The organism is Aphanizomenon flos-aquae FACHB-1287, from assembly GCF_014698755.1.
Lineage (GTDB): Bacteria > Cyanobacteriota > Cyanobacteriia > Cyanobacteriales > Nostocaceae > Dolichospermum > Dolichospermum flosaquae.
Window position 1 is genome coordinate 1 of the sequence record NZ_JACJTO010000003.1, and the last position, 57,671, is coordinate 57,671.

Genomic DNA, 57,671 nt, shown 5'->3' on the forward strand with positions numbered 1-57,671 from the left:
TTTGTCTTATATCAGTCGAATATGCTGCTGCCATATATATCTCAATTATTTTCTTTTTTTTCCATCTTTAAAGTTTACCATCTTTGTACCGCTTTTGATCTCAAACTGCTGTAATATCTATTTTAGATTTTTCCCAATCCAATCCGATCTAGGTTTTTGAGATCAGACGAATTTTCTGGGAATTCCGCCGTCCTTATTTCTACACCTCTAGGCTTCTAGCTCAGGAATTACAGCTATTGAATTATTTAATAACTACATCATACATGATTTTTCTGTTACCTCTCCTAAAAATGTTAGTGTAGAAGGTGAAAATCAATTTGTGATTTCTTTGTGTTTTCCCGTAACTATTCTGCTGTATTTCTGAGTTTAGCTGTTTTACTATCTTCCTTAACAGCCTGTACCAACAGTCGATCTGCTAAAAACCTAGAACAGTCCTTAGCTGCTGACCCTCGGCTGCAAAATAATCCTGTTCCCTTTGGCACACCTCAGATTCAGGAAGTAACACCAAACCCAAACACATCAACAATCAAATTACCGGCTGATTTTCCTCCGGATATCCCCATTTATCCTAACGCCAAACTAGAGGAAGTTACACCAGCTAATTCCCAAAATAAAATATCAATTCGTTGGCAAAGTGCAGATCCTAGTAATTTAATTACCAGCTTTTACCGTCAGCAATTACCAGCTAAAAACTGGCAGATTATCCAACAGCCTCCAGATGATGTGGAGGGCGCTTTTTCCGCGCGACGCAATGGTTTACTCATTAACCTCACAATTCAGCCACAGACCGTTACTCAAGCCGCACCCAATCAACCCCAAACAGCTACTAAATTATTAATTGAATATTCGTCTAATTCTCAGGACACATCAACTCAAGCGATTAAACCATTAGATAATTCCCAATTGACCGATCCAGTGTTACCTAATGGTAATAATCCTAACATAGCAACTCCGCCAACTATCCAGCCAACCAACCAACTTGAAACCTTCACAACTCAGGAATTTACGGATATTCAAAAAGCACCACCAGAATGGCGATCGCACATTCAAGATTTAGCTACATTAGGTGTTTTATCTATCCAACCCAAAGGAACTAAGGAATTTCTTCCCGACAAAATTATTACCCGTCGAGAATATGCTCGTTGGCTAGTTGCAGCTAATAATGCTATGTATGCTAACATTCCAGCCAAAAAAATCCGGTTAGCATTCCCTAACACTCAACCAGCTTTTAGGGATATCCTCACTAAAGATCCTGATTTTCTAGTTATTCAAAGTTTAGCAGAAGCAGGTTTAATTCCTAGCTCCTTATCTGGAGATGCTACAGCGGTTTTATTTCGTCCTGATGCTCCCCTTACACGAGAACAATTAATCCTGTGGAAAGTTCCTTTAGATACTCGTCAAGCCTTACCCTCAGCTAATTTAGAAGCCGTTAAACAAACTTGGGGTTTTCAAGATACAGGCAATATTCAACCCCAAGCATTAAAAGCAATTTTGGCTGACTTCCAAAACGGCGAACAATCAAATATTCGTCGAGTTTTTGGTTATACAACACTATTTCAACCGAAAAAACCCGTAACTCGTGCGGAAGCTAGTGCAGCTTTGTGGTATTTCGGTACTCAAGGTGAGGGAATATCAGCAACGGAAGCTTTAAAATTGAAGAATTAATTGGTTTCTATTGATTAATTTTTCAATTAACCCACACCTTAAGAATGGGATTGTTAATTTATTTTTTCAGGTGTAGCTGTTGGTGTAGCTGTTGGTGTAGCTGTTGGTGTAGTTGTTGGTTTAGTTGTTGGTGTAGCTGTTGGTGTAGCTGTTGGTGTAGTTGTTGGTTTAGTTGTTGGTTTGGCTGTTGGTTTAGTTACCCGTTCATTAATAATAGCTTGAACTTCGGCATTGAGTTTCTGACGAAGTTGTAAATCAGCAATCCCAGTTTCTGAAAGTTGATGTTGCTTCTGGTACTCCTTTACTAACTCTTCTAACTGAGGACTGTAAAATTGATTACGGGGAAGTAGAGTTTTTGGTTTAAGTACAGTATTCAAATTACTTTGTAGAATTTCGACGATCATAGCAGCTTGATCTTGAGTTTGGGGACCTGCTTTCCCGTCCACCTTCAACTTGTAGCCTGTTTGAAATTGAGTGATGGCCTTTTTAGTTTCCTCATCAGTTAGAGGATCTTTTGTAACTTTAACGTTATAACCCAATCCCCGTAGTACAGATCGGAATTCATCTGGTTTATAATTGCGTTGACGGGCTGCAAAAGCTACGTCCGAAGCTGCAACACTAGCTGCGACCATACAGGCTAAAGCTATAGTTACTCTGGATTTATCAAAACCACACCACATCATAAAAACTCCTTGGTATTAAATGCTTGCTAAATAAAGATTAGCAGGTATTTTTGAAATTTTTTAACTTGTGGCTTAATAATTTAGTTCTTACAGCAGTTTGAGATCAAACGCGGTACAAAGAGGGTAAACTTTAAAGATGGAAAAAAAAGAAAATAATTGAGATATATAGCAATCCTAAATGATTTATGAGAAAACACCATAGTTATGAAGTTTAGGGAAGTCAAAAATTTGACAATTAATTGAGAGTTCAAATAACGCTTTAACTACGGCGAAAGAATGACAGAAAAAATAAAACTCTCTGATTAGTCGTTTTGCTTGCAACCAAATATCTTCCACCGGATTCTGTTGTGGTGCATTTGGGGCAAATCTCAAGCAGGTAATCAGCCATTTTTCTTTTTCAAGTTCACGATTTAATGAATCTAAATAATCTTGAATTTCTTGTGAACGGTGATAACTTGCACCATCCCAGATTATTAAAAGTTTGGCTTTGCTGACGCTGTTGGCGGAGGTATTCTACAAAATTAATTGTGTTTTTAGTATCACCTTTTTCAGCCGCATAAGTGATAAATTCTTTGGTTTTATAATCCAATGCAATGCTTTTTTATAGGTACTAATAAAGCCAGATGAGACACTTAATATTGGCATTATCTCTTCATGTTTGTATCCAGATAGGAGCATTTTTACTGCGGTAGCCCGCTTGATTTCACGCGGTTAGTTACTATTTTTGATAAAATCTGCTAATAACTGCATCCACATCCTCACACCTACACCTTAGTTTTAAACGTTACTTTTTATCTATATCAGTATTTTCTCATGAATGATTCCGGATTGCTATAATTGTCGGGAATTAGTTAGGTCATTATTAAGATTATCTCCTAATAAGCGGAATTATTATCAACAGGGTGAGAGAGCTATGAGGCTTATTTTATCTGCATCTTAACCATTTTTGTCATCCCGTAAGGCATAATTCTCAATCTTTTCACGAGGAAAAGGACGGACAAAAAAAGGAATATCTTTGAGCTTAACTTCAGTTTCAGCAGTCCATTTAATTTGTTCACTCATGGATTTTCAGGGTGTTATTTTGAATATTAGAGATTTCGATTTATGCACAGTTAAAAAAATACAGTATTTTTCAGATATTTGTACCCAACTTTTGTTTTTCTCTTCTTTCTTCCTTTGCGACTTTGCGCCTTTGCGTGAGATATAAAATATAGTTCACGAACATCGCTATAACATCGTTACCAGGTTTAACCTAGTAACGATATGTAAAGACAATTATCTTAACCTTGCGCTACAGGTTCTTTCGCTAAAAACTTCTCCAATTCAGTCAAAGCATCAGCATCAACCTTAGTCTGCATTGGACAGAATTTAGGTCCACACATTGAACAAAACTCAGCGGTTTTATAGATATCTGCCGGTAAAGTTTCATCGTGATATTCCTTCGCTCTTTCTGGGTCTAAAGATAACTCAAATTGACGATTCCAGTCGAAATTATAGCGAGCTTTAGAAAGTTCATCATCCCTATCTCTAGCACCTGGCCGATGTCTCGCAATATCCGCAGCATGAGCCGCAATTTTATACGCAATTAAGCCATTACGTACATCCTCGGCATTAGGTAAACCTAAATGTTCTTTAGGTGTTACATAACACAGCATCGCTGTTCCGTACCAGCCCGCCATAGCCGCCCCAATAGCGGAGGTAATATGGTCATAACCAGGAGCAATATCTGTAACCAAAGGACCAAGAACATAGAAAGGTGCTTCTGAACACTCTTCCATTTGTTTGCAGACATTGAACTCAATTTGATCCATAGGTACATGACCTGGTCCCTCTACCATCACCTGTACATCATGTTCCCAAGCTTTACGGGTGAGATTTCCCAAGGTTTTCAGTTCCGCCAACTGGGCTTCATCGGACGCATCATGGGTACATCCTGGGCGCAGGGAGTCGCCTAAACTGAAAGAAACATCATATTTCTTAAAAATCTCAATGATGTCGTTAAAATGGGTATACAGCGGGTTTTGTTTATGGTGATGTAACATCCACCGCGCCAAAATTCCGCCACCACGAGAAACAATACCAGTAATTCGGTTTCTGACTAAAGGTAAATGTTCAATTAAAATCCCCGCGTGGATAGTTTGATAGTCAACCCCTTGCTGGGCGTGCTTTTCGATAATGTGTAGAAAGTCATCAGCAGTCAGATTTTCAATTGTTCCGTGAACACTTTCTAAAGCTTGGTAAACTGGAACAGTCCCAATGGGAACAGGAGAAGCATTGATAATTGCGGTACGAATTTCGTCTAAATTACCACCACCTGTAGACAAATCCATCACCGTATCAGCGCCATATTTTACCGCCAAATTAAGTTTATCAACCTCTTCCTGCAAATTGGAAGAATTAGGAGAAGCACCGATATTAGCGTTAACTTTACATTTAGAAGCGATACCAATAGCCATCGGTTCTAAATTTGTGTGATTAATATTTGCGGGGATAATCATCCGCCCCCGTGCTACTTCAGCGCGGATAAGTTCAGCCGGCAGATTTTCCCGCTTGGCTACGTATTGCATTTCTTCAGTGATTACACCCTGACGAGCGTAGTGCATTTGCGATACGTTATCTTGCCCACGTCTCTTAGCTACCCATTCTGTACGCATATCCAATTCCTCAATAAACAGCTTCCCTCCGCTGGTATTATCCAGACTCAGGTGTTAAGGGTTTGATCTCAGCTTAGTTTCCTAAGCACCCCTAGCATGATGTAGATTGTAGCATTTTCGTGATCTTTGGGGGAGGGTGATGATAAATCGTGAGGATGTTTGTCCGTTATAATGGTTTTGTAGTGAAATATCACAAGGCACGATAAAACATGAACATGACTGAAATAAGTAGTGAGACAGATATTATCGAAAATTTTAAAGATGACGAAGACGAAAATATTCCATTTAAATACTCTATAACTAGTTATGGAGCAGATTACCCTGTTGATAGTCTGGTCAAACGACTGGAAAATGGGAGTATATATATTCCCTCATTACAACGTCATTATGTCTGGAAATTAGATCAAGCTTCACGTTTTATAGAATCTCTTTTAATTGGATTACCTGTTCCAGGAATCTTTTTTTCAAAAGAGAAAGAAACGGGAAAACTATTAGTAATTGATGGACAGCAAAGATTAAGGACTCTTCAATATTTTTATCATGGCATTTTTCAACCAAGTGACAAAAAATTTGGTCTTAAAGATGTACAAAAGCAATTTGAAGGATGCACTTATGATTCTTTGGAAGAGGAAGATCGTCGGCGATTAGATGACTCAATTATACACGCCACAATTGTCACTCAAGATGAACCATCTGAGGATGATAGCAGTATTTATCATATTTTTAAAAGACTGAATACAGGCGGTACTGTCTTAAAAGCTCAAGAGATTCGTTCTTCTATTTATCATGGTGAATTTAATGATTTATTAAAAGATATGAATAATCATCCTGCATGGCGATCTATATATGGCAGAACTGATAAAAATATGCGCGATGAAGAAATGATTCTCCGGTTTCTTGCACTTTATTTTAAATCTGATGAATACAAGAAACCAATGACAGAATTTCTTAATGAATTTATGGGTAAAAATCGCCATCTTAAAATTTATTCCAGTCAAGAAATTAAACAGAAATTTGAAACCACTATTAAAACTATCTATGATTGCATTGGCGGTAAGGCATTTAAACCAAAAAGAAACTTAAATGCTGCTGTATTTGATGCAGTAATGATAGGTATTGCCCGTCGTTTAGAAAATGGTGAGATTAAAGACATTGATTCACTATCTTTAAAGTATGAAGCACTGCTTAATGATCATGATTTTCAAGTAGTAACAACGAATACGGCTCGTACTTCTGAAGTAGGAATTGTCAAAGAAAGAATTAAATTGGCGACTGAGGCTTTTACTGAAATAAAATGAAGAATAATGAGGTGATACGGGCTAAACAAAAACTTGACAAAGTATTTGCCAAAATTGATCAACTACCAAAAGAGGATATTGAATTACAAGCTCATTGGGCAAAATATTTATGTATATTAGTTTCAGGATTTTTAGAAAATTCTGTGCGATCAATATATAGTGAATATGCAAAAAAGGTTTCTAAATCTACTAAACTTACTAACTTTGTAGAAAGTAAATTGAAGGATTTACAAAACCCTAGAATGGACAAAATACTTCAGTTAACGGGATCATTTAGTCGAGAATGGCAATCTAATCTGGAAAAAGCTACGGAAGGTGAATTAAAAGATGCAATTAATAGTATTGTTGCTAATAGAAATAATATCGCCCATGGTGAAGATTCGCGTATAACCTATGCAAGAATAAAAGACTACTATGAAAAAGCTATTAAGGTCATTAACATGATTGAAAATCAGTGTAACCTCTAGTGTAGTTATGATCTTTTATACTCACCTCAAGCTTCATCAGTATTAACACTTCAATGACGCAATTATTGTATTCCTGGGCTATTGTAGAACTTTAGTATCACAATAATATTTATACACTTATATATTCCTGTTTTTTACCCCACATTGAGACACAGGAGCTTATTGACACAATCAGAGCTAAAGCCTCCGAGCTTTCTTTACCCTTACCGGATATTCCTGATGGCCCTATCAGTCCAGCCAAAATCATGTATTTTTGTAAATGTGGCAAAAACCTCCAGCAATATCGCTCAACAAAGATCACAAACTGCGATAATTTAAGAACAGCTTTTGGATTCATCCATGTACCGTGAGACAACCGGGAACTTATCCAGCACCGGATAAAAGCTTGGGTGACTATTCGTGACAAAGATACGAGTAATCACAAACTGTTAAACCTGTAATTAGTTTCGTCTAAAACAGGCTAATTAAAACCAAGAATCCCCAGTCTGTAAAGGTTTGGGAATGTCTAAAAAAATTTAAAAAAGCTTTGGCAACTGATCTTAGGTGAACTATGGCACAACGGACTAGGTTGGGAGACGTTCTCAGACCCTTAAATGCTGAGTATGGTAAAGTAGCCCCAGGTTGGGGAACAACACCTTTAATGGGTGTATTTATGGGTTTATTTCTCGTATTTCTGCTCATTATCCTTCAAGTTTATAACAAGTCTCTGTTAATTCAGGATGTGCTTGTTGATTGGCGCAGTTTAGGCGGTTAAGGCTATCCAGCCATCAAGCTAACATGATTACCTACCCGGCTTGTCCGGGTTTTTTTATGATTCAAAAAAAACGCCTAAAAATAGCGATAAAATTAGTCTAAGTCCCCAAGCCATAGGGTAGCTGTGGCGGTTTTTCAGTCTACAGGAGAAAATAATGAATATATTTGGTATCGGTTTGCCAGAAATGGCTGTAATCATGGTGGTCGCATTATTAATCTTTGGACCTAAGAAGTTACCGGAAATTGGTCGGAGTTTTGGGAAAACTATTCGCAGTTTTCAAGAAGCTTCTAATGAATTTCAAAGCGAATTTAAACGAGAAACTGAACAATTAAAGGAAACTGTCCAAACAACTGCCGAATTAGAACACAAACACATTGAAGCTGGAAAAACCCAGCCGGAAAACATACAAGGATGAAAGATGAAGAACTAAAATCAACGGCTTTGGTGATTCCCCAGCTAATTGTTGGTCTGGGAAACCCAGAACCCAAATATGACCAAACTCGTCATAATATTGGCTTTGCAGCTATAGATACTTTAGCTCGCGCTTGGCAAATTTCTCTGGCTGAAAATCGCAAGTTTCAGGGCGACTTTGGTGAGGGAAATACACTGGGTCAGGGTAAAATCCGCTTACTTAAGCCTTTAACCTATATGAACCGTTCAGGACAAGCTATTCAATCTGTTACCAATTGGTATAAATTACCGCCTGAATCAGTATTAGTCATTTATGACGATTTAGATTTACCTTTGGGTAAAACTCGATTACGCTTATCCGGTTCTGCTGGTGGACATAATGGGATGAAAAGCATTATTTCTCACCTAAATACCCAGAATTTCCCCAGATTACGGATTGGTATAGGTAAACCAAAGGGCGCAATAGACGGAGATAATTCTCATACTGTTTCTCATGTTTTAGGGCGATTTTCCGCTACTGAAAATCAAGTCATGTCTCAAGTCTTAAACTTTGTGGTTGACTGTGTTGAATTTAGTTTTAAACAGGGAGTAGAAAAGGCAATGAATCTTTGTAATACTAAGAATTTTACTAATATTGATTCTTAAATGATTTTAGTTTCAGATTGATTTTTATTGTGTCTGGAAAAAATTTAAGTATTGTGGGCATTGTCTAGTCTACGTATATTTAAAAATTCAATATTAGTCCTCTCAAATTTCTCATTAAGTGGGAAACGAGAGTAGCTTTAACCCTGAGAGGGAAACTATACACCTTGACAATTGCCATACTTTTCGCTACAATTACTAAATAAGCAAGCACAATGCTTTCAGCAGAGTGTATGGTGGCTGTTTGGCACAGCCTTCACGAGTGAAAATCTCTTAATAATCTCAGCTTCTAAAGATGCTGAGAGTGTCAATTTCTATAAATATGGCTTTCATAATATACATCTAAATTTATGGACTTAGAACCCGCTACGGTGATTGGAATTTCTTTTTGCGCGGCGTTAGTTGCTATTACTGGTATGGCAATTTACACATCTTTTGGCCCTCCAAGCCAGCAATTAGATGATCCTTTTGATGAACATGATGATTAATAAGGTTTGGGCAATTTGTTGAGTTATCTCTAGGTTTCAAGTCCTCGATTTCTTTAAGAAGTCGGGGACTTTGCTATTCAGAAATTATTAAAAATTCCTATGTGTTTAACTATGGATTTGAGAATATTCTGAGAGAACGCGGCTAATCTCTTCAATAACAATAGGTTTAGTGATAAATTTGTTCATTCCTGCATCTAAACATAATTGATGATCTGCTTCTAAAGCATTAGCTGTTAAAGCAATAATATAAGGTTGATTTTGAGAAGATTGACGAATTATTTTTGTAGCTGTAACTCCATCCATTTCTGGCATTTGCATATCCATAAGAATTATATCATAAAATTGATTTTCTAACATGGCTAATACTTCTAGTCCATTGTTAGCAATATCGGCGATATAACCAAGTTTTTTGAGTGTAAATATGGCAACTTTTTGATTAACTAGATTATCTTCTGCTAGGAGAATTTTTAATGGAGATAGGTATTTTATATCTTTAGTTTGAGGTGGTTGTGAGGAATCTTTCGGTATTAATTCACAAGATAAAACAGCTTTAGCAATAAATGTAAAATGAAATATTGAACCTTGGTGATAGTTATTTTTATTTGCTATCCAATCATCAGGAGGATTACCAGCAATGTTTCCTAAACTTTCTACCCAAATTCTTCCTCCCATTAAATTAACTAAACTTTTACTAATAGCTAAACCTAAACCTGTACCCCCATATTTGCGACTAATGGACGCATCAGCTTGAGTGAAAGGTTGAAATAGTTTTTGCAAGCGATCGCCATCAATGCCGATTCCTGTATCTTTAATACTAATCATTAATTGATATTGTGTACACTCTTGATCATCAGCAATTAATTGACTATTAGCTGACAAATAAACGCCACCAGCAGGAGTAAATTTAATTGCATTACCGATCAGATTTAATAATACTTGACGTAGACGTGAACCATCTCCTAAAAGATAAACAGGAATATGAGGATCAATGGAATATTGCATATTAATTTTTTTGATATCTGTTTGTGTAGAGAGAAGATTACATACAGATTTAATAATATCTTTTAATTTAAACGGATGTGCTTCTAATTGCAAATTTCCTGATTCAATTTTTGAGAAATTAAGAATATCATTAATAATGGTTAAAAGTGAGTTACCACTATCTCGAATCGTATAAACAAAATCTTTTTGTTCTTCTGTGAGATTTGTCTCACAGAGGAGTTGTATCATCCCAATAATACCATTCATCGGGGTGCGAATTTCGTGACTCATATTGGCAAGAAATTCACTTTTGGCTTTAGTTGCAGAGGCTAATTGGATATTAGAAACCGCAAGTTGTTCGTTAATTTCTGTTAGTTTAGCTTCGATACTTTCTCTTTTTATTAACTCCTCTTGCAGTATTTGAGTATTTTCTTGAATTTTATTAGCCATGCGATCAAATGCTACAGAAACTTGTACAAGTTCATCTGAACCTGATAATCTAGTTCTGACATTGAAATTGCCTTCGGCTAAACTATTACTAGCAGCAACTAACTGAGAAATTCGCCGAGTTAGAGTTAATTCAAAGAAAAACCATAACCCTAAACAAAATATAATTAATGAACCATTAAATATTAGCGATCGCTTTAAAGCATCACTATAAGCGTGTTGTTTATCCCGTTTGAGATCATATTCAAAAAACAAAATTCCTAATCTAGAAGGGCGGATTTCGTTAGTTAAAACCTGTAAAAAAATTGGATAAATAGCAATCAGCTTTTGCTTATTCTCGGCAAATAGCACTTTTCCTGAAAGTTTTTTTCGCGCAGCAACGAACTCAGCATTATAAGTGGCCGCAACTGAGTTACTAATAGGAGTATCTTGAAGTTCGTAACGGTTAGACAGGTGAATAATATTGCGATCATCAATTAACATGACTAAATTGAGATTTGGATCACTACCAAGTTGACTAATAATCGTAATGTCTGCATCTTCAATATTTGATCTACGATATAAATAATCTAAGATTCTTGATGTTTGTCCTGCTGAAATTTGTACATAATTTTTAGTATTTATTTCTGTTTTTATATAAGCTTCGGAAACTTCTCGATTAAAAGAAATTATTCCCATTAATCCACCACATAAAATTAAAACTGCCGGAATTGAAAATCTTAAAGGTAGGGGAAAATTTCTCATGACTTTTTCTCTACTTTATAATTTGGCATTTTTAACAAACCGATCATCAAGAATACTTGCAGGATCAATTGTTTTTGGCATTAATTTATTTTCTACCATTATCTTTACAAGTTTTTTCATACCATTCACCAATGTAGGATCACTTTTATTGAGTAATTTTTGATTTTGTATTAAGTTGGGTTGATCTAATCCTTTGAAGGCCTCTAAAATTTGTTTTGGGGTTACTTTGGTGCGTTTAGCCATACGAATAGCTGCATCATGGGGATTTTTTGCTAAATAATCTAAAGCTCGAAATCTTCCATTTATTAATGATTGAATGCTATCATAATTATTAGCGATCGCCTCCGTATTAATAGCGAGAACATCGACAATTTCTCCGGGAATTTGACTACTATCAAATAATAATTTTGCCCCCGATGCTAATAATTTAATTCTGGCTGGTCCAAAGGTAACAACAGCATCTACTTTCCCTTGTTTATAGGCTTGTTCATGTTCTATAAGTTCTAAAGAAACTAACTGAATGTCTTTAATAGACATCTGATTTTTTTCCAAAGCTCGATCAATAAAAAAAGCTCCTAAAGCAGTTGATTCTACACCCACTCGTTTACCTTTCAAGGCTTTTATATCAGTAATTTCTGGTTTTCCTAAAATTACATCTCCACCATTAGAAATATCCATAATGGTAATAATCTTAATATTTTCTTGGGTTGCTGCCAAAACCAAAGCTTGATCAATTGATAACCCTGCACCTTCAATTTCATGATTGCGATAAGCCCGGACTTCTTCTGTTCCTGAAGGATAATCTACCAATTTAATTAGCTTTTGGTCATAATAACCTAAATCACGGGCTAGATATAAGGTTTCATATCCTGTCCAAAGATTAGCACCAATGCGTAACGGTGGTGAGATATGGGTGGTGCAATTTGTGAGAGTAATTACTAAAGCCACTATAATCATATTCAAAGTAAAATATTTTAAGAATTTCATTGTCAGTCTTTACCAGTAATTTATGTAATGAACTACCCCATTTTACTTTCTATATCCCCGCAAGTTGAGATTCTTGACGTATTTTTTGACCTAGTTGCTTCATACTTTCAGCAGTCTTGCGTTTGCTGGTATTTGAATTTTTCTGCTCCGTCCCCAAAAAAATAACCTCCAAATCCGGAGGTTATCAATTTTTTTATATTTGTGAAAAATCTGATAATTAAACCTGATTATTTTATGCCCATAATACAAACAGAAGCCAGCAAAGCAGCGATAATATAAAATACAGCCACTACTTGCAATTCCGACCAACCAGTTAATTCTAAATGATGATGTAAAGGAGCCATTTTAAACAATCGCTTACCCTTACCATCTGGTCCTTTTGTAGCTTTATAATAGCTGACTTGAGCCATAACAGAGAGGGTTTCTACAAAGAAAATTCCACTCAGAATAAACAGAACTACTAAAGTATTTGTTATCAGCGCCACAGCAGCTAAAGCACCACCCAGAGCTAGAGAACCCGTATCACCCATAAAAACACTCGCTGGGTTGCGGTTATAGGCTAAAAATCCTAAGCAACTACCACTGACAGCAGCACAGAAAACCATTAAGTCTGGAGCAGTTGGTGCAATAATCACACCTAATGCGAAAATAGCAATCGCTACCGTTCCCGCCGCTAAACCATCAATACCATCTGTTAAATTAGTAGCATTACTCTCTGCCACTAGCACAAAACCCGCTACAGGCCAGAACAACAGTCCTAGAGGCAAGGATAAACCTAAGCCCGGTAAATGGATATTAGTAATACTAAAATCACCTTTAAACATCAACCACCCACAAAATAATGCCCCAAAAATAACTTGTAAAACTAACTTTGTTTTCGGAGAAATTCCTTTATTAGACTTCCGACGCAAAATTTGCCAGTCGTCCAACCAGCCAATTAATCCATAGCTGAGTGTTAAAGCAGAAACCGCCAGCACATTCTCAGAAAAATTGGATAATATACAAGCAATTACCACAGCTACAGGGATGAAAAATATACCCCCCATAGTCGGTGTTCCAGCCTTTCTTAAATGTGCCTGGGGTCCATCCTCCCGGATGATTTGCCCGGTTTTCAGAGCTTGTAATAACGGAATTACCCACCGTCCCAAAATTGTCGCACCCACAGCACACAATATAAGCGGTAGGGTGAGGGAAGTAGTATCCCAGGGGGTTCTATCCCCCATACCATCGAAAATCAAGGCTGTCGTCACGAGAAACAAGGCCAGTAACAAAGCTAACCCAGTTCCAGAAAAATTCAAACTTTGATTAGGAGATAATTTAGCGTCCACAAAAAAAAGTCCCTTCACTCCACACTTAAAAAACCTAAATAATACAATACCATTTTATCCTTTAGTGACCTAAGGAAAGAAGTCAAAAGTTAAAAAGCTTACCTTAGTCGCTTTCTAGTAACTTTAGCTAGTTGTTTTATTTATACTAGCTTGTGTTAGCTTCCGGTATATTCTCAACTAGTCCTCTCCAATAGTTACATCCTCATCGTCATCATAATCAATATCACCAATTCCGTCATCTACACCCAGAAAATCCGATATTACTTCTACATCTTCCCGCGAGTCGGTTTCGTGGGCATCACGGGCTATCAGTCTGCCACTCAGCCGCAACCAATCCAACATCGAGGACTCTTGTTTTAAGGGAATAACCGCTGCTCGCTGGTTTCGGGGGGCTTCACGGAGGGGAGAATCTAACATATCAACAATCACACAGAGAGGTTTATATAACTAGACATTAAGAGTCTATCATTTGATACGAGTTAATTTATTTCTTCATTCAACTCGTTAATCGCTTTATCCGAATCAAAGAAAATTTTCATTTAATTGGGAAACGGTATTCAACAAGGCATTATTAATCATTTGTATGGCTATAGACAAAGAACATTAATATTTTATTACTCCTGTTTGATCATACAAACTCCAAAAGGCATAAACAAATGATAGGCAAATCAACTCTTATAGAGATAATTGTCGGCACCAATCGTGGTTTATTAGCAAATCAACAACAACAACAAGCCATTTTAGCAGCGATCGCTAACTTAGAAGACTTTAATCCTACACCACGACCATTAGCAGCTACTAATTTACTAGAAGGCAACTGGCGACTGCTATATACAACAAGCAAAGCCTTACTCAAGATAGATCGTTTACCCTTTTGTAAACTTGGTCAAATTTACCAATGTATTCGGGTAAGGAGCAATAGTGTTTATAACATAGCTGAGATCTATGGGATTCCTTCCTTGGAGGGATTAGTCAGCGTTGTTGCTAAATTTGAACCAGTATCAGAACGGCGTGTGCAAGTAAAATTCCAACGTTCTATCATTGGTTTACAACGCCTAATTGGTTATACAACACCGGGAAACTTCATCCAACAAATTGAATCTGGTGATTTTCAAAATAAATTAGCTTTTGATTTTCCCATTCAAAGTGAACAACAACAAGGTTGGTTAGATATTACTTATATAGACGATAATTTGCGTATTGCCAGGGGCAATGAAGGCAGTGTTTTTGTATTAACCAAGACATAAGATATTTTTCAAGGAGTATTTGGGAATGAGGATAATCTATTACAGGTACTTTGTCAAGGGGTGATAAAAAGATTAACAACTTATTACCCATGAAAACTCACCAATTTGACAAATAACTTAACAAAACCACAAGCAAACACCTTCAGGTTGTAGAGTGAGAACAATCAGCCCTACTTTAACGGCAATTCATACTTCAAAAGGGAAGATCCATCATGGTTCAACGTGGTTCTAAAGTACGTGTTCTCCGCCCTGAGTCCTACTGGTTTCAGGATCTTGGTACAGTGGTTTCTGTGGACAAAAGCGGCATCAAATATCCTGTAATTGTTCGCTTTGACAAAGTTAACTACTCTGATCTCAACACTAACAACTTTGCTCTAGATGAGTTAATTGAGGTGGAAGCACCTAAACCTAAAGCGGCAGCACAATAAACAGCCAAGCCTCAAGGGGATTGTTTAATGGGATAATGGGGGGAGATGTCAATGCGAAGATATCGGACATTTCCTCTCTTTGACCATTGTTTCCCCTAGAAATATTATTTGCTTGAATGCCTGAACTGCCTGAAGTTGAAACAGTCCGCCGGGGTTTAAATCAATTAACCCTGAGTCAAGAAGTCACGGGGGGAGATATCTTGCTACAACGCACCATCTCCTACCCGTTTTCTGTCGATGAATTTGTTGATAGAATTAAAGGAAATACCATTGCTACCTGGCATCGTCGTGGTAAGTATCTCCTCGCTGAACTTTCTACCCCTTCCCCAAGTTATTTAGGGGTTCACCTCCGCATGACTGGTCAATTACTTTGGTTAAACCAAGATGAACCTTTACACAAACACACCAGAGTTAGGTTATTTTTTGGAGAAAAGCAAGAATTACGCTTTGTTGACCAGCGTACCTTTGGAAAAATCTGGTATGTTCCTGGTAATATGGCTGTAGAAGCTATTATTACAGGTTTGGCAAAATTGGCAGTTGACCCTTTTTCCCCAGAGTTTACTGTGGAGTATTTTGCCAATAAATTAAAAAAATCCCGTCGTCCAATTAAAACTGGATTATTAGATCAGTCGGTGGTGGCAGGATTAGGTAATATTTATGCAGATGAGGCTTTGTTTAAAAGTCGGATTTTACCGACTACCCCCTGTACAGAGTTGCAAATCTCACAAATTGAACTTTTGCGAATTGCCATTATTGAGGTTTTATCCGCTAGTATTGCCCTAGGTGGTACGACTTTTAGTAATTTCTTGAGTGTTAAAGGTGTTAACGGTAATTATGGCGGTGAAGCGTGGGTTTATAATCGGACTGGAGAACCTTGTAAAGTTTGTGGTCATGTTATCCAACGGCTGAAGTTAGGTGGGCGTTCTAGTCATTTTTGTTCTCAGTGTCAAAGTTAGTGTTAAATTAATCTTTTTGTCTTAAAATCAACTTAAATGACTCGCTTTATCCATGATCAATTTGCCAAACAATATCTAACTGAACTATTAACACCCTATGGTCAGGTAGAAACCAGTAAAGATATCACCGCAGAAGTCAGACAAATTGACGTTTTATTTATTCCTTCACCCCAACCAACACAAAGCCTAGACATCCTGGGAATATTGGGACGGATGGTGACAAATTATGCTATATTTGAACCATTTCGCAATGCTGTGACTAAAAGTGAAATTCGCAGTTGTATGGGTAAATTATTTGATATTCATGCGGACATAGAGCGTCAATCTAACCGCAATAATAACCGCATAAATGAAGCTGAATTACCCCGACTGTGGATTTTTTCTCCTACTGCGTCAGCGGAACTACTCGCAAGTTTTAATACAACTGTAGATGAAGAAAATTGGGTAAAAGGGATTTATTTTTTGGGAGAAGGCTTAAAAACCATCATTATTGCAATTCACCAACTTCCCAACACACCAGAAACTCTGTTTTTGAGAATTTTAGGTAAAGGAAAAGTACAAAGACAAGCAGTTGAGGAGTTAGAGGCATTAGCAAATCATAGTCCATTTCTTGCCGATATCATACAATTAGTAAATAACCTAATTGCTGTGTTGTCTGCACGTCAACGACAAGAACACGATATTGATAAAGATGATCAGGAGTTGATTATGAAACTATCGGAAATCTATCAACAACAATTAGAAGAACTGAAAAAACAAGGACTTCAAGAAGGACGACAAGAAGGACGACAAGAAGGTATAGAAAGAGAACGACGCGCTATGATTGAAAGTATCATGGAAGTCCGGTTTGGACAGGTTGATTCTCAGCTACAAACAATTATCAACCCGATAATTGCCATGGGTAGAGAAGAATTTACTCCTTTGCTTCTACAATTATCTCGTGAGGAGTTATTAGCTAGATTTACACAATATAACAGCTTTGAGCCATAAAACTTTTTATGGAAGGCTTTCTGATTAAAACTTTTACCTCGTTAACTTTTAATATGCTGCATATTGCCGGAAAAATCAGCAATTTCCAACAGATTTTACAAATAAATCAAAGCGCGAAAATAGAGGATTGGGGGGTTGACAATTACTTGGGGTTTTGTTATGATAAATTCGACGAGGAAGAACTATTAAATAATAACAAAAGAATTCGCGCCAAAACCGCTTACCACAAAGGTGGGCGGTTATGTTTTTGAGGAAAATATAGTTCTAAAAGATTTATCAAGATTACACCTAGAAAAATTAAAAATTAAACTTCAAAAAACTGTTGTCTTTTACCTCTTTCTTGTCTTTTTTTAACTATTAAACACAAATAGGAGCAAAAACTTGAATAAAGCTGGGTTTCCTAAAAAACCTCACAATTCATATCCTCTCACTGACGATGATATTCCGGAGGCTCTACGTGATACTAATGATGCAGAAAGTAGAATAAAATTAAAACCGCAGGTGATAATCATCAGTGGATTTACTGGATTTTTACTACTGGCTGTCTCTAGTGGTTTTTTGTTTTCTCTGACAATACCTAAGCCAACGGCTAATTCTGTGGTTGAAGCAATTAGTTCTCCACCTGTAGCTACCAATAGCCCAATTAATCGTGATGATACGGTGTTAGGACATTTCCCATATTCAGAAGCACCAGAGTCAGAATTATCGCCAATTACAGGTGATAGTAGAATCAGAATGCGAAAATCTGCTGCTGTCAAGTTTCAAGCAATGGTACAAGCTGCTAGAAGTGCGGGTATAATTTTAGTCCCAATTTCTGGCTTTCGTTCTGTACAAGAGCAAAAGCAGTTGTTTTTCGGTGTAGGCGCACAGCGTAATCAAACCCCATCCGAAAGAGCAGCCCTAAGCGCACCACCAAGTCATAGTGAACATCATACAGGTTATGCTGTAGATATTGGCGATGGTACAGCACCAGCAACTAATCTGCAAGCTAATTTTGATAATACTAAAGCTTATCAATGGTTACAAGCTAATGCTGCCCGATTTAGTTTTGAAATTTCCTTTCCTAAAGATAATCTTCAAGGTGTGAGTTATGAACCTTGGCATTGGCGTTTTGTGGGTGATAGTGATAGTTTAGAAACATTTTATAAAGCCAAAAATATTAAACCTACTAAAACACCATAGATAGAGATTTACTATAGTTAGGAAAAACTAGAATATCGAGGGGGAAAATTTAAAAATTATGTAATTAAAAAATATTTATAATTTCTAGTTTTTTATTTAGAAAAAACCTTGAATTAACTATTAAATTATTTCTGTCCTGGCGCGAAACAAAATTAAATGCATTTTATCGGTGCAGTTTTCCCACACCGATTTACATAATTTAACTCTAATTTTCCGTGCCATATTCCTTACGCTAATGCGGAAGCTTGGGGTTTGGCAAAAATCATCCTTCCAGCAGAAGTTTGTAAGGCACTAGTAACTACTACTCGCAATTCACCACCAACATAACCGCTACCTTCTTCCACGACTACCATTGTACCATCATCTAAATAGCCAATTCCTTGACTTGGTTCTTTTCCTTCTTTAAGAATTTTCAAATCAAGATTATCACCAGGTAAATAAGTTGGACGAACAGCATTTACTAAATCATGAACATTCAAAACTGGGACTTTTTGCACACTGGCAACTTTTGACAAATTGTAATCATTGGTAAGTAAAGTCCCATTAATTTCTTGAGCAAAACGGACTAATTTGGCATCAACAGTGGTAGCATCTTCATAGTCTACAGGATTAATTAAAATCCGTTCCGGGTAAGTTTCCCGAATGCGGTTGAGAATTTCTAATCCTCTTCTACCTCTGACCCGTTTTTGATCTTTACTCGCGTCGGCTACTTGTTGTAATTCTTGTAAAACAAATTGGGGGACAAGAATTAACCCTTCTAAAAATCCTGTTTCTAGTAATGTTTCAATGCGCCCATCTATAATACAGCTAGTATCTAAAACTTTAGTATTGGCAGGTTTGAGAGTTCCTTCCACTACCATACTTTCGACCGTACTGGGGTTAATTAATCTTAACAAACCCCGCCCGTGAGTATCTGCTAAATTCATTCCTGTAACAGAGAGGATAATACTACCAACAACCGCTACAAGAGGTTTGATAAAGCCAAAATCCGGGGGAATGGGTAATAAAAACAGGGGGGCTAACATGAGATTAGCTAATAATAACCCAATTACTAAGCCAATAGCACGGGTTAAAATCACTTCTAAGGGCATTTCCCGGACTTGTGACTCCAGACGACGGTATGTAGTTTGGAAACTCAGCCCGACTGCACCACCAATAATGGCGGCAAATACGGCTAAAACTAAGCGTAAGGCATCTAAATTACTAACTCCAGTAAGAGTACCTGGGGGGAGGAGGTCAGTGCTGAAATAACCTATCCCCGCCGCTGCCAAGATAAATGAGAGAATAATAATGACATCCAGCATGGTTGTGTTATGTTCCTATAATGGTATGTATCCGATAAAATAAAGTATGCTTGCTTGGGTAGATAGACAGAATATGCCAAAAAGCCCGAAATTGCCACTTAAAAAGCCCAAAAATTTTTAGCTAGTCCTTTAAGCCAGGGATGAAAATTATCTGGGCGATAAATCTCCCAACGACTTATGATGTTATACTATCTATTTGTAACAGGAAAGGTAATCAACCTGTCTAAAAACCTAACTACCCAACGTTAATCTGTACTCTGACAATTAAATCTATGCCGTTCTGTTGTCAATAAACTCCTCATTTTCACTATTTTTAACTGCCAGATTCAATTAACTTCACTATTGATTAGAATGAGTCAACAAGATATTGGTTGGGGAGTTCCCAGTTCCGCTTACGTGCATATTCCCTTTTGTCGGAGACGGTGCTTTTATTGTGATTTTCCGGTATTTGTGGTGGGCGATCGCTCACGAGGGGAAAATTCTGGCACAATAGCTGAATATGTTGAAGTTCTATGTCAAGAAATCAGAATTGCACCAGTTTATGGTCAACCCTTAGAAACAATTTTTTTTGGTGGTGGTACTCCTTCGCTGTTATCAATAGAACAGTTACAACGTATATTAATAACTTTAGAAAAACGATTGGGAATGACCTCTAGGGTAGAGATTTCCATGGAAATTGACCCCGGTACCTTTGATTTAGCACATATTGCTGGTTATTGCAGTTTAGGAGTAAATCGCGTCAGTTTGGGTGTACAAGCTTTCCAAGAAGAATTGTTAAAAACCGCAGGGCGATCGCATACACTTATTGATATTATTACAGCTATAGACTTAATCCACCAAGTCGAGATTCCCGAATTTAGCTTAGATTTAATTTCCGGCTTACCGCACCAGTGTTTAGAACAATGGCAAGATTCCCTAACCCAAGCCATAGCAGCCTCACCAACCCACATTTCTATTTATGATCTTACCATTGAACCGGGGACAGCCTTTAATCGTTATTATAAACCGGGAGATCATCCTTTGCCCACAGATGAAGCCACGGTGAAAATGTATCAATTGGGGCAAAAAACCCTAACAAATGCGGGTTACGAACATTACGAAATTTCTAACTATGCCCAAATAGGTCATCAATGCCAGCATAATCGAGTTTACTGGCAAAATCGCCCTTATTATGGTTTTGGCATGGGTGCTGCCAGTTATACTCAGGGTAAACGCTTTACTCGTCCCCGGAAAACTCAGGAATATTACCAATGGTTAAAAGCTGGTGCTGTAATTGATTGTGAAGTTACCCCACAGGCGGATGTTTTGCTAGAAACTTTAATGTTAGGGTTAAGGTTGGCAGAAGGAGTAAGTTTAAATTCCTTAGCAGCAAAATTTGGCAACCATCAAATAGAGAAAATTCAAAGCTGTTTACAACCGTACTTCGCTCAAGGTTGGGTGAAAATTGTTAAAGATAGATTGCGCTTTAGCGATCCTGATGGGTTTATATTTTCTAATGTGATGTTAGCAAAGTTGTTTGAAAAGTTGGGAGAATGAATATGTCTCACGCATAGGCGCGGAGTCCTATAGGTAAGCATTAATTTCATATTTCAATTTAGTAAGTCAGATTATATACGGTATTGTTCAGCAACAGAAGTCATATTTTCAACAATCTGGGCTTTTGCTAAAATATGCCCACCTAAATTCAGTTGCGTAACACTAATGCAATACACAAAGACTTTTTAATGATAAAACAACTACATTAAAATATATAGATATTTAACTACGGGTTACAATTGTGAGAATTACCTTTTTTATGTTTGTGTAATTCATCAAAGCTGATTTTATAGGTTGTTGACTTTCAGGGGTCAGTACGAAGAATTTGATGGCGATAATAAACGTAAATATCAAACAGTGACCCAACAAAACCACAAGTTAAACTAATTGTCAATAGACCATTGAGGGGACTACCACTACCGAAAGTGGCGAGAAAATGGAAAATTTGCAGAAAAACACCGGAAATTATGGTTTTTAGCCCATATATGTAACTAAAAAGGCATAAAACCAACAATATACCACCAACTAGGAAGACAGGAACCAGAAAACTAAAAATGGTGGTCAGGACAAGGGAACGGAAAAAGTTACTAAAAGTAGTCATTGTGAGACCGGGGTAGTGGGTAACTTGAGAGACAGCCGAAAATTTATCCGTCAGTTTCCACAATACTAGCGATCGCTGCTAAACATTCATTTCGACAAGAATCTTAAGTTTTCATTAAATTACACGGGTCATGCCTATCCCCGGTGAATTGGCTATTTTTTGATGTTTAAAATCTGCAAAACCCTGAATTTACAAGGGAAAACATCTCTGTGTGCAGTTGACTAGAAGTAAAAACCCTGTGAAAATTCGCTCAACTTTATGAGATTAGTCGTAAACTAAGTTAATAATTTAATGGAAAAGCACAATACTGATCAGAATGCATAGACAATAAAGATATGAAAAGTGATTCTACAAATCCACGACGGATTTTATTTTTACATCCTAACTTCCCTGCCCAATTTCGCCACCTGGCCACGGCTTTAGCCAAAAATAGTAATTATCAAGTTGTCTTCGGCACCAATCGTCAGGAAGGGGCAATTCCCGGTGTATTAAAGGTTATGTATCAACCCTCTCGTCAAGCTAACCCATCAACTCATCATTATGTCCGCAATTTAGAAAATGCAGTAGTTACAGGACAAGCTGTATATCGAATGGGTGAACAACTGAAAGCACAGGGTTTTGTTCCAGACATAATTTATGGTCATTCTGGTTGGGGTCCAACATTATTTATGAGAGAAATTTTCCCCAAAGCTAAATTATTATGTTTCTTTGAATGGTTTTATCATGCCCATGGAACTGATGCCGATTTTGACCCCAGCGACCCCCTAACTGTAGATGATCAATGTCGCATTCGCGTCAAAAATGCCCCAATTTTACTTGATTTACAAAATTGTGATCGTGGACTTACCCCTACTAATTGGCAACATCAACAATTTCCTGTAGAATATCATAGCAAGATCGCTGTTTGTCACGATGGTATTGATACCAAATTTTTCCAACCCCAACCGGGAGCAAAATTAGTTTTACCCCGAATTAATCTTGACCTTTCCCAAGTAGAAGAATTAGTAACTTATGTGGGTAGGGGTATGGAACCTTACCGGGGTTTTCCCCAATTTATGGAAGCAGTAGCATTAATTCAACAAAGACGGACTAAAACTCATGTTGTAGTTGTGGGTGAAGATAGAGTCGCCTATGGGAAAAATCTTCCCGATGGTAAAACTTATAAACAGTTAATGTTAGAAAAGTTAGATCTGGATTTATCTAGATTACACTTTACCGGGCGGCTATCTTACGATGAATATCTACAAGTATTACAAGCTTCCTGTTCTCATATTTATTTAACCCGTCCCTTTGTTTTATCATGGTCAATGTTAGAAGCAATGGCCGCAGGATGTTTATTAATAGCTTCTCATACCCCACCTGTGTTAGAAGTTATTAAAGATGGTAAAAATGGCATATTGGTAGATTTCTTTTCTCCCCTAGAAATTGCTCAAAAGGTAGATGAAGCTTTGGATAATTCAGGAGACATGATTTCTATTCGTGCTAAAGCGCGAAAAACAATTATCCAGAATTATGATTTAGAAACCCTTTTACCACGTCATTTAGATTGGTTTTTGGGTAAAAAAATCGCCTTTAAGTCCCATGGATTTGCCAGTTGACAAATTATACGGGTACAACCTCGACATTGGCATTTTGGGGGACTAACCCCTTTTCCTCTACCATATCACCTAAAGGTTTCATATAGGCGATCGCTTGTCTCCAAAGTGTAGTTTGTTCATTGTTACTATCTAAAACACATATACAATTCTGGTCTTGCCAAAAGATTCGACCTATAATCGTATCACCGGTCATTAATCCAAATTTGACTGTGATTTTTTCTTTAGTACACTTTTGGATTTGGCGAGTGCTAGGTAGTGAAGTATCAAATTGATTGGCTGTCATATATATATTGGTGATTAGTGATAGAAAAAATTATCAATTAACAACTGACAACTGACAGATTTTTTCATAAAATTAATAGATCTTTGATAATTCATATAGAGCAAAATGGCAATCGAATTTACTAAGTATCACGGACTGGGTAATGATTTTATCCTTATTGATAACCGTTCTTCATTAACACCAGTATTAACACCTGAGAAAGCTGTACAGTGGTGTGATCGTCATTTTGGAATCGGAGCAGATGGTGTGATTTTCGCACTTCCTGGACAAAATGGTACTGATTATACTATGCGGATTTTTAACTCCGACGGTTCAGAACCGGAAATGTGTGGTAATGGGATTCGCTGTTTAGCGGTATTTTTGACGGAATTAGAGGGTATTGCCCGGACAAAGGATAAATATAGTATTCATACCCTTGCAGGTGTGATTGTACCACAACTTACAGATGATGGTCAAGTAAAAGTGGATATGGGTGAACCTCGATTATTGCCAGGGGAAATTCCCACTAGTTTAGCATCTAGTCAGTTTCAAGTCATTAATCATCCCTTGGAAGTAGCCGGAAAAATTTGGGATGTTACCTGTGTTAGTATGGGAAACCCTCACTGTATCATATTTGTGGAAGATGTGGCGGCTATTAATTTAGAAAGCATTGGTTCCCAGTTTGAAAATCATCCTGTATTTCCCAAAAAAACCAATACGGAATTTATTGAAGTCGTAAATCGTAACTATTTGAAAATGCGCGTTTGGGAACGGGGTGCGGGAATTACCCTCGCTTGTGGTACTGGTGCTTGTGCCTCTTTAGTCGCGGGAGTATTGAATGATTTGTGCGATCGCCATGCTATTATTGAATTACCCGGTGGTTCTCTAGAAATTGAATGGTCAGAAGTTGACAACCGGATTTACATGACAGGACCTGCAGAACGGGTATTTACGGGTAAATACTAAATTAAGCCTGTTTTGACTTTTAAGTTATACTACTAATCCCAGTGGTTGTCTAAAAAATTGTTGTAGATGATACCTACGGTTAGCGAAGCTATCGCTAACTGTTTTTATGTATTTTAATTTCTCTATACAGAGACTGGACGCTTTTAGGTTAAATTACATTCATAAATATTGATTATATTCAAAGATATACAGCCATGAAGTACAGATATAAATAATTAAACTCTTGTGGTGCGGGCCTCTTGCCCGCATAAGGTGTACATCACTCAAGCCAAAAGTGCTGTAGCTTGTTTGTTAATTTTAGGAGGGTGAATTAACCGCACTTTTGTAGTAAATTTAAGATCAAAAAAATATGCAATATAATAGTATAATCATCACCATAGCCACAATTAATTTTGATAATATAGTCGGTTTCTATAGTCAATTACTAGAAGAAAAACCAAAGAAACTAATTCCCGATATCTACGCTGAGTTTGAAGTTGCTGGGTTAAAATTAGGTATTTTTAAACCCAAATCAGCAAATGAATCGGAATTTGTCATTAATACTCACAGTCCGCTAAGTTTGTGTTTAGAAGTGAATAATTTAAAAACCGCCATATCTAATTTAACATCTTTAGGCTATCCCCCACCTGGAGAAATTTCTATAGCTTCCCACGGTCAAGAAATTTATGCCTACGACCCCGACGGTAATCGTTTAATTTTACATCAATCACATCAAGTAAATCATTAGTAATAACTGACAACTGACAACTAACAACTGACAACTAACAAACTAACAATGTCAATCACACAAAACTACAAATTAAATTTAATTCAATGGTATCCCGGCCATATTGCCAAAGCTGAAAAAAATCTCAAAGAACAGCTAAAACGGGTTGATGTGGTTTTAGAAGTAAGAGATGCTCGTATTGCCCAAGCTACAAGTCACCCACAAATGAATGAATGGGTGGGGACAAAAACACGGATACTGGTACTCAACCGAGTAGATATGATTTTACCACAAGTGCGATCGCGCTGGATAGAGTGGTTTAAAAATCAAGGAGAATTTCCATATTTTACCAACGCCCAACATGGTCAAGGTGTCATTGCCATTGCCAAAGCCGCCCAAGCAGCAGGGATAGAACTTAATCAACGCCGCACAGATAGGGGAATGTTACCCCGTCCCGTCCGCGCCGTCGTCATTGGTTTTCCCAATGTTGGTAAATCAGCTTTAATTAACCGTTTGATAGGAAAGCGAGTCGTAGAAAGCGCCGCCCGTCCTGGTGTAACTCGACAATTGCGGTGGGTAAGAATTTCTGATCATCTAGAATTGTTGGATGCTCCTGGGGTCATTCCAGCAAGACTTGATAGCCAAGCTGCAGCCATTAAATTAGCCATTTGTGATGATATTGGTGAAGCGGCTTATGATAATCAACTCATAGCCGCAGCATTCGTAGATATACTGAATGAACTTCAGGAAACACATTCTCATTCATTACCACCACACCCATTACTTACACGATATGATCTCGACTCGATCATGCACACAGGGGAAACATACTTACAAGTCTTAGCAGAACATCGTTATAAAGGGGATGTGGAACGTGCAGCTAGACAAATGATTACTGATTTTCGGAAAGGATTTCTCGGTAATATTCCCTTGGAATTGCCACCGGGCTAATTACGCGTGTAAATTGGCTTGTTCTTGTAACCAAGAATCCACTGGTTCTCCATCTTTACGTTTGAGTTCTATTTCTATAACTACTACTTCTTTTGAACCGGGAGGTGCGGGTTTTTTATGGAAGATAATCTCGTAATCTAAGGGGTTTTGATTATGCTCTTTTAACCAATCTTGAACTTTGGTCAGGGCAAAAAATGATTGTCCTTGTGCAAACATTTGGGTGATTTGCATTTGTAATGTGTAGGGATTAATACGACTCATTTTTACGGACTCCTTTGGTATTTAGAATTATGATTATCTCACGCACAGAGGCAGATTGAGTTTTCTGATGTCTATTGTTCTGGAACTGTTAGGTCTTTTTTATCTCCCTGAAGTTTACAAATAGGTATAAAACAATGATACGCTTAAAACTCTGGCAATGGATGATCTTAGTTTCACCAATTGTGATTATTATTTCTTTCCTCATTGTTGCAGCGGGAACACAAATTCACACTTGGGGATTAAGTTGGATTTGGGCTTTATTTACATTTATATTTGTCGGTTGGCGGTGGTTACTGGTACGCTGGACTAAACCGGCAATCAATCAAATGGAAGCTGTTTTTGCAGAAGTTCGAGAAGAGTTAGAAACTTCCACAGATAATAATTTATTAATCGGAACAGATACGACTAAAGCAGTACAAACTGCATTACAAGATATTCTTATTAGGTCTGCAAATGATTTACCTATTTGGGAAGATTGGCAAACTTTTTGGCAAAGATGTCAAGAGCTAATAGTAGTAATTTCTCATATTTATAATCCTGAGGTTAAATATCCACTTTTAAATATTTATATTCCCCAAGTTTACGGTTTAATTCGGGGTACAGTAGATGATATGGATCAATGGATGCAAAAATTATCTCCTGTTCTTAATCAAGTTACAGTTGGACAAGCTTATCAAACTTATGAAGTTTATCGTAAATTAGAACCATCTGCCCGTAAATTGTGGAAAGTTTGGAATTGGGCGCAATGGGTATTAAATCCTATTACTGCGGTGGCTAAAAAAGCTAGTGAAGGAGTGGGAAATCGGGCTTCTCAAGAATTATTAATAAACTTGAGTCAACTATTACGAGAAGCCGCTTTACGGAACTTATGCAAACAAGCTATTGCTCTCTATACAGACACCAAAATTGAATTACCTATCCCCACCCTACCCCAAGTTAAAACCCAAACTCTGCGGGACATTCTCAGCCAATCTGAACCCCTAGAAACAGTTGCCCAAAAACCTATAAATATTCTGATTATTGGCCGCACAGGTGCAGGTAAAAGTAGTTTAATTAATACTCTTTTTCAAGATGAATTGGCTGCGGTTGATGTTTTACCGAGTACAGATACAATTCAAAATTATCATTGGGAAACGGAAAATGGGGAAATTCTTAACCTTTGGGATACTCCCGGTTATGAACAGGTAAAACGGGAAGATTTGCGAGATTTAGTCATTGATTATGCTAGTAATGCTGATTTACTATTATTAGTTACTCCAGCACTAGATCCAGCTTTACAAATGGATGTAGATTTTCTCGAAGATGTAAAATTAGAAGTAGAAGATTTACCCATTATTGCGATTGTAACTCAAGTAGATCGTTTACGTCCTATACGTGAATGGCAACCTCCTTATAATTGGGAAAAGGGAGAAAAACCCAAAGAAATTTCTATTCGAGAAGCCACAAAATATCGCCAACAACTATTAGGAAATTTTGCTAATTTAGTTTTACCTATTGTTACAAATGATCCGCAAAATAATCGTAATAATTGGAATATAGAAGCCTTATCTTCAGGATTATTAGCAGCAATAGAGCCAGCTAAACAATTACGACTAACTCGCTTTTTACGTAATTTAGAAACTCGCACTACAGCAGCAGCTAGAATTATTGATCATTATACATTTCAAATGACAACTACTCAAGGAATTACCGCAATATTAAAAAGTCCCGTTTTGCAATTTATTTCCACATTATCAACAGGTTCTCCTACCCTGGCTTATTTACTAGCAGAACAAATTCCCATTGAAAAATTACCCATAGTAATTGGGAAATTACAAATGGCTTATGAACTTTTTCCGTTATTAAATATAGACAATTCTAAAACCCGCAACTTTGATTTATTATCTCTGTGGCCATTATTGTTAGAAAATTCATCTACACCAGATCGTAATGCTTGGGCATTTGGTCATGCTTTAATAGAATATTGGACCCAAGATTTAACAATTGAACAATTACGAACCAGATTTAATTATTATCTTCAGCAATAAAAAATTAGAGATTATTTATGTAAATATAATACCTGTTTTATTCGCATTTTCTGGTGTAAAAGTGGCATAGTAAACAGACCCCAAGCCAAACCCGTAACTAAACCAAAAGGAGTAGCAAGATAATTATTAAAATCCCAAAAGCCGAAAACCTCCGCTGCTAATTCTAATGGATAAGCCATCATTAAGATACTAGTAAAAGCAGCACCATACCAACCATATTTACTCAACCAAAAAACACCTTTTCCATTAGTTAAACCATACAAAATCCGAGTAACTAACAAACCTGTAATAGTTCCATAACAACGCATACACACCGCCATAATAAAAGGTGAAGATAATTCCAAACCCATAGTAGGCTGAGGACAGACATGATTACCCATAAAGTAAATAATATCCGCAATAATCGGTAACACAAACACACCAGAACCAGCCAAAAAAGGTGCAAGAATGGGACCAAAAACCATCCCAACCAAGAGGAAATCAGCAAAAAAACTCACCCAATTAATTGGTTTAAACCGTAAATTCCCTAATAAAACAGACCGTTGCATTTTTCTCCGTGTCCTCCGTGCCTCTGTGGTTCGTTTATTTAAATACAGCGTTTTCCGCACTCATGAAACTCTTGTGTTACGGGCATCTTACCCGCTATATGTACTTACATGGGGAAGTGCCGTAAAACCAGTCTAGTGTTATTGTACCTTTTCTTTCTTCCTTTATGTTCTATTATGAATGGCAATTCCTATCTTAACCAGGTGATAGAACTATCAGAATTAATTGCTTGACAAGAACTCAAGAATGTGTTGATAATAGATATTTGTGGAAACTTTACCCTTTAATATAATCTCTTGGCTAACGTCATTGTCATAGGTGCCCAGTGGGGCGATGAAGGAAAAGGTAAAATAACTGACTTACTCAGCCGCTCTGCAGATGTGGTGGTACGTTACCAAGGGGGAGTTAACGCTGGGCATACAATCGTAGTCCAAGGTCAGACGTTTAAGCTGCATTTAATTCCCTCTGGTATTTTGTATCCAAATACCGAGTGTATCATCGGCTGTGGAACAGTCATAGATCCACAGGTTTTGATCAAAGAACTCGACCAACTAGAACAATTAAATATTTCCACGGCCAATCTGTTGATATCTCAGACGGCTCATGTCACCATGCCCTATCATCGCATGATTGATAAGGCATCAGAGGAAGTACGGGGAAATCATAAAATCGGTACAACGGGTAGAGGTATTGGTCCTACCTACGCGGATAAATCGGAACGTACAGGCATCAGGATGTTAGACTTGATGGACACTGATGGACTCCGTGAACAGTTAAAGTGGACGATAAACTATAAAAACACCATTTTAGAAAAGCTGTATAATCTACCGCCCCTAAATCCGCAAGAAGTGATTGAGGAGTATTTAGGTTATGCAGAACGTTTGCGTCCTTTTGTCGTTGATACATCGTTGAAAATTTACGATGCAGTTTTACGACGACGAAATATTTTGTTTGAGGGAGCGCAAGGGACACTGCTTGACCTGGATCATGGAACTTATCCCTATGTCACATCCTCTAACCCAGTGGCTGGTGGGGCTTGCGTTGGCAGCGGACTCGGACCAACAATGATAGATCGGGTAATTGGCGTGTCCAAAGCCTACACTACTAGAGTCGGAGAAGGTCCATTTCCCACGGAACTAAACGGCGGAATTGGGGATTTATTAGGCGATCGCGGTGCGGAATTTGGCACAACTACAGGTCGTAAACGTCGTTGTGGTTGGTTTGATGCGGTAATTGGTCGTTATGCAGTTCGTATTAACGGCATGGATTGTATGGCAATTACCAAACTAGATGTTCTCGATGAATTAGAGGAAATCAATGTTTGTGTAGCTTATGAAATGGATGGTGAACGTTGCGAACACTTCCCCACTAACGCCCGTCAATTTGCCCGTTGTCGTCCCATCTATAAAACTGTACCTGGATGGCAAGTGCCAACAACTCACTGTCGTACCCTGCAAGATCTACCGCAGCCAGCACTAGACTATATCAAATTCTTAGCAGAATTGATGCAAGTGCCGATCGCAATTGTTTCACTGGGAGCAAGTCGTGATCAAACTATCATTGTCGAAGATCCTATTCACGGACCAAAACGCGCACTGTTACACCCTAATGGGACAGCGAGTTAGTCAATGATAATTACTGAATGATAATTAACAAGTAACAAGTAACAACCAAAAATTATATGGCGATCGCACTCGAATCTAAACCCCGTCCCGAAGGTAGTAAACCCAAGGCTTTACGCCGTTCTGGCCTCATTCCCGCTAACTTGTATGGTCACAAAGGAATTGAATCAATTTCCCTAGTTCTTGACGCTAAAGTTGTAGAACGCTTGCTCAAACAAGTTACTGCTAATAAAACTCAGATAGAACTGAGCATTCCCGAATTAGAGTGGACTGGTACAACCGTAATCAGCGAAATTCAGATTCACCCTGCCAAAGGTACACCTTATCACCTAAGTTTTTTTGCCGGAGCTAAAGGCTAAAATTCAGGTAATAATAGGTAATAATCACGAAGAGAACCAGGGTTAACCCTGGTTTTTTTGTAGAAGGTAAGACTATCAAAATCCCTCTGACCATGAACCAAAAACAATTGATCATGAATCACTGACAATTGATCACGAACCAAAAATAATTGACTATAAACCACTAACAACTGACCACAAACCAAAAACAACTGACCACTGACAACTGACCACAAACCAAAAATAATTGACTATAAACCACTGACAACTGACCACAAACCACTGACAACTGACCACGAACCAAAAATAATTGACCAATGACAGAAACCAATCTTCCGACCTTAATTTCACAAATGTTACAGCCAGGATTTTATCCTCACCCTGTCACAGAACCAATCGAACTGATACAAACTCATATTTCCTATGTTCTCTTAACAGGGGATTATGCTTACAAACTAAAAAAACCAGCCAACTTTGGTTTTTTAGACTTTTCCACTTTAGAAAAAAGAAAACATTTTTGTGAGGAAGAGTTACGATTAAATCAACGGGGTGCAGGTGAATTGTACCTGGAAGTTATACCTTTAACCTTAGTAGGTGAACAATACCATTTAGGTGGTACAGAAGAAGCTGTAGAATATACGGTAAAAATGCGTCAATTTCCCCAAGAATGCCTATTTAGTGAACTTTTTGGTAATGGGAATTTACAAGAAAATCAATTAGAAGAATTAGGAAGAGTTGTAGCTCAATATCATGCTCAAGCTGAGACAAATGATTATATTCGCAGTTTTGGGGAAGTTTCCCAAGTGCGGTTAGCAATTGATGAGAATTATCAGCAAGCTGAAAAATATATTGGTGGCCCCCAAACACAAACACAGTTTGAGGAAACAAAACAATATACAGATAACTTCTTTGTTGAACATTCAGAATTATTTAAAAACCGAATTGAGAATAACTATATTTGCGAATGTCATGGTGATTTACACCTCAGAAATATTGCTTTTTGGCATGAGAAAATTATGTTGTTTGATTGCATAGAATTTAATGAGCCTTTTCGTTTTGCTGATGTTATGTATGATGTAGCTTTTACCGTCATGGATATTGAAGCTAGAGGACGGAAAGATTTAGGAAATGCTTTTTTAAACGCTTATGTAGAAGAAACTGGAGATTGGGAAGGATTACAGGTATTACCTTTGTATTTAAGTCGTCAGGCTTATGTGCGAGCTAAAGTAAATTCATTTTTGTTAGATGATCCTAATGTATCCGATGTTGTGAAAGAGGAAGCATCAAAAACCGCATCTGCATATTATCATCAAGCATGGGAATATACTAAACCCCAAGAGGGAAAACTGATTTTGATGTCGGGATTATCTGGTGTAGGGAAAAGTACCACAGCTAAGTATTTAGCCCGAAAACTGAATGCACTTCATCTCCGTTCTGATGCTGTGCGTAAGCATTTAGCGGGCATTCCCCTGTTAGCTAGAGGTGGTGATGAAATTTATACCGCAGAAATGACACAAAAAACCTATAGTCGATTATTGGCACTAGGAATTATACTGGCTAATCAAGGTTGGTCTGTAATTTTAGATGCTAAATATGATCGTCAGGATTTACGGGAAGCGGCTATTTCTGAAGCTAAACAGCATCAATTACCTGTACATATTATCAATTGCATCGCACCCTTAGAAGTGATCCAAGAACGACTACTTAACCGCACTGGTGATATTGCTGATGCTACTGCTGATTTATTAACATCGCAAATTAACCAATCTGAACCATTTACAAATCAAGAACAACCTTATATAACGGTTGTGGACACGACTCAAACGCTAGACACGCAATTATCAAAATTAATTTAATTTTTGTCTAGATGAAAATGGCGGTTAGAAACCGCGTTTACATGAGCAGAACCCACCTAGGTGGGTTTGAAATCTTTTATTTTTTCTCCCGTTCTCCTGGTTATAAAGACCAAAAGCAGTCCCCATAATGTAATCTTGCAGATATCTTACTAATCATTGTATGTGAATGTATGAGCCTTGGCAAGTGCTAATTAAAATAAAATGGTGCGTTCATCACGCACCCTACAATTAAACGCCAGCGTGACCTAATGCAATACCTGTCACCAACATTCCCAAAACCAAAAACGGTTGGGCGCTGGCTTGATATTTAACATCATTAGCTATGGGGTCACGGAGAAAATACATATCTTGGAAAGTGATTTGGGGAATGATTAATAATACGAGAATCGCTGCATATAAATTCTCGTGAATACTCACCAAATAACCAGCCACCAAACCTTGAAATAAGTCAATCATGACCACACAAATCAAAGCCGCAGTTTGGATGCCAAACATAACTGGTAATGATTGTAAACCTAATTGGCGATCGCCTTCCACACTTTTAAAATCATTAACAATGGCAATACCTAAACCTGCCAAACTGTAAAATAGAGTGAGAACGACAATTTTCCAATTCAATTCCCCAAATAAAGCATGGCCAGCCCACCAAGGTAAAGCAATATAACTTGCACCTAAAGCATAATTTCCTAACCAACCATTTTGTTTTAATTTTAACGGTGGTGCAGAATAGATATAAGCAATGAAACTACCAAAAACCGACAACAATAAAACATTAGGAACTGGATGACCTGCCCATAAATCTAAAATGTAAGCTACCCCATATCCTAGTAATAGTAAAAGCACGAATTGGCTAATTACTTGCTTTTCCGAAATTCTCCCAGAAGGGATAGGACGATAAGGTTCATTAATCGCATCGAGTTCTCGGTCATAATAATCATTGATAGTTTGAGTATAACCTGCCAATAAAGGACCAGAAAGCAGCATACACAAGGCAGACTTCAAAACATTTTCTAAAGTCCAGGTATAATTTCCAGAAGAAGCCGCACCACAGACCACACCCCAAATTAGGGGAATCCAGGTAATTGGTTTCATCAATTGTAAGCGAATTTTCCAAATAGAAGTTTCCCCAGCACTTGCACCTTTCATTCCCAGCAATTGCCTCGTTTTCGCATTGCGGTCTTCAGTGATTGTAGGTTCTTGATTTGTAGATTCCATAGCCTGATTAGGCTGAGAAATTGGGTCAATGGGATTTGATTCAGACATAAGGTGTAATGGTAATTAGTGATTGCTAAAAAGAAATTATCAAATAGCTATTTTGAAACTTTGCGCCAGTCACAGGTTTACCACTTAAAGCTGGGGGGAGGAAGATATTACGCCTTTGATCTCCGGCTTCTACCGTCACCTCTGGACCCTGTTGAGTAAGTTTTACCTGTTTTTTGTCGAAACCAGGTAAAAATAGGCGTACTTGGCGATTATGTACGTCAATTTCCATGGGTGGGTTAGCTTGTAATGCTTGCTCAACAAAGTTGGGTAAAGCATCTATGAGAGATTGCCATTCACCATTGGAGACATCAGGAACTATACTCACAGGTAGAGGTGCAAATTCTGCGGCTAGATTTGTATTTTCTGCACCAGCAAATAAAATTGCTCCACCAATAGTTAAACCAATTTGTTGAGCGCTTCCCCACAAATAACGGGAATTTGCCACATCAATGGGTTCTGAAGTTGTCACCAAAAAAGCAGCAACACGCCGAGGATTAGCTAAAGCAGCTTTGCCTTCTTCGAGGAAATTATTAACTTGATTAGTGGGTTGGGAAAAATTATCAGCAGTCCAATTAAAATTAAAAAGACTGCTAATTAAAGGCTGAACCAGGGGAGATTCGGTAATTGTTTTGCCCAAATCAGAGTTAACAAACAATTGCCGAAATCGTCTGACATACCAACTTAAAGATTCTGGCATTCCCAACATTCGTAAACTAGCAGCGTCGCCTGTGCCATCATAGATAATCACATCATATTTACCACTGGCATCATATTCACGAATCCCATTGAGAGCGAGGGCGTTATCCATGCCCGGTAATACTACCAGTTCTTGCCCATAAACTTCTTTAAAAATTGGTGTACGGAGATATTGAGCCTCCAATTTTTTTACTTCTTCCCAGTTGCGTTCTAGCAGTACAGATGCTTGAAACTGTACTGCTTCCAGATTGGGAGAGATTTCCTGGGGGTCAGGAGTCAAAGTAGTATTGAGTAGAATTGACAATGTTGGATCTGCTAGTCCTGCTAGGAGTACCCGTTTACCTTGTGTTGCCAAGCTAATGGCTGCAGCGATCGCTATCTTACTGCAAGCGATGCCGTTTTTGCCCAAAAATGTCAGTATCAAGGCCATTACTCAATTTCCAATTTTGCCGATCTTTTCCATTACAACTTAGCACTCAACCCATCCTCTTAGCCTCTGTTATAAGTTGTTTTGACTAAGCTATTTTGATTTCATCTTCAAAAAACCAAGTAGAGAAGTCATCGTCAAACTTTACTACTACACCAATTCCAGCCCCATCTGTGACCTTGTAGCCTTCGATAATACCAACTTTTCCGAGTTTTTCAGCAATAGGAGAGGATACGCGGTCGCGCAAACGAATCACCTTAACTTTCTGTCCGATTTCCATGATCTAGTTACAATAAAATAATCCAAATCTCAGTATAGCGGAATCTGGCGCTCTGTTTTCACTGCTCATAGATTAAAATTAAATTGGTAGTAGGTATATCTTATGTTTATTACAGCCCAACGCTCTTGAACCAGAACAATAGTTAGCAAATGAAAGAGAGAAAGTACAAATTTTAGCAGCACGTTTGCTATAGCTCAGTGTAGACCATGATCGTTTAAGGTAAATATGTATCAACATAATCCCCCCTTGTCGCCAAAAGAAACCATGCCGACAATGTATGATTTACCCAGTGAGTTAGTAGGAGAATCAGGATTGCCGGACGAATTTCATTGTATTCAAGCAGATTTACTCAGTGAAACTTGCCAACCTGTCAATTATTCGTCTGAGGAAATGTTACTAGCCAGCGACTTAAACCTTTATTATGATCCCCTCCATCCTGGCTGGTATAAGCGTCCTGATTGGTATATGGTCTTAGGAGTTGCTAATGCTAACCAACAGGAATATTTACGTTTAAGTTATGTAGTATGGCAAGAGGGAATTGCTCCTTTTTTGGTAGTAGAATTACTTTCACCAGGAACAGAACAGGAAGATTTAGGACAAACATTGCGGGAAGTAAATAAACCCCCAACTAAGTGGGAAGTATACCAAAATATTTTGCGTATTCCCTATTATGTTGTTTATGACCGCTATGAAAATAATTTTCGTGGATTTAAACTTAATGGTGCTCGTTATGAACCGATAAATCTATCGGAAAACCGCTTTTGGTTAGAAGAAATAGAAATGGGTTTAGGTTTATGGCAAGGTAGTTATCAAAATACAGAGGGTTTATGGTTACGTGGGTATAATGCTGATGGTTGGTTGCCAACTTTGACAGAACGGGCTGAAACTGAACGTCAAAGGGCTGAAACTGAACGTCAAAGGGCTGAAAATGAACATCAAAGGGCTGAAAATGAACGTCAACGAGCAGATAAATTAGCAGAATATTTGCGATCGCTAGGCGTAGATCCTGATAGTGTAGTTAATTAGGAAAAAACTATCGTCTTGATACAAGTGATAGATTACTCATGGTGCTATAAGAATGATACTTTCCCTGAAAGATAATTTCAATTGGTTACAAGTGCAGCGCTATTGCGAACTCCTGCACGTCTTAGTTGGACGGACGCTAAAAGTCCGTTATCGGGGTTCTTTTCTAGGGGTTTATTGGTCACTATTGAACCCGTTGATTATGACAGGGTTGTATACTGCTATTTTTGGTGCTACCTTTGCATCTTATTATGGTAACTCCATTCTTAACTATATGCTGGCCGCACTGACAGGGCTGTTAGTCATCAATTTTTTCTCAGCTTGCACATCCCAAGCTTTAACCAGCGTAGTCGGTAATGGTGCATTATTAAATAAAATTCAGTTACCAGTCAGTGTTTTTCCGGTATCAATGATTGCGTCTAATATCTTTCAGTTTTCAGTAGGAGCATTACCCTTACTAGGGATTATGACTTTGATTAATTCTAAAAGTCTAGTCAATGTCCTAGCGTTGGTATTTCCTTTTCTGGCGCTGATTTTAGTTTCGACAGGAGTTGGGTTTTTAGTCAGTGCTTTGTACGTATTTTTTAGAGACTTTCCTTACTTCTATGAGTTAGTGGTATTTGTGATTTGGTTAAGTAGTCCGATATTTTACCCAGCAGCTATTGTCCCCAAGCAGGTCAAACAGTTTTTAGGTTTAAATCCTTTATCCCCAATTATTGAAAGTTTGCGTCAGATTACATTATCAGGTTCTCCACCGGATTTAGGTTTAATTTGGGGGGCTTTACTGAGTGGGATCATTATTTTAGCATTGGGATGGACTTGTTTTCATCTGTGGCGGCATCAATTTATGGATTTGCTCTAATATAACTATCATCTGATAATTGTACGGACTAAATCCTGATAGTTTATAATTAACAAAAGATAGTAAATTATCCCCATAAAATCTATGGCTTTAACCGCACAAGAGATAGAAGCATTAATGCCAGATTGCACGGAATTACTCAGCGACGAACCGGAGATGGAAAGCTCTTTACATTATACACAACTATTAATTTTAGTAACTTGTTTAGAATGGTTATGGCGTGATAGAGAGGATTTCTTTATTGGTGCAAATCTTAGCGTTTATTACAGCCGACAACAGTTGAAAAATCGAGACTTTAGGGGACCGGACTTTTTTTTAGTCAAAGACACAGAAAAACGTCCCCGGCTGTCTTGGGTAATATGGGAAGAGGATGGTAAATATCCCAATGTGATCATTGAGCTACTTTCTGATTCTACAGCCAAAGTAGACAAGGGATTGAAAAAACAGTTATATCAAAATCAATTCCGTACTCCTGAGTATTTTTGGTTTTCTCCAAATACCTTAGAATTGGTAGGATGGCGATTAACCGACAGTGAATATAAAACTATTCCAGTATCGGAAAATGGCTGGTATTGGAGTCAGGAGTTAGGTTTATACTTAGGGGTTTGGGAAGATAGGTTAAGATATTTTACTGTTGAAGGAAGATTAGTACCTACACCAGAAGAAGCTAATTTAGAAGAAATTAGAAAAGCTGAAATTGAACGTCAAAAAGCTGAAATTGAACGTCAAAGGGCTGAAACTGAACGTCAAAAGGCTGAAACTGAACGTCAAAAAGCTGAAATTGAATATAAAAGGGCTGAATCTGAATGTCAGCGTGCTGATGATGCAGAAAATAAAGCAGCTATTTTAGAGCAAAAATTAAGAGAGTTAGGTATTGAACCTGACAGTTTATGAATCGCCGAGCCTTGCTTAATGGCATAATTATTGTAGGGTGGGGATGGACTTGGGTTCATCCATGGGAAAATCAATTGATGGATTTGTTGTCAATGGAAGTAAGATAAACCATTAAATCTGGAAACTATAGAAGATTATAGTTGTTTACTTAACTGATTAAGGAGAAAAAAATATGACTCTATCCACTCCTATGTCAACGGAAAAAACTTATTACACTCCTGAAGAATATCTGGAGTTAGAAAATAAATCTGAAATCAAACATGAATACTTAAATGCAGAAATTATCACCATGACAGGAGGAACAACAAATCATAACAAATTAGCTTTGAAAATTGCAGCTAAACTTTTAGCAATTTTAGAAGAACAAGGTTATGAAATATATATAGGAGATGTAAAATTATGGATTGAAGCATATAATCGTTATACTTATCCTGATGTGATGGTAGTAGCAGGTAAATCAAGTTATCAAGGTAACACTCAAAGTGTTATTACTAATCCGCTTGTGATTATTGAAGTCTTATCAAAATCCACCGCTAACTATGATCAAGGGGATAAATTTGATGCTTATCGGACGATTCCCAGCTTTCAAGAATATATTTTAATTTCCCAAACAGAGTATTATATTAAACAGTTTGTGAAAAATGAACAAGGTAAATGGCTATTAACTGATTATCGAGGAGAATCAGAAATTTTAAAGTTGGAAACTGTGGATTTTGAGATGAGTTTAAAAGCACTTTATCAGTACATTGATTTTACACAGAGTGAAAATTGTGTATAATACCTTACATTTTACCTGGGAAGCAGAAGCTAAGTCATATATATTTAGCATTAGCTCAAAAATTAAAGAGTTAAATATTGATCCTGATACTTGATGACTAAGTGATCGCTAATAATGATATTATTTTCTGGGTTAGAGAAAATACAATGATATTATAATTTCTAAAAATGGTTATCACATAAATCAGGAGATGGGGAAAATGATTACAGCGCAACAAATAGATGAAGATGTACTCTACCGTGGAGCTTAAACGTAAGATAATCAAACTCAAGCGCATTCTACCAGTAGATGAAAAATGGTGGAGTAAATTCGACTTACTGAGAACTTTAGTCCGTCGGGATTTGGAAGCAAGGTATAAAGGTTCTGTACTAGGAAATTTGTGGCCTCTACTTAATCAGTTATCACAATTACTAATTTACACCTATGTATTTTCCGTAGTGCTGAAGGTGAAACTGCACACTTTAAAGGGTTTACCAGAAAATAATTTTACCTTTGGTTTATGGCTATTTGCGGGGTTATTACCCTGGATTGCTTTTACAGGTGGACTTATGCAGTCTGCTGGTTCAGTAATAGGACAGCCGAATTTAGTTAAGAAGGTGGTATTTCCTCTGGCATTGTTACCTCTAGTGCCAATTTTATCAACGTTTATTGAAAGTTCCTTTGGTTTAATGGCGTTGATATTTTTCGTAGCTATCACGACTCATACTTTACATACTACCTTGGCTCTGTTACCCTTAGTTTGGCTGACACAGTTATTATTAACTGCTGGGTTGGGTTATTTGACAGCGGGGCTAACAGTGTTTTTGCGAGATATTCCGCAAACAATGGGAGTATTATTAAATGTGTGGATGTACTTGACACCAATTATCTATCCGGCTTCAGCAATTCCTGAAGCCTTCCGAAAATGGGTGTTTTGGTTAAATCCTATGGCAGCTATAGCGGAGGTTTATCGGGATATAGTTTTAGTGGGGGAGGTACAGCATTGGAGTGAGTGGGGTGTAGCTTCGGCGATATCAGTTATGATATTTTATTGTGGGTTTACAGTTTATAAGCGATTGCGTCCAGCATTTGCTGATGTATTATGAACATTGAGGATGGCACTGTGGTTATTATTTTGAATTTGTGAGGGTTAAAAGTAAAAGCATGGGAGAAGAAATTGCAATTTCTCTGAAAAATGTATCAAAGTGCTTTAAGCGGTATGCCCGTCCTGTAGATAGGCTTAAAGAGTTGTTGTTGCCTGGAAAATCCTATGCACAGGAGTTTTGGGCTTTACAGGATATTAACTTAGATATTTGTAAAGGTGAAACCTTTGGGATTATCGGACAAAATGGATCGGGTAAAAGTACACTTTTACAAATTATTGCAGGTACGCTAACACCAACTAGAGGACAAGTATTAGTTAATGGCAGAGTTTCGGCTTTACTAGAATTAGGGAGTGGGTTTAATCCTGAGTTTACTGGGAGGCAAAATGTATTCTTTAATGGACGTATTCTAGGTTTAAGTCAGGAAGAAATAGAAAATAAGTTTGATGATATAGCTGCTTTTGCCGATATTGGAGATTTTATTGATCAGCCGGTTAAAACTTATTCTAGTGGTATGTTTGTCAGGTTAGCTTTTGCTGTAGCGGTAAATGTTGAACCAGATATTTTAATTGTTGATGAGGCTTTAGCCGTTGGTGACGGAATTTTTGTACATAAATGTATGGCAAAAATTAGGGATTTTCAAGATTTAGGAGGAACAATTCTATTTGTTTCTCATGATTTAAGTTCAGTATCTCGTCTTTGTTCTCAATCTGTATGGATAAATCATGGCAGTATTCTAGAACAAGGCATTCCGACTGATATTAGTAAGTTATACCAAGCATGGGTCTATGAAAAAATTAATAAAAGAATCAAAGAAGTTTCGGAATCAGAACCTAATGTACTAAATAAGAAAAACATAGTTAATAATATTGAAACCGGCTTAGAATGTAAATTAAATAAACAGTCAGAGACATCTAATCAACAAAATGCCTTTACTGGTAATGATTACCTATCATTCCCTAATAACAAAAGATTTGGCACGGGAAAATGTGAAATTTTAAGCCTAGAAGTATTAAATTCTCAAAGTCAAAAAACGGGTTTTGTTATGCCTGATGACTGGTTAATACTTAAGACCAAGATTATCACTCATGATAATATTCATAACCCTATTTTTGGTATTACAATGTTTGATAGACTAAGAGTGCCTATGGCAGGATGGAACACAACACAGTACAACTACCAGTTACCTAAATTTACAAAAAATCAATTAATTACTGTTAGTTTTAAGATCCACTGGCCTCATATTAAAAGCGATAGTTATTCGCTAGAACCAGCAGTAGCAGATGGGAGTCAACATAATCATGAAATGATGGATTGGTTGTTAACTTGTATATCTATACAATCAGGGGTAACAGACTTAACTTTCGGATTTATTAGGTTTACTGAAGTAGCTGTTCATCATACAGTTCAGGATTCTGTCGATAATGAGTTATTAAATCAGATATTAAGCACATGATTTGTTATTGTTGTGGATCAAGTAGTTTTACAAGTGACAATGTTCTTTGGCAAGAATTGATTAATCAATGGCGCATATCAAATTATGAAGCTGAGTATATTAATAAACAACAAGGAAATAAATGCACAAAATGTCATTCTAATTTCCGATCAATTGCCTTAGCATTTGCAATCATGAAATCTTTCGATTACGTGGGATTATTTAAGGATTTTGTCAAAGAAGAGAGAATCCAAAATTTACGAATACTAGAAATTAATGAAGCTGGAAATTTAACACATTTTTTACAGCAAATACCTAACCATACTTTGAGTATATATCCAGAATCAGACATGATGAACATGAAATTTCCAGATATGTCTTTTGACTTAGTTCTACATTCAGATGTTTTAGAACATATTAAGTATCCAATTCGAGGACTGTCAGAATGTTATAGAATTTTAAAGCCGGGTGGGTACTGTGCTTTCACCATTCCCATGATTGTTGATAGACTCACTATATCAAGAGAAGGTATGCCTCCTAGTTATCATGGCTCAAGTGATAATCTGTCGGATGACTTAATAGTTCATACAGAGTACGGATGCGATAGTTGGAGACAGGTTATACAAGCTGGTTTTCAACAATGTAGACTGTTTTCTATTGACTATCCTTCATCACTGGCATTAGTAGCAGTAAAGTAATAATAAATGCAGACATTTTAGAGATTAGTATGAAATTTACAGGTGAAAGATACATTCCCTCTGTTGATGGACAAATCAAATATGAGCATCTACATCGGTATGCGGTGTGCTTTGATTTTATAGTTGATAAAACTGTCTTAGATATTGCCTCCGGTGAAGGATATGGTTCTGCTTTATTGGCTAAATTAGCAAAGTCTGTAGTTGGAGTAGATATTAGTGTTGATACTGTTGAGTACGCATCTCGAGCATATCAAAACTGTGAGAACCTTAAGTTTATGGTCGGTTCATGCGAATCTATACCATTACCGGAAAAATCTATTGATGTAGTAGTATCTTTTGAAACTATTGAGCATCATGATCAACATGAAAGGATGATGCAGGAGATTCAAAGGGTTTTAAAACCAGGGGGGATATTAATTATTTCTTCTCCTAATCGTCTAACTTATTCCGATGAGACAAATTATTCAAATCCCTTTCATGTTAAAGAACTTTATTACGATGAATTAGTTAATTTAATGAATAAACATTTTCAATATAGTAAAGTATATGGGCAAAGATTGGGTATAGGATCTTTTATTTTTCCTTTAGAAAATGCGGAAGCAAAAAATATTAAAGCTTATACAGGGGATATAAATAATTTAAGTCAAAAAATTTGCAGTTTGAAATCCCCTATATATTTTGTGGCTATATGTTCTGATAAGTTAGAGAAAATACAAACTCCTGTGGAATCTTTATATATTGATGAATCTGATGATTTACTAAAATTTTTTGAAAGTAAATTGGAACAATCACAATTACAACAAATCCAAGCAGAATTAGAGCGATCATATCGGGAATGGCAGGAAACTCAAAGACTTCTCCAACAAGCTCAAACTGAATGGCAAGAAGCTCAAAACATTATTCAAGCAATGGAATCTAGCAAATTTTGGAAAATTCGTCAATTTTGGTTTAAACTGAAACAAATATTTAGAATTGGACATTAATCAATGTTGGTTAATTTTCACTTTATTCAATTAAGGGAGTTTATGAAATTCATGAATCAAGAGTATTTGCAAAAATTACTAGTAAAACAAGAAGAATTGAAACAAAGTCAAACTTTACTATTACAAATTCAGCTTGAATTAAAGCAAAAATTTATGGCTACTGAAATCAAGAAAATTAGTAAAATTCAAAGAGCATGGATGATTTTCAAAGAAGAGGGTATAAGAAGCTTTCTTAAAAAACTAACTAATAAAATTAAACAGAGTTTTAACTTATCAAAATATGGAGCTATTAATGATTTAGAAAAAATAAGAAAATATACAGCGCTTGATACTCCTAAAAAAATAAAATTTAACTTTCCTGATGATCCATCTCCCCAAGTATCAATTATTATACCCGTTTATAATAAATTTCTTTATACTTTTAATGCTTTAAAAGCTTTACAAAATCAATCATCAAACTTAGTTAGCTTTGAGGTTATTGTCGTTGATGATAATTCAACTGACGAAACTAAAGAGTATTTAAGTTATTCATCAAATATTCAGCTTATAGTTAATGAGCAGAATCTTGGTTTTATTCGTTCTTGTAATCGTGGTGCTGCAACAGCAAAAGGTGAGTTTTTATGTTTTTTAAATAATGATACTCAGGTGTTGCCTGGATGGTTAGAAAATTTAGTTGCAGTAATCACACAAGATCATGAAGTAGGTGCTGTTGGTTCAAAGTTAATTTATGCAAATGGTAGACTTCAAGAAGCGGGAGGAATTATTTGGCAAGATGCCTCTGGCTGGAATTATGGGAGATTAGAACATCCTGATCAGCCTGAGTATAATTATGTAAGACAGGTTGATTATTGTTCAGGGGCAAGTTTACTAGTTAGATCCGAAATCTTCAACAAGTTGGGTGGTTTCTCAGAGGAGTTTCTACCTGCATATTATGAAGATACTGATTTATGTTTTGCTATTCGAGAATTGGGATACAAGGTTATATACCAGCCGAAATCCCAATTAATTCATTATGAAGGAATTACTTCTGGTACTAGTTTAGAAAGTGGTATTAAGAGCTATCAAAAAGCCAATCGTTATAAATTTTTGCTTAAATGGCAAGATCAATTACAGCATTATCTTACTCCCGAAGCAGAAAACGCGGAGTTGGCAGCTAGAATATTACAAGGAAACAAAACTATTTTGATAATAGATAGTTATGTCCCTTTGCATGATCAAGAGTCGGGTTCTTACAGACTATTTAATATAATTCAAATTCTTATCAACCTTGGATATTTTGTAATTTTTCTCCCAGATAATGGCTTTGCTCAAGAACCCTACACATCGGAACTACAAAATCTCGGTGTTGAAGTGTTATATGCTACGCATCAACAACCTAATTTAGAAGATCAGTTGATTAAACGACTAAAACTAATTGACATTGCTTGGATATGCCGACCTGAGTTATGTAGTAAGTATATAAATATAATCAGAAGAAAGTCGAAAATAAATATTATTTATGATACAGTAGATTTACATTTTTTACGGATAAAACGAGAACAAGAGTTAATACCTCAGAGCGATAGGAATTCTAGCTTACCATCTTGGGAAGAACTGCGAGACATGGAATTAAATATGGCTAGGATAGCTAATTCAACAGTTGTTGTTACAGATGTTGAGAAAAAGATTTTAGAGGATTTCTGTATCAGTAATGTTTTCGTTGTACCGAATATACACCACCAATATCAAGGAAAGTTACCAGATTTTGAGCAGAGAAATGGTTTATTATTTATTGGTGGCTACAGGCATCCACCCAATGTAGATGCAGTAATTTGGATGTGTAGGGAAATTATGCCTTTAATTTGGCAGAAACAACCTAATATCAAGATTACTTTATTAGGCAGTAATCCACCAACAAAAATAAAAAATTTAGCAAGGGATGAGCGAATCGAAGTTCCTGGATATATTCAAGATGTAGAACCATATTTTTTGAAGAGTCGCGTTTTCGTTGCACCTTTAAGATATGGTGCTGGTATGAAAGGTAAAATTGGTCATAGTCTTTCCTATGGTTTGCCAACAGTAACAACATCTATTGGTGCAGAGGGAATGGGATTAACTCATGATTCCGATGTTTTAATAGCTGATGAAGTTAAAGATTTTGTTCAATTCGTTTTAATGGTTTATAATAACTATGAACTTTGGTCTTTACTCTCTCGTAATTCTTTAAATCTAATTAATCAATATAGCCCACAAGCGATGAAATCAGTTTTAAGGCAATTACTTGAATTTATGGATAGTGATAATTAATAAAAACAAAGGTATAATTTAGTCATGAATAGTTTATTAAATGAATTTCAGATTTATCCTTTAGTCCAAACTAAAAATAGTTGGGTTGATAAGTTTGCTTTAAAATATACCTACACTTTAGGTTTTTGTCCAATATGCGGTCAACTAACTATATTCCTAGTATTTAATGATAATTTAAGGGAATCGGGAAGATGTATAGTTTGTCATTCTACAAATCGAAATCGACAAATGGCAGTGATACTTTTGGGTGCAATTGAAGAAGTTAAAGGACTTAAATTTAGAAGCATCAAGGATTTTGTTGCAAAAGCCCATCGCCTAGAACAACTAGCTGATTTTAAAATTTATAATACAGAAACTACAGGGTGTTTACATAATCTCTTAAAGGAATTACCTAATTATACAGCAAGTGAATATTTAAGTATGGAATACACAAGCGGAGAAGTAATTAATGGTATCCTGCATCAAGATTTAACAAAAACTTCTTTTGCTGATAATTCATTTGATGTAGTGCTGAGTAGTGATGTATTTGAACATATTCCCAAGCCCTATGAAGGTTTCCAGGAAATTTACCGTATCCTCAAATGTGGAGGTAGGCATATTTTTACAGTACCTTTTTATAGTGATCGGTATCAAGATGAAGTTAGATGTAAATTGCAAGAAGATGGTTCCATACATCATATTTTACCGCCTGTTTATCATGGTGATCCTATACGAACAGAAGGCATTTTAGTTTATGTCATTTTTTCCCTAGAGATGCTGGTTAAGTTAAGTAATTTTGGATACAATTCTAGAATGTATAATGTTAAAAATTATTGGTATGGTATTTTGGGGTATAGTGCTATAGTTTTTGATACGGTCAAAATATAATTTAATTAAAATTTGAAGAAAAATCCGACTGATTGACTTACTTTCAGTAATTGATAAAAATGCAAACAACTGAAAAAATTGCTATTTTTTAGCTACCTACAATCCTAATTTAGGATATTTCCAAAAAAAGATACAATCAATAAAAAATCAAACTTATCAAAATTATATTTGTCACATTGTTGATGACTATCTCAAATGAAGTATCAAATAGCTATTCAAAAAATTATTGGGGAAGACACACGATTTATTTGCCATTTTCATAATCAAAATTTTAATCATTACTATAACTTTGAAAGTTTTATTTGATATTCATAAATTGAAAAATTTCTTATTTCTATGATCTATTTTTTAACAGTTAACTATTATTCTACATATCTTATCAAGAAATTAATAAATTCTGTAAGATCTTCTCAAGATGATAACTACCAAATTATTATCATTAATAACTCTCCTGACGATAATTCAATTTATCAACTAAAAAATCAATCAACAATAATTATTGAATCAGAAAATAATCTTGGTTTTGGTGGAGGTTGTAATTTAGGTTTACAATGGATTTACAATCAAGATAAACAAGGAATAGTTTGGATAATTAATCCAGATGCTTATTTACCAGAAAATACTTTAGAAAAAGCTCAATTGTTTTTTAATCGATATCCAGAATTATCAATTTTAGGGACAATTGTTTATACTCCTGAACAGAAAATTTGGTTTGCTGGTGGTCGCTTTATTCCTGAAAATGGCGCAATTTTAGAAGTAGATTTATTAACTAATAACGACACGGATTATATTAATTGTGATTGGGTTTCAGGATGTAGTATAATAATTAATTTAAAGAATTTTTCTAAATGTCCTTTATTTGATCATGCTTATTTTTTATATTATGAAGATTTTGATTTTTGCAGACGTTATGCTAATCAAGGACATTTAATAGCCATTACTAAACAATTAAGTGTCCTACATGAACCATCATCAATTACTAATAGAAATATTTTAACAAAAATTAGATATAGTACCTATAGTTATTTATTCACAATTAATAGATATACAAATAAATCAATTTTTACTATGAGATTTATTATGCAAATCATCAAAGCAACAATGGGATTAATTATAAAACCACAAGCTGCATTAGGAAAAATTTATGGTATATATGATTATATGAGAAATCAGCAACATCATTAACAGCAAGGTTTAAAAGGACATTGTTTGGATGGTAGACTCGTGCAAAAATATCCGTAAATGAAGGAGAAGAAATAAAACTAAATCTTAAAATACAAATGATTTTTAACTCATATTCACACAAAAACAATGGCAAAAGATGTTTTTCACCAACAGGTAAAAAATGCTTTAATAAAAGAAGGATGGAATATTACCCATGACCCCTTAACCATTCGCATTAGTGAAGCAGTTAAACTTGATCCTCAACAGGAGGAAGTTCGACAATGGATAAAATAGAAAAGTATAGACAATTTATCACACAAATTTTAACAGAACACTCGCAGATTTGTACCACAAATGATACAGTCAAAGCACAACTAATATTTGATAGTGAACATGACCATTATCAACTCAATTATATCGGATGGCAAGGCGATAAACGAGTGTTTGGACCAGTGATGCACTTTGACATTGAAGACGGCAAAATTTGGATTCAGTACAACGGAACTGAAGAATCTATAGCTGAAAGATTAGTGCAAATGGGTGTACCAAATTCAGATATTGTCCTTGGTTTTCATTCTGCTTTTAAACGGCAATTTACACCTTATGCAGTACAGTAAGATCCTACGCGCTAAAAATGAGAAATGCAATTTTCATAAAATGAATAATGAAAAATAACAAATTAAAAGTTATAATCTTTATAGAACTTATGAGAAAAATAGAGCAATGACTGAAAAAACCATTTCAGCAGACCTAGACGTAGAAACAGCAGAGCGAATTAGTGTATTATCAAAAATGGAAAATCGCTCAATATCCCAAATAGCCAGTGCTTCAATCAAGCTAGGAGCTATGTTACCTCATGATGCTTGGTCAGCACTCTTACAGTTAAATGGGGTTGCTTCTGAAGCACAGTGGCAAGAAATTAGTCAAGAAATTACAAGAGTTTTATTGCATCATCAATACAAATTCGCTCAACAAAGAATTGCCCAAAATATAGATAAAAATTGGTTAAATTCTTTAGAAACTGAAGATGATTTACTCTGTGCTTCAGTTGAGTTAACTCGTGATGTCTAATCATTTACGCTTATGTCTTGATCTCAATATTTGGTGTGCGGCATTATTAGCTGATATCAAAGAAAATCAAAATATGGCTACACCACGCAAGCTATCAGCTTGTCAAAGTATAGTTGATACAGTTCGTTATGGTCGCTGTTATATGGGAAAAGTAGAACTTGTGATTTCTTGGGGAATGTTAAATCGTTTAGAAGAAGTTTTATTAAGATTAACTCCCTTGGCTGAGGATGCGTCTTTTTATGTAGATATTATCCGCAGTTATGCTCAAATTCAGCCTCAATTAATATTAGGAGGAACAGGTGTTATTCCTATTAATGATATAGAAGATCAGCACGTTTTAGAAACAGCTTTAGCTGGTCGAGCTAATCTATTAGTGACAGCTAATTTTAAAGATTTTTTAAATAAAGATATTGAACTTATCATTCCTGAAAGACATAGTATTTATAATTCTCCTATCCATGAATTTCACATTGTTCATCCTTATTTAATGATTAATTGGCTAAATCAAGGTAATATTCGTGAAATTCTGTAATCTTTATAATAAAAAAAGAAAATAAAAATTATGCGGGCTTATTTAAAACTGAATTTGTATGAATAAAAAATATTAATAACTGAACTAACTAAAAATTTAAAATGCCATTACTCACTAATCTTTCATTCTTACTTACCAAACCCACAGGTACAACTACCTACGCTCTGAATCTTTTACCTCACTTACAAAAACTTGAGCCGATACTTTTAACTTCCCAATCTTTCCCTGACTATAACTGCTATCAAACTCCTCATAACTTAACATCAGAACAAGGATTAAAAGGACATTTAAACCGTTTATTTTGGACACAATTCCAACTACCAAAAATCTATCAAAACCTCAAATCTCAACTTTTATTTTCCCCCACTCCCGAAGCACCTTTATATACTAACTGTCGTTTTATTGTCACAGCCTTTGATATGATACCCTTGCGTTTTCCCAAACGCTTATCACCATTAACGACATACCATAAATACTATACTCCTGAAGTTTTTAAACAAGCAGAACATATTATTTGTATATCCGAATCAACAGCCAATGATATCACCCAATTCTACCAAATTCCTAGTAATAAAATAACATCAATTGCCCTCGCGGGAGATAACTCACATTTCCAATTTCTCAACCTCCCCACCCGCAATTACTTCCTATATATCGGTCGTCAAGACCCTTACAAAAATCTGCAAAGATTAATTACCGCTTTTTCCGCATTACCTAATAGAAATGACTATGAACTATGGTTAGCAGGACCTGATGATCAACGTTATTCCCCATTGTTAGAAATCCAAACTCAAGAATTAGGAATAAATCATTTAGTAAAATTCCTCAACTATGTACCTTATGACCAATTACCAATAATTATTAATCAAGCAATTGCGCTAGTTTTCCCCACACTTTGGGAAGGTTTTGGTTTACCAGTTTTAGAAGCAATGGCTTGTGGTACTCCCGTTATTACCTCTAATATTTCCTCACTTCCAGAAGTTGCGGGAGATGCTGCTATTTTAATTAATCCCTATCATATAGAAGAAATTACAGCAGCAATGAAAATCATAATTAATGATTCAGAAACCAGAAAACAACTTTCAGAAAAAGGTCTAAAAAGAGCAAATCAATTTACTTGGGAAAAAACCGGACTGGCTACAGTTGAAGTTTTAAAAAAGTATCTTTGAGTATAACTACAATTAGTGTACATCCTGATTCTATTACAAGAGATAAAATCCCCGACTTCTTAGAGCAGTCAGATATATTGTTGTTCATAAATAATTTAGGATTGCTATATGATAGAATAGAAGAAATATTGACTAGTAAAACCAAGGAGAAACCCATGAACACCGCCATAGAACTTCCCAGCGGTAAAATCCTCAACATCACCCGATTTATTGCCCTAATTCCCAATAACAATAATATTGATAGTGATTATCAACTAATTTTAGAAGGATATCCTCGTCCCATCAACTTAGAATCGTCAGATGCTCAAAATCTGAAAATAATTTAATTATGTGATTACGAAATTAGAAGAAGTTTAATCTTAATCTCTCAAAATAAACCTAAATCATCTAGTATTCAAAATTTAGATGAACTTCAAGAAATCATTTCTTTTCTACCAGTAACTTCGGAATTATTAAAAGAAGCATCTACACTTTGGGCTTCTGCTCGTAGTCAAGGAATACCAACAGCAGATAATAAAAGTTTGGATATTGATATCATTATGTAAAGACGTTCCGGGGAACGCCTCTACTTTGTTCTCAGATGTCTATTGATGAAATCCTAAACATCAATCTCACTCAATTCACGAGTGATATAATCAAAAGGCTCATCAACAAAAGCAGTATTAGCAATACCCGCAGCCGCTACCTGTTCCTTAACAATACCCTTCATAATTTGGATACCTTGAACAGTCGAACCAATGGGTACACCCAAAGAATTGTAAGTTTCCCGTAGTCCTTGTAATACACGCTCATCCAGAACATTCATATTACCAGCTACCAGCGCGTAAGTAGCATAGCGTAGATAATAATCCATATCCCGCAGACAAGCGGCAAAGCGACGGGTTGTATAAGCATTACCACCCGGACGAATTAACTCTGGTAATTCTTCAAATAACTTTGCACCGGCTTGTTTAACAATAGCCGCTGCATTAGAATTAATTGCGGCTGCGGCTTGCACCCTAGCTGTTCCACTCTCAAAGTAGGATTTGAGACTATCAATGGCATTCCGGTCAAAATAACGACCGGTTACGTCATAATTCTTAATTAAACTCGTCACGGCATCGCGCATTTTTTTCTCCCAATTGTCAACTATTTATGGTTTGATATTAAATTGGCCGCAATTACGCACCAATAAAATCCCATGCCAATTCGCATAAAATAGACCTTGGCATAAAACTATCCATCTGCTATTTAAGGATTTTATGTCAAAGTTGACCCCTGATCATGAAGTTTATGGTTTTGCACAAATTATGAAATAAAGGTTAACATAATCACTAACCCAAATAATTTGTAATAAAAATCACAAAATGGCGTTAATTATTTATGATATTTCAATTAGTGTGCGATAAGTTAGTTTGGGGTGACAGGGTGAGGACACTTTAGCAAGTTTTGGGTGTATAGTAAGTAGTTAGCTATATCAGGAGTACAGTAAAAATGACAACCCCAAAAGAAATCTTGAAAAAAATTCAAGATGAAAAAATTCAGATGATTGATCTGAAATTCATTGATACACTGGGAACTTGGCAGCATTTAACCATGTACCAAGACCAAATTGATGAAAGTTCTTTCTCTGACGGTGTTCCCTTCGACGGTTCTAGTATTCGAGGTTGGAAGGGTATTGAAGAATCTGACATGACAATGGTACTCGATCCCAACACCACTTGGATCGATCCCTTCATGAAAGAACCAACTCTTAGTATCATTTGTAGTATCAAAGAACCTCGTACAGGTCAGTGGTATAACCGTTGTCCCCGTGTTATTGCCCAAAAAGCCATAGACTACTTAGCTTCTACGGGACTTGGTGATACAGCTTTCTTTGGTCCTGAAGCGGAATTTTTCATTTTTGATGATGTCCGCTACGATCAAACCACCAACTCAGGTTACTATTATGTAGACTCTGTAGAAGGTCGTTGGAACACTGGTAGAGAAGAAAAACCTAACCTGGGTTACAAAACCCGCGTCAAGGAAGGTTACTTCCCTGTACCACCCACAGATAACTTTCAAGATATGCGGACAGAAATGCTGCTGATAATGAAAGATTGTGGTGTACCTATTGAAAAGCAACACCATGAAGTTGCTACCGGTGGTCAGTGCGAACTTGGTTTTAAATTTGGTAAATTAATCGAAGCTGCTGACTGGTTAATGACTTACAAATACGTCATTAAGAACGTTGCTAGGAAATATGGCAAAACCGTCACCTTTATGCCTAAACCCATTTTTGGTGATAATGGTTCTGGTATGCACTGTCACCAGTCTATCTGGAAAAATGGCCAACCTCTATTTGCTGGTGATAAGTACGCTGGTATGAGTGAAATGGGACTTTACTACATTGGTGGTATTCTCAAACACGCTCCAGCATTGTTGGCAATCACTAACCCCACAACAAATTCTTATAAGCGTCTTGTCCCTGGTTACGAAGCACCTGTAAACTTGGCTTACTCCCAAGGAAACCGTTCTGCTTCCGTCCGCATTCCTCTTTCTGGAGATAACCCCAAAGCCAAGCGGTTAGAATTCCGTTGTCCAGACGCTACTTCTAATCCATACTTGGCTTTCGCGGCTATGCTCTGTGCTGGTATTGACGGTATCAAAAACAAAATTCACCCTGGTGAACCCTTAGATAAAAATATCTATGAACTTTCCCCAGAAGAATTGTCTAAGATTCCTTCTACTCCCGGTTCTTTAGAATTGGCTCTGGAAGCTTTAGAAAATGACCACGCTTTCTTAACCGAATCTGGTGTTTTCTCTGAAGATTTCATTCAGAATTGGATTGATTACAAAGTTGCTAACGAAGTTAAGCAAATGCAATTGCGTCCACATCCTTATGAATTCTTCCTATATTATGATTGCTAGTTGCAGTAGGCATCTGGTGCTAAATAATGTAGATAAGTTCCGATGAACATCTCCACAATCAGCATCTGCAATTAGATAATGCATTATCTAATTGTCAATAGATGTCTAAGAAATAGCAAAAGTAGTCATTCATCCAGCCATCCTTTTTGGGTGGCTTTTTTTACATCGTCAACGCCAAGGATAACTAGCTCATCGTTGCTTGGCTGCGTCCATAAAGCATTTGCGTCGTAAAATCTATTTTACCTTGAACGGGATTCCAGTAATGCGCCATTTCTTGGTGGAGTCCCAGTTCTTGTGAAGCACGCATCAATATAGATTGTTGACGGTTTTTAATTTGTTGATGTTCGCTTGCTATAGTTCTGCGAAGCTTTTCTTGAATAGACATAATGCTACCTCTCTATGCTTGTTTACTGGCAGACGAGTCACTATCTCTTACATACATATTATAACCATGCTAACGAAAAAACTTGTAGTGTAAACTACAAAACATTAAATAGATACAATTACACCCCCTCTAAGTTTTTTTGCTGGTAAATAATTATCATTCTTGCTATATTTATAATAAGACAAAAATCTGTATTGTAAACTACAAATTATTAAAATAATATAAAACTTAATAGAATTGGTCATTAGTAAATTATTTCCCCTTGTCCCCTGTTCCCCTACTGTCCTTAGGCATAGATTAAGATTTTATAAGTTTCTGCTGTGGGGGCGATCGCTTGGTCTACGGCTTGTGGTAGATTTTATAATTGTCAGAATCAGGATTTCCAGGATTTAAGGATTAACAGGATTAATCCCCAAATCCTCAATTGATTTACGGATAGATTAAGATTTTATAAGTTTCTGCTGTGGGGGCGATCGCTTGGTCTACGGCTTGTGGTAGATTTTGTAAGGGATAGCGATCGCTAATTAAGGCTTTAACATCAATGCGGCGATTAAAGACAATATCCGCAGATAAACTTTGTAGACGGTAAGATGAGCTATAACTACCCATGAGGTCTATTTCTCGACGATAGAGAATATTAGGATTAATGGGAATTGTCAATTCATCGGGAAATTCCGCAAAAAATAGGATTTTTCCACCTTTGCGAGTACAGTCTAAAGCTTGAAAAAACGCTTTATCGCTGGGAACTGCTAATAAAGTGACATCGACACCCATACCTCCGGTTAAAGCTTGAATTTTTGCGGGTAAATCAGGGTCACGAGCATCAAAAGCTGCTTCCGCGCCTATTTCCAGAGCCTTTTCAATTCTAGAAGGTAAAAGGTCTGTAGCGATCGCTTTCGCGCCAAAGAACTTCACCAACATCATAAACATTAAACCAATGGGACCTGCACCGGTGACTAATACAGTTTGTCCAGGTGCAATTTGAGCTTTTTTAACAGCTTTTAAACAGCAATTAGTAGGTTCAACAAAACTGGCTTCTTCAAAACTGATATCATCAGGAATGGGAATTAAGCCACCATTTTGGACAATGTGGGCTGGAACTTTCACATACTCAGCAAAACCGCCGCCACTGGGGTTAAAACCTGCGGTAGTGGAGATATTTTTATAAACGTCGCACATGGAAAAATTATCATTCAAGCAATAAGCGCAACGCATACATGGTATATGGTGCATCACGGCTACCCGTTGTCCTACTTGCCACCCTTGCACCTGAGAACCAATCGCTGCAATAGTTCCAGCGGTTTCATGTCCAAATATGCGTGGCGGTTCATACAAAGGATAACGAATTTTTTTAATATCTGACTGACACAAACCAACAACCATTACCTGTACTAACACTTCATCTGCTGCTAATATGGGAACTGGGACTTCCTCGTAGGATAATTGATTTACGCCTCTAAATACTTGTGCTTTCACGTTGTTTTTTTATGATTCAACGTTACTAGATTTAACATTTTGTGGTTAAAGTTAGGTTATGGAGTTTGGGAAAAACAATAAAATCCTGGGAATTCTTATCACAATTTTACATATCTGTAAATAAAAATACAGATTAATAAATGATTTTCATGGGACGATATACATAAAAAACAATTGTTTTTACTGAAAATATAAATGTAATTTTTAATCAGAATATACAGAGAACATAATAATGGCAAAATGCCTTTATCTTCAATTTCAGATAAACTATAATTGAGAAAATTGGCAACAATAGATATTTTCAGCTTTTCCATATTTAAGAAAAGTAACTTTTGTATTTCCAGGTTAAATATAATTACTAATTGCCTTAGTTAAATCTAGGTTTATCTATAAATTTTATCATGCAGATGCACCATAGATATCATGATCTGCTGTCTAAATCCCGATTGTTCAAATCCGCAAAATTCTCAGAGTCATAAAATTTGTCAAACGTGTAACACTCCTTTAGTGTTACTGTTGAGAAATCGGTTTCGTGTTATTCGTGTTCTTTCTGACGAAGGAGGATTTGGTAGAACTTATATATCAGAAGATATTGATAAATTAAATGAATTATGTGTCATTAAACAACTAGCACCTAAATTTCGAGGGACTTGGTCACAAAAAAAAGCAACTCAGCTATTTTCAGAAGAAGCAAAGCGACTGCAAGAGTTAGGACAACATCCACAAATTCCCACTTTAATAGCCTATTTTGAGCAGGATAATTGTTTATATTTAGTGCAACAATTTATTGATGGTCAAAATTTATTTAATGAGTTAAAATCTCGGAGAATTTATCAAGATTGGGATATTCAATCTATGTTATTGGATTTATTACCAATTATTAAATTTGTGCATCAAAATGGGGTAATTCATCGTGATATTAAACCAGAAAATATTATTCGTCGAAAAACTGATGGGAGATTAACACTTATTGATTTTGGTTCTTCCAAACAATTGACTGCACAAGTACAGCGAAAAAATGGTACTTCCATTGGTTCACATGGTTATTCTCCCATTGAACAAATTAGAGATGGAAAAGCATATCCTGCAAGTGATTTATTTAGTTTAGGTGCTACTTGTTTTCATCTATTAACAGGAATTTCTCCTTTTCAATTATGGATGGAATATGGTTATACTTGGGTAGAAAATTGGCAGCATTATTTACGATTTCCTTTGAGTTTAGAATTAACAGAAATCATGGATAAACTACTGCAAAAAGAAATAAAAAACCGTTATCAATCTGCTGATGAAGTAATTAGAGATTTGATGAAAAAACATACTCATATTCTACCAGCAGCGAATCATAAAATTATTAAAACACCTGTAAAAAATTCTCAAACATATTCATCAAAATATATTTGGATACGCAATTTAATTTCTATATTGGGGATAATTGTCTTTTTCGCATTAGCGGAATCTGGTTATCGAGAATTTCGCAAGTTAAAAACTAACTTTTCTTTTAGTTTAAGTCAACCTGGCAATAGTCCATCAAAATCTGTAATATCAGAAAAAAGTTGGTCTTTAGTCAATACTTTTGATGGACATAAAAGTAAAGTCTTATCTGTTGCTATGAGTCCAAATGGTAAGATGATTGTCAGTAGTAGTAATTGTGATAATAGTCAATGTCATAATATTAAACTATGGAATGTAATTACAGGTAAGGAAATCACTAATCTCCAGGGACATTCTCAAAATGTAAATGTAGTAGCTATCACTACTGACGGTAAAATTTTAGTTAGTGGTAGTGATGATAAAACTATTAAAATTTGGAGTTTACAAACAAATCAATTGATTCACACTTTAAATGGTCATACAGATGCGGTGCATAGTTTAGTTATTAGTGGTGATGGTAAAACTTTAATTAGTGCTAGTGATGATAAAACGATTAAAGTTTGGAATTTAATAACAGGTAAGCTAATTCGCACTTTAATTGGTCATAAATATTGGGTGCGCTCTGTAGATATTAATTATGATGGTGTGACTTTAGCAAGTGGTAGTTTTGATAAAACGATTAAATTATGGAATATTAATCAACAAGCGCCAATTCAGAATTTAGCTACTAGTTCACAAACAGTTATAGCGGTGGCTTTTAGTCCTAATGGTAAAATTATAGCAAGTGCCAGCCGCGACCGCACAATTAAATTATGGAATTTGCAAACCTTGAAAGAAATTCGGACTCTCATGGTAGAAGATAATAGTGTTAATACTATTGCTTTTAGTCCTGATGGTAAAATTTTAGCAAGTGCTGGACGAAATATTTCTGGAGAACAAATCCATCACAGCATTAAACTCTGGAACGTGGCCACAGGAGAGGAAATGCTAACATTAACGGGACATATTAATGCTGTTACTTCCCTTGCTTTTAGTGCTGACGGGAAGTTTTTAGTTAGTAGTGGTGAAGATAATTTAATTAAAATTTGGCAGATTCCAGTGAAGAATGATAGAA

At 36.4% G+C, this 57,671-nt stretch carries 60 protein-coding genes, 1 pseudogene and 1 riboswitch (1 of these 62 running past the window's edge); of the genes and pseudogenes, 41 read left to right on the forward strand and 20 right to left on the reverse strand.

What is annotated here, in order from left to right; translation table 11 throughout:
• Positions 1-330: 330 nt before the first annotated feature.
• Entirely contained in the window at positions 331-1,665 is a 1,335-nt protein-coding gene (locus H6G44_RS01980; RefSeq protein WP_190386724.1) for an S-layer homology domain-containing protein, read from the forward strand.
• Positions 1,666-1,718: 53 nt separating this feature from the next.
• Here H6G44_RS01980 and H6G44_RS01985 read toward each other — a convergent pair whose 3' ends face one another.
• From H6G44_RS01985 to thiC, 4 genes and pseudogenes are all read right to left on the reverse strand, one after another.
• On the reverse strand, positions 1,719-2,345 hold the full coding sequence (locus H6G44_RS01985; protein ID WP_190386792.1) for a peptidoglycan-binding domain-containing protein: 627 nt from the start codon (positions 2,343-2,345) through the stop codon (positions 1,719-1,721).
• Positions 2,346-2,531: 186 nt separating this feature from the next.
• A pseudogene (locus H6G44_RS01990) lies at positions 2,532-2,940 on the reverse strand (transposase); the annotation flags it as partial.
• 344 nt (positions 2,941-3,284) lie between these two features.
• Entirely contained in the window at positions 3,285-3,410 is a 126-nt protein-coding gene (locus H6G44_RS01995; RefSeq protein ID WP_190386725.1) for a PCP reductase family protein, read from the reverse strand.
• A 218-nt stretch (positions 3,411-3,628) separates the two neighbouring features.
• Positions 3,629-5,002: a phosphomethylpyrimidine synthase gene (thiC, locus tag H6G44_RS02000; protein WP_190386726.1), complete on the reverse strand. Its 1,374-nt coding sequence runs from the start codon at positions 5,000-5,002 to the stop codon at positions 3,629-3,631.
• A gap of 6 nt (positions 5,003-5,008) precedes the next feature.
• Positions 5,009-5,105: riboswitch (TPP riboswitch) on the reverse strand.
• A 106-nt stretch (positions 5,106-5,211) separates the two neighbouring features.
• Between thiC and H6G44_RS02005 the strand changes: the two genes are divergently transcribed.
• The 6 genes from H6G44_RS02005 (at position 5,212) to psbN (ending at position 9,062) form a co-directional block, all read left to right on the forward strand.
• Entirely contained in the window at positions 5,212-6,300 is a 1,089-nt protein-coding gene (locus H6G44_RS02005) for a DUF262 domain-containing protein (RefSeq protein ID WP_199291806.1), read from the forward strand.
• Positions 6,297-6,767 (forward strand): HEPN domain-containing protein, encoded by a 471-nt coding sequence (locus H6G44_RS02010; RefSeq protein ID WP_190386727.1) that lies wholly within the window; start codon positions 6,297-6,299, stop codon positions 6,765-6,767. Before H6G44_RS02005 ends, H6G44_RS02010 begins: the two co-directional genes overlap by 4 nt.
• Before the next feature lie 550 nt (positions 6,768-7,317).
• Complete coding sequence (gene psbH, locus H6G44_RS02015; RefSeq protein ID WP_190386728.1) at positions 7,318-7,521, forward strand: photosystem II reaction center phosphoprotein PsbH; 204 nt, start codon at positions 7,318-7,320, stop codon at positions 7,519-7,521.
• Positions 7,522-7,675: 154 nt separating this feature from the next.
• Positions 7,676-7,936, forward strand: coding sequence for a TatA/E family twin arginine-targeting protein translocase (locus H6G44_RS02020; RefSeq protein ID WP_190386729.1), 261 nt, complete (start codon positions 7,676-7,678; stop codon positions 7,934-7,936).
• Positions 7,933-8,577: an aminoacyl-tRNA hydrolase gene (pth, locus tag H6G44_RS02025; RefSeq protein ID WP_190386730.1), complete on the forward strand. Its 645-nt coding sequence runs from the start codon at positions 7,933-7,935 to the stop codon at positions 8,575-8,577. Before H6G44_RS02020 ends, pth begins: the two co-directional genes overlap by 4 nt.
• A 347-nt stretch (positions 8,578-8,924) precedes the next feature.
• The gene (gene psbN / locus H6G44_RS02030; protein WP_190386731.1) at positions 8,925-9,062 is read left to right on the forward strand and encodes a photosystem II reaction center protein PsbN; all 138 of its coding nucleotides are present in this window, start codon (positions 8,925-8,927) and stop codon (positions 9,060-9,062) included.
• Between the two features lie 105 nt (positions 9,063-9,167).
• Here the strand turns inward: psbN and H6G44_RS02035 are convergent, their stop codons facing one another.
• The 4 genes from H6G44_RS02035 to H6G44_RS02050 form a co-directional block, all read right to left on the reverse strand.
• Positions 9,168-11,234, reverse strand: a complete 2,067-nt coding sequence (locus H6G44_RS02035) for an ATP-binding protein (RefSeq protein ID WP_190386732.1) — start codon at positions 11,232-11,234, stop codon at positions 9,168-9,170.
• Positions 11,235-11,249: 15 nt separating this feature from the next.
• Positions 11,250-12,221: an ABC transporter substrate-binding protein gene (locus H6G44_RS02040; RefSeq protein WP_190386733.1), complete on the reverse strand. Its 972-nt coding sequence runs from the start codon at positions 12,219-12,221 to the stop codon at positions 11,250-11,252.
• Positions 12,222-12,448: 227 nt separating this feature from the next.
• Complete coding sequence (mraY, locus tag H6G44_RS02045; protein WP_190386734.1) at positions 12,449-13,549, reverse strand: phospho-N-acetylmuramoyl-pentapeptide-transferase; 1,101 nt, start codon at positions 13,547-13,549, stop codon at positions 12,449-12,451.
• A 177-nt stretch (positions 13,550-13,726) separates the two neighbouring features.
• The gene (locus tag H6G44_RS02050; RefSeq protein WP_190386735.1) at positions 13,727-13,966 is read right to left on the reverse strand and encodes a DUF3134 domain-containing protein; all 240 of its coding nucleotides are present in this window, start codon (positions 13,964-13,966) and stop codon (positions 13,727-13,729) included.
• A 239-nt stretch (positions 13,967-14,205) separates the two neighbouring features.
• Between H6G44_RS02050 and H6G44_RS02055 the strand changes: the two genes are divergently transcribed.
• From H6G44_RS02055 to H6G44_RS02080, 6 genes are all read left to right on the forward strand, one after another.
• On the forward strand, positions 14,206-14,796 hold the full coding sequence (locus H6G44_RS02055; RefSeq protein ID WP_190386736.1) for a PAP/fibrillin family protein: 591 nt from the start codon (positions 14,206-14,208) through the stop codon (positions 14,794-14,796).
• A gap of 212 nt (positions 14,797-15,008) precedes the next feature.
• Positions 15,009-15,224 (forward strand): photosystem I reaction center subunit IV, encoded by a 216-nt coding sequence (locus tag H6G44_RS02060; RefSeq protein WP_190386737.1) that lies wholly within the window; start codon positions 15,009-15,011, stop codon positions 15,222-15,224.
• Between the two features lie 116 nt (positions 15,225-15,340).
• On the forward strand, positions 15,341-16,180 hold the full coding sequence (locus H6G44_RS02065) for a DNA-formamidopyrimidine glycosylase (protein ID WP_190386738.1): 840 nt from the start codon (positions 15,341-15,343) through the stop codon (positions 16,178-16,180).
• Between the two features lie 36 nt (positions 16,181-16,216).
• Positions 16,217-17,170 carry a Yae1 family protein gene (locus tag H6G44_RS02070; protein WP_190386739.1) on the forward strand — a complete coding sequence of 318 codons (954 nt, stop codon included), beginning with the start codon at positions 16,217-16,219 and terminating at the stop codon, positions 17,168-17,170.
• Between the two features lie 8 nt (positions 17,171-17,178).
• The gene (locus H6G44_RS02075) at positions 17,179-17,421 is read left to right on the forward strand and encodes a hypothetical protein (protein ID WP_190386740.1); all 243 of its coding nucleotides are present in this window, start codon (positions 17,179-17,181) and stop codon (positions 17,419-17,421) included.
• A 130-nt stretch (positions 17,422-17,551) separates the two neighbouring features.
• Positions 17,552-18,352 (forward strand): M15 family metallopeptidase, encoded by an 801-nt coding sequence (locus H6G44_RS02080; protein ID WP_190386741.1) that lies wholly within the window; start codon positions 17,552-17,554, stop codon positions 18,350-18,352.
• A 227-nt stretch (positions 18,353-18,579) separates the two neighbouring features.
• Here the strand turns inward: H6G44_RS02080 and H6G44_RS02085 are convergent, their stop codons facing one another.
• A complete protein-coding gene (locus H6G44_RS02085; protein ID WP_190386742.1) occupies positions 18,580-19,656 on the reverse strand; it encodes a PIN/TRAM domain-containing protein in 1,077 nt (358 codons plus the stop codon).
• Positions 19,657-20,007: 351 nt separating this feature from the next.
• Between H6G44_RS02085 and hemW the strand changes: the two genes are divergently transcribed.
• Positions 20,008-21,192 (forward strand): radical SAM family heme chaperone HemW, encoded by a 1,185-nt coding sequence (gene hemW, locus H6G44_RS02090; protein ID WP_190386743.1) that lies wholly within the window; start codon positions 20,008-20,010, stop codon positions 21,190-21,192.
• A gap of 304 nt (positions 21,193-21,496) precedes the next feature.
• Here the strand turns inward: hemW and H6G44_RS02095 are convergent, their stop codons facing one another.
• The gene (locus H6G44_RS02095) at positions 21,497-21,793 is read right to left on the reverse strand and encodes a hypothetical protein (protein ID WP_190386744.1); all 297 of its coding nucleotides are present in this window, start codon (positions 21,791-21,793) and stop codon (positions 21,497-21,499) included.
• A 335-nt stretch (positions 21,794-22,128) separates the two neighbouring features.
• Between H6G44_RS02095 and H6G44_RS02100 the strand changes: the two genes are divergently transcribed.
• Positions 22,129-23,391, forward strand: a complete 1,263-nt coding sequence (locus H6G44_RS02100) for a glycosyltransferase family 4 protein (protein ID WP_190386745.1) — start codon at positions 22,129-22,131, stop codon at positions 23,389-23,391.
• A 4-nt stretch (positions 23,392-23,395) separates the two neighbouring features.
• Here the strand turns inward: H6G44_RS02100 and H6G44_RS02105 are convergent, their stop codons facing one another.
• Entirely contained in the window at positions 23,396-23,674 is a 279-nt protein-coding gene (locus tag H6G44_RS02105; RefSeq protein WP_190386746.1) for an Hfq-related RNA-binding protein, read from the reverse strand.
• Between the two features lie 105 nt (positions 23,675-23,779).
• On the opposite strand from H6G44_RS02105, the gene dapF reads away from it, so the two are divergent.
• The 3 genes from dapF to ylqF all read left to right on the forward strand — a co-directional run bounded on the left by dapF (position 23,780) and on the right by ylqF (position 26,276).
• Positions 23,780-24,619 (forward strand): diaminopimelate epimerase, encoded by an 840-nt coding sequence (dapF, locus tag H6G44_RS02110; protein ID WP_190386747.1) that lies wholly within the window; start codon positions 23,780-23,782, stop codon positions 24,617-24,619.
• 349 nt (positions 24,620-24,968) lie between these two features.
• Positions 24,969-25,346 (forward strand): VOC family protein, encoded by a 378-nt coding sequence (locus H6G44_RS02115; protein WP_190386748.1) that lies wholly within the window; start codon positions 24,969-24,971, stop codon positions 25,344-25,346.
• 48 nt (positions 25,347-25,394) lie between these two features.
• Positions 25,395-26,276, forward strand: a complete 882-nt coding sequence (gene ylqF / locus H6G44_RS02120; RefSeq protein WP_190386749.1) for a ribosome biogenesis GTPase YlqF — start codon at positions 25,395-25,397, stop codon at positions 26,274-26,276.
• Here ylqF and H6G44_RS02125 read toward each other — a convergent pair whose 3' ends face one another.
• Positions 26,277-26,537 (reverse strand): hypothetical protein, encoded by a 261-nt coding sequence (locus H6G44_RS02125; protein WP_190386750.1) that lies wholly within the window; start codon positions 26,535-26,537, stop codon positions 26,277-26,279.
• A 134-nt stretch (positions 26,538-26,671) separates the two neighbouring features.
• Between H6G44_RS02125 and H6G44_RS02130 the strand changes: the two genes are divergently transcribed.
• Entirely contained in the window at positions 26,672-28,564 is a 1,893-nt protein-coding gene (locus tag H6G44_RS02130) for a GTPase family protein (RefSeq protein ID WP_190386751.1), read from the forward strand.
• A gap of 11 nt (positions 28,565-28,575) precedes the next feature.
• On the opposite strand, the gene H6G44_RS02135 is transcribed toward H6G44_RS02130, so the two are convergent.
• Entirely contained in the window at positions 28,576-29,112 is a 537-nt protein-coding gene (locus tag H6G44_RS02135; protein WP_190386752.1) for a DUF2085 domain-containing protein, read from the reverse strand.
• A gap of 294 nt (positions 29,113-29,406) precedes the next feature.
• Here H6G44_RS02135 and H6G44_RS02140 point away from each other — a divergent pair, with 294 nt between their 5' ends.
• Positions 29,407-30,735, forward strand: a complete 1,329-nt coding sequence (locus H6G44_RS02140; RefSeq protein WP_190386753.1) for an adenylosuccinate synthase — start codon at positions 29,407-29,409, stop codon at positions 30,733-30,735.
• Between the two features lie 56 nt (positions 30,736-30,791).
• Entirely contained in the window at positions 30,792-31,091 is a 300-nt protein-coding gene (rplY, locus tag H6G44_RS02145) for a 50S ribosomal protein L25 (protein ID WP_190386754.1), read from the forward strand.
• Between the two features lie 153 nt (positions 31,092-31,244).
• Here rplY and H6G44_RS20055 read toward each other — a convergent pair whose 3' ends face one another.
• On the reverse strand, positions 31,245-31,388 hold the full coding sequence (locus tag H6G44_RS20055) for a hypothetical protein (protein WP_190386755.1): 144 nt from the start codon (positions 31,386-31,388) through the stop codon (positions 31,245-31,247).
• Here H6G44_RS20055 and H6G44_RS02150 point away from each other — a divergent pair.
• Positions 31,388-32,926: a bifunctional aminoglycoside phosphotransferase/ATP-binding protein gene (locus H6G44_RS02150; protein WP_190386756.1), complete on the forward strand. Its 1,539-nt coding sequence runs from the start codon at positions 31,388-31,390 to the stop codon at positions 32,924-32,926. The genes H6G44_RS20055 and H6G44_RS02150 overlap by 1 nt on opposite strands.
• Before the next feature lie 228 nt (positions 32,927-33,154).
• Here H6G44_RS02150 and chlG read toward each other — a convergent pair whose 3' ends face one another.
• The 3 genes from chlG to petP form a co-directional block, all read right to left on the reverse strand.
• Positions 33,155-34,189, reverse strand: a complete 1,035-nt coding sequence (gene chlG, locus H6G44_RS02155) for a chlorophyll synthase ChlG (protein ID WP_190386757.1) — start codon at positions 34,187-34,189, stop codon at positions 33,155-33,157.
• Positions 34,190-34,214: 25 nt separating this feature from the next.
• Positions 34,215-35,315 carry a Get3/ArsA fold putative tail anchor-mediating ATPase NosAFP gene (locus H6G44_RS02160; RefSeq protein ID WP_190386758.1) on the reverse strand — a complete coding sequence of 367 codons (1,101 nt, stop codon included), beginning with the start codon at positions 35,313-35,315 and terminating at the stop codon, positions 34,215-34,217.
• Positions 35,316-35,400: 85 nt separating this feature from the next.
• On the reverse strand, positions 35,401-35,592 hold the full coding sequence (gene petP, locus H6G44_RS02165) for a cytochrome b6f subunit PetP (RefSeq protein WP_190386759.1): 192 nt from the start codon (positions 35,590-35,592) through the stop codon (positions 35,401-35,403).
• Between the two features lie 225 nt (positions 35,593-35,817).
• On the opposite strand from petP, the gene H6G44_RS02170 reads away from it, so the two are divergent.
• From H6G44_RS02170 to H6G44_RS02250, 17 genes are all read left to right on the forward strand, one after another.
• Entirely contained in the window at positions 35,818-36,618 is an 801-nt protein-coding gene (locus tag H6G44_RS02170; RefSeq protein WP_190386760.1) for a Uma2 family endonuclease, read from the forward strand.
• A 52-nt stretch (positions 36,619-36,670) separates the two neighbouring features.
• Positions 36,671-37,477, forward strand: a complete 807-nt coding sequence (locus H6G44_RS02175; RefSeq protein WP_190386761.1) for an ABC transporter permease — start codon at positions 36,671-36,673, stop codon at positions 37,475-37,477.
• 84 nt (positions 37,478-37,561) lie between these two features.
• Entirely contained in the window at positions 37,562-38,371 is an 810-nt protein-coding gene (locus H6G44_RS02180) for a Uma2 family endonuclease (RefSeq protein ID WP_190386762.1), read from the forward strand.
• A 172-nt stretch (positions 38,372-38,543) separates the two neighbouring features.
• Positions 38,544-39,149: a Uma2 family endonuclease gene (locus H6G44_RS02185; RefSeq protein WP_242031733.1), complete on the forward strand. Its 606-nt coding sequence runs from the start codon at positions 38,544-38,546 to the stop codon at positions 39,147-39,149.
• Positions 39,150-39,376: 227 nt separating this feature from the next.
• Positions 39,377-40,234: an ABC transporter permease gene (locus H6G44_RS02190; RefSeq protein ID WP_190386763.1), complete on the forward strand. Its 858-nt coding sequence runs from the start codon at positions 39,377-39,379 to the stop codon at positions 40,232-40,234.
• A 58-nt stretch (positions 40,235-40,292) separates the two neighbouring features.
• A complete protein-coding gene (locus H6G44_RS02195) occupies positions 40,293-41,687 on the forward strand; it encodes an ABC transporter ATP-binding protein (RefSeq protein WP_190386764.1) in 1,395 nt (464 codons plus the stop codon).
• Between the two features lie 173 nt (positions 41,688-41,860).
• Positions 41,861-42,364 carry a class I SAM-dependent methyltransferase gene (locus tag H6G44_RS02200; RefSeq protein WP_190386765.1) on the forward strand — a complete coding sequence of 168 codons (504 nt, stop codon included), beginning with the start codon at positions 41,861-41,863 and terminating at the stop codon, positions 42,362-42,364.
• Between the two features lie 29 nt (positions 42,365-42,393).
• Entirely contained in the window at positions 42,394-43,347 is a 954-nt protein-coding gene (locus H6G44_RS02205) for a class I SAM-dependent methyltransferase (RefSeq protein ID WP_190386766.1), read from the forward strand.
• Positions 43,348-43,398: 51 nt separating this feature from the next.
• Entirely contained in the window at positions 43,399-45,633 is a 2,235-nt protein-coding gene (locus H6G44_RS02210) for a glycosyltransferase (protein WP_199291807.1), read from the forward strand.
• Positions 45,634-45,657: 24 nt separating this feature from the next.
• Positions 45,658-46,500, forward strand: a complete 843-nt coding sequence (locus H6G44_RS02215; protein ID WP_190386767.1) for a class I SAM-dependent methyltransferase — start codon at positions 45,658-45,660, stop codon at positions 46,498-46,500.
• Positions 46,501-46,836: 336 nt separating this feature from the next.
• The gene (locus tag H6G44_RS02220) at positions 46,837-47,685 is read left to right on the forward strand and encodes a glycosyltransferase (RefSeq protein ID WP_190386768.1); all 849 of its coding nucleotides are present in this window, start codon (positions 46,837-46,839) and stop codon (positions 47,683-47,685) included.
• Positions 47,686-47,811: 126 nt separating this feature from the next.
• Positions 47,812-47,958 (forward strand): element excision factor XisH family protein, encoded by a 147-nt coding sequence (locus tag H6G44_RS02225; protein ID WP_190386769.1) that lies wholly within the window; start codon positions 47,812-47,814, stop codon positions 47,956-47,958.
• On the forward strand, positions 47,946-48,281 hold the full coding sequence (locus H6G44_RS02230) for a XisI protein (RefSeq protein ID WP_190386770.1): 336 nt from the start codon (positions 47,946-47,948) through the stop codon (positions 48,279-48,281). Before H6G44_RS02225 ends, H6G44_RS02230 begins: the two co-directional genes overlap by 13 nt.
• Positions 48,282-48,387: 106 nt before the next feature.
• On the forward strand, positions 48,388-48,735 hold the full coding sequence (locus tag H6G44_RS02235; protein WP_190386771.1) for a hypothetical protein: 348 nt from the start codon (positions 48,388-48,390) through the stop codon (positions 48,733-48,735).
• Positions 48,728-49,267 carry a PIN domain-containing protein gene (locus H6G44_RS02240; protein ID WP_190386772.1) on the forward strand — a complete coding sequence of 180 codons (540 nt, stop codon included), beginning with the start codon at positions 48,728-48,730 and terminating at the stop codon, positions 49,265-49,267. The genes H6G44_RS02235 and H6G44_RS02240 overlap by 8 nt, the downstream gene beginning before the upstream one ends.
• 101 nt (positions 49,268-49,368) lie before the next feature.
• Entirely contained in the window at positions 49,369-50,436 is a 1,068-nt protein-coding gene (locus H6G44_RS02245; RefSeq protein ID WP_190386773.1) for a glycosyltransferase family 4 protein, read from the forward strand.
• A 155-nt stretch (positions 50,437-50,591) separates the two neighbouring features.
• A complete protein-coding gene (locus H6G44_RS02250) occupies positions 50,592-50,762 on the forward strand; it encodes a hypothetical protein (protein ID WP_190386774.1) in 171 nt (56 codons plus the stop codon).
• Positions 50,763-51,034: 272 nt separating this feature from the next.
• Here H6G44_RS02250 and apcB read toward each other — a convergent pair whose 3' ends face one another.
• Entirely contained in the window at positions 51,035-51,544 is a 510-nt protein-coding gene (gene apcB / locus H6G44_RS02255) for an allophycocyanin subunit beta (RefSeq protein WP_190386775.1), read from the reverse strand.
• Between the two features lie 365 nt (positions 51,545-51,909).
• Here apcB and glnA point away from each other — a divergent pair, with 365 nt between their 5' ends.
• Positions 51,910-53,325 (forward strand): type I glutamate--ammonia ligase, encoded by a 1,416-nt coding sequence (gene glnA, locus H6G44_RS02260; RefSeq protein ID WP_190386776.1) that lies wholly within the window; start codon positions 51,910-51,912, stop codon positions 53,323-53,325.
• A gap of 184 nt (positions 53,326-53,509) precedes the next feature.
• Here the strand turns inward: glnA and H6G44_RS02265 are convergent, their stop codons facing one another.
• On the reverse strand, positions 53,510-53,710 hold the full coding sequence (locus H6G44_RS02265; protein ID WP_190386777.1) for a hypothetical protein: 201 nt from the start codon (positions 53,708-53,710) through the stop codon (positions 53,510-53,512).
• Between the two features lie 429 nt (positions 53,711-54,139).
• Entirely contained in the window at positions 54,140-55,186 is a 1,047-nt protein-coding gene (locus H6G44_RS02270; RefSeq protein ID WP_190386778.1) for a zinc-dependent dehydrogenase, read from the reverse strand.
• Between the two features lie 423 nt (positions 55,187-55,609).
• Here H6G44_RS02270 and H6G44_RS02275 point away from each other — a divergent pair, with 423 nt between their 5' ends.
• Positions 55,610-57,671 carry the 5' portion of a serine/threonine-protein kinase gene (locus tag H6G44_RS02275; protein ID WP_190386779.1) on the forward strand. The gene runs 44 nt beyond the window's last position, so 2,062 of the gene's 2,106 nt are visible here — the first part of the coding sequence; the start codon lies at positions 55,610-55,612; its stop codon lies off the right edge, out of view.

Bases quoted from the DNA above. Each gene is read 5' to 3' on its own strand.
- H6G44_RS01985 (WP_190386792.1), bottom strand. From the start codon at position 2,345: ATGTGGTGTGGTTTTGATAAATCCAGAGTAACTATAGCTTTAGCCTGT.
- H6G44_RS01995 (WP_190386725.1), bottom strand. From the start codon at position 3,410: ATGAGTGAACAAATTAAATGGACTGCTGAAACTGAAGTTAAGCTCAAA.
- thiC (WP_190386726.1), bottom strand. From the start codon at position 5,002: ATGCGTACAGAATGGGTAGCTAAGAGACGTGGGCAAGATAACGTATCG.
- H6G44_RS02005 (WP_199291806.1), top strand. From the start codon at position 5,212: ATGAACATGACTGAAATAAGTAGTGAGACAGATATTATCGAAAATTTT.
- H6G44_RS02010 (WP_190386727.1), top strand. From the start codon at position 6,297: ATGAAGAATAATGAGGTGATACGGGCTAAACAAAAACTTGACAAAGTA.
- psbH (WP_190386728.1), top strand. From the start codon at position 7,318: ATGGCACAACGGACTAGGTTGGGAGACGTTCTCAGACCCTTAAATGCT.
- H6G44_RS02020 (WP_190386729.1), top strand. From the start codon at position 7,676: ATGAATATATTTGGTATCGGTTTGCCAGAAATGGCTGTAATCATGGTG.
- pth (WP_190386730.1), top strand. From the start codon at position 7,933: ATGAAAGATGAAGAACTAAAATCAACGGCTTTGGTGATTCCCCAGCTA.
- psbN (WP_190386731.1), top strand. From the start codon at position 8,925: ATGGACTTAGAACCCGCTACGGTGATTGGAATTTCTTTTTGCGCGGCG.
- H6G44_RS02035 (WP_190386732.1), bottom strand. From the start codon at position 11,234: ATGAGAAATTTTCCCCTACCTTTAAGATTTTCAATTCCGGCAGTTTTA.
- H6G44_RS02040 (WP_190386733.1), bottom strand. From the start codon at position 12,221: ATGAAATTCTTAAAATATTTTACTTTGAATATGATTATAGTGGCTTTA.
- H6G44_RS02050 (WP_190386735.1), bottom strand. From the start codon at position 13,966: ATGTTAGATTCTCCCCTCCGTGAAGCCCCCCGAAACCAGCGAGCAGCG.
- H6G44_RS02055 (WP_190386736.1), top strand. From the start codon at position 14,206: ATGATAGGCAAATCAACTCTTATAGAGATAATTGTCGGCACCAATCGT.
- H6G44_RS02060 (WP_190386737.1), top strand. From the start codon at position 15,009: ATGGTTCAACGTGGTTCTAAAGTACGTGTTCTCCGCCCTGAGTCCTAC.
- H6G44_RS02065 (WP_190386738.1), top strand. From the start codon at position 15,341: ATGCCTGAACTGCCTGAAGTTGAAACAGTCCGCCGGGGTTTAAATCAA.
- H6G44_RS02070 (WP_190386739.1), top strand. From the start codon at position 16,217: ATGACTCGCTTTATCCATGATCAATTTGCCAAACAATATCTAACTGAA.
- H6G44_RS02075 (WP_190386740.1), top strand. From the start codon at position 17,179: ATGGAAGGCTTTCTGATTAAAACTTTTACCTCGTTAACTTTTAATATG.
- H6G44_RS02085 (WP_190386742.1), bottom strand. From the start codon at position 19,656: ATGCTGGATGTCATTATTATTCTCTCATTTATCTTGGCAGCGGCGGGG.
- hemW (WP_190386743.1), top strand. From the start codon at position 20,008: ATGAGTCAACAAGATATTGGTTGGGGAGTTCCCAGTTCCGCTTACGTG.
- H6G44_RS02095 (WP_190386744.1), bottom strand. From the start codon at position 21,793: ATGACTACTTTTAGTAACTTTTTCCGTTCCCTTGTCCTGACCACCATT.
- H6G44_RS02100 (WP_190386745.1), top strand. From the start codon at position 22,129: ATGAAAAGTGATTCTACAAATCCACGACGGATTTTATTTTTACATCCT.
- H6G44_RS02105 (WP_190386746.1), bottom strand. From the start codon at position 23,674: ATGACAGCCAATCAATTTGATACTTCACTACCTAGCACTCGCCAAATC.
- dapF (WP_190386747.1), top strand. From the start codon at position 23,780: ATGGCAATCGAATTTACTAAGTATCACGGACTGGGTAATGATTTTATC.
- H6G44_RS02115 (WP_190386748.1), top strand. From the start codon at position 24,969: ATGCAATATAATAGTATAATCATCACCATAGCCACAATTAATTTTGAT.
- ylqF (WP_190386749.1), top strand. From the start codon at position 25,395: ATGTCAATCACACAAAACTACAAATTAAATTTAATTCAATGGTATCCC.
- H6G44_RS02125 (WP_190386750.1), bottom strand. From the start codon at position 26,537: ATGAGTCGTATTAATCCCTACACATTACAAATGCAAATCACCCAAATG.
- H6G44_RS02130 (WP_190386751.1), top strand. From the start codon at position 26,672: ATGATACGCTTAAAACTCTGGCAATGGATGATCTTAGTTTCACCAATT.
- H6G44_RS02135 (WP_190386752.1), bottom strand. From the start codon at position 29,112: ATGCAACGGTCTGTTTTATTAGGGAATTTACGGTTTAAACCAATTAAT.
- rplY (WP_190386754.1), top strand. From the start codon at position 30,792: ATGGCGATCGCACTCGAATCTAAACCCCGTCCCGAAGGTAGTAAACCC.
- H6G44_RS02150 (WP_190386756.1), top strand. From the start codon at position 31,388: ATGACAGAAACCAATCTTCCGACCTTAATTTCACAAATGTTACAGCCA.
- chlG (WP_190386757.1), bottom strand. From the start codon at position 34,189: ATGTCTGAATCAAATCCCATTGACCCAATTTCTCAGCCTAATCAGGCT.
- H6G44_RS02160 (WP_190386758.1), bottom strand. From the start codon at position 35,315: ATGGCCTTGATACTGACATTTTTGGGCAAAAACGGCATCGCTTGCAGT.
- petP (WP_190386759.1), bottom strand. From the start codon at position 35,592: ATGGAAATCGGACAGAAAGTTAAGGTGATTCGTTTGCGCGACCGCGTA.
- H6G44_RS02170 (WP_190386760.1), top strand. From the start codon at position 35,818: ATGTATCAACATAATCCCCCCTTGTCGCCAAAAGAAACCATGCCGACA.
- H6G44_RS02175 (WP_190386761.1), top strand. From the start codon at position 36,671: ATGATACTTTCCCTGAAAGATAATTTCAATTGGTTACAAGTGCAGCGC.
- H6G44_RS02180 (WP_190386762.1), top strand. From the start codon at position 37,562: ATGGCTTTAACCGCACAAGAGATAGAAGCATTAATGCCAGATTGCACG.
- H6G44_RS02185 (WP_242031733.1), top strand. From the start codon at position 38,544: ATGACTCTATCCACTCCTATGTCAACGGAAAAAACTTATTACACTCCT.
- H6G44_RS02190 (WP_190386763.1), top strand. From the start codon at position 39,377: ATGTACTCTACCGTGGAGCTTAAACGTAAGATAATCAAACTCAAGCGC.
- H6G44_RS02195 (WP_190386764.1), top strand. From the start codon at position 40,293: ATGGGAGAAGAAATTGCAATTTCTCTGAAAAATGTATCAAAGTGCTTT.
- H6G44_RS02200 (WP_190386765.1), top strand. From the start codon at position 41,861: ATGAAATCTTTCGATTACGTGGGATTATTTAAGGATTTTGTCAAAGAA.
- H6G44_RS02205 (WP_190386766.1), top strand. From the start codon at position 42,394: ATGAAATTTACAGGTGAAAGATACATTCCCTCTGTTGATGGACAAATC.
- H6G44_RS02210 (WP_199291807.1), top strand. From the start codon at position 43,399: ATGAATCAAGAGTATTTGCAAAAATTACTAGTAAAACAAGAAGAATTG.
- H6G44_RS02215 (WP_190386767.1), top strand. From the start codon at position 45,658: ATGAATAGTTTATTAAATGAATTTCAGATTTATCCTTTAGTCCAAACT.
- H6G44_RS02220 (WP_190386768.1), top strand. From the start codon at position 46,837: ATGATCTATTTTTTAACAGTTAACTATTATTCTACATATCTTATCAAG.
- H6G44_RS02225 (WP_190386769.1), top strand. From the start codon at position 47,812: ATGGCAAAAGATGTTTTTCACCAACAGGTAAAAAATGCTTTAATAAAA.
- H6G44_RS02230 (WP_190386770.1), top strand. From the start codon at position 47,946: ATGGATAAAATAGAAAAGTATAGACAATTTATCACACAAATTTTAACA.
- H6G44_RS02235 (WP_190386771.1), top strand. From the start codon at position 48,388: ATGACTGAAAAAACCATTTCAGCAGACCTAGACGTAGAAACAGCAGAG.
- H6G44_RS02240 (WP_190386772.1), top strand. From the start codon at position 48,728: ATGTCTAATCATTTACGCTTATGTCTTGATCTCAATATTTGGTGTGCG.
- H6G44_RS02245 (WP_190386773.1), top strand. From the start codon at position 49,369: ATGCCATTACTCACTAATCTTTCATTCTTACTTACCAAACCCACAGGT.
- H6G44_RS02250 (WP_190386774.1), top strand. From the start codon at position 50,592: ATGAACACCGCCATAGAACTTCCCAGCGGTAAAATCCTCAACATCACC.
- apcB (WP_190386775.1), bottom strand. From the start codon at position 51,544: ATGCGCGATGCCGTGACGAGTTTAATTAAGAATTATGACGTAACCGGT.
- glnA (WP_190386776.1), top strand. From the start codon at position 51,910: ATGACAACCCCAAAAGAAATCTTGAAAAAAATTCAAGATGAAAAAATT.
- H6G44_RS02265 (WP_190386777.1), bottom strand. From the start codon at position 53,710: ATGTCTATTCAAGAAAAGCTTCGCAGAACTATAGCAAGCGAACATCAA.